Origin of the sequence: Delftia sp. DT-2 (assembly GCF_028401915.1) — a bacterium.
Taxonomy (GTDB): domain Bacteria; phylum Pseudomonadota; class Gammaproteobacteria; order Burkholderiales; family Burkholderiaceae_C; genus Comamonas; species Comamonas tsuruhatensis.
On record NZ_JAQOTI010000009.1, the window covers coordinates 56,232 to 113,902 of the forward strand.

Here is a 57,671-nt window from a genome sequence, read left to right on the forward strand (position 1 = left end):
CCGCGTGATCGAAGGCTCGCCGCAAAACAGCGTCACCGCCGTGCCCGTGCCGCGCAGCACGCCGATTCCGATGGGCAAGTAACCCGCCTCAGTCCTGGGCCTGTTGGCGGCAGGCCTGCACAAAGGCCGCCAGCGCCGGCGAGCGGCGCTTGCCCGCCCGCTGCACCAGCGAGAAATCCCGCCACATGCGCGGCAGCGTGGTCGGCAGCACGACCAGCTCTCCCGAGGCGACCAGGGCCTGCACCAGCACGCGCGACAGGCAGCTGACGCCCAGGCCCTGCGCCACGCAGCGCGCAATCGCCTCCGAACTGCCCAGCGTGGCGGCGGCCGGCAGCTGGTGCAGATGCGGCAGCAAGGCATGCTCCACCATCTCGCGCGTGCCCGAGCCCGGCTCGCGCAGCAGCCAGCGCGCACCACGCAAGGCGGCCACGCCCAGCGGGCGCTGGCCCGCGGCCTGCACCAGCGGGTCCTGTGCTGCAGCCACGATGACGAGTTCGTCACGCATCCAGGGCTCGACCTCCAGCCCGGGCCAGTGGCTGGTGCCCTCGATCAGGCCCAGGTCCACGTCCAGCGATTCCACGGCCTGGCCCACCTCGCGCGTGTTGGCGATCTGCAGGTCCACGCTCAGGTGCGGATGGCTGCGCGCCAGGTGCGCGAGCACGGCCGGCAGCGCATAGGTGCCTATGGTGGTGCTGGCCGCCACGCGCAGACGCACGGGCAGGCTGGCGGCCCGCACCGAAAACGCCTGCTCTATGCCCCTGGCCTGCTCCAGCAGCGCCAGCGCCTCGGGCAGCAGGGCACGCCCCGCGTCGTTGAGCGCCAGCCGCCGGCCCACGCGCTCGAACAGCTGGGCGCCCATGGCCTGCTCCAGCTGCTGCAGCGCGGCGCTGGTGGCCGACTGCGACAGGGCCACGGCATCGGCCGCCGCCACGGTGGAGCCGGCCTGGGCAACGGCGCAGAAGATTTCGAGCTGTCGCAGGGTGAGGTGCAGCATGGCGTGCAGTCTGGACGAGGCATCAACCTGTTTCCCCGGTTGATGCTACAAAAACTATTCGTTATACGAATATAGCCAAGAAATCTAAAGTGCCTCCCATGCACCGCGCTCCTGACGCGGCGCGCAGGCACCATGAACACCACTTCCCTCCCACGCTCCTCCCTCCCTGGCTGGCTTCGCCATTTGACCGAGCTTGCGCCCGGCCTGCTGCTGGCAGGCGCCATTGCCGCAGCCGCCACCTGGGGCGCACGCCAGCCCCTGCTGGCCGGCTCGGGCCTGAGTGCACTGACGCTGGCCATCTGCATCGGCCTGGTCATCGGCAACACCGTCTATCCGCGCCTGGCGCCCAGCTGCCATGCCGGCGTGGGCCTGGCCAAGCAGCGCCTGCTGCGCGCGGGCATCGTGCTCTACGGCCTGCGGCTGACCTTCCAGGACATAGGCCATGTGGGCATGGCCGGCGTGGTGGTCGATGCCCTGGTGCTGGGTAGCACCTTCTTGCTGGCGCAGTGGCTGGGCCGCCGCGTCTTCGGGCTGGATGCGCGCACCACGGTGCTGATCGGCGCGGGCAGCTCCATCTGCGGCGCCGCTGCCGTACTGGCCACCGAACCCGTGATCAAGGGCCGCGCCGAAGACGTGGCCGTGGCCGTGGCCACCGTGGTGGTCTTCGGCACCGTGGGCACCTTCCTCTATCCCGCGCTGTTCCACTGGAACGCTGCCCACGGCTGGCTGGACATGTCGCCCGCGCAGTACGGGCTGTACGTGGGCTCCACCGTGCACGAGGTGGCCCAGGTCGTGGCCGCCGGCGAAGCCATTGCGCCCGAAGCCGCCGACGTGGCGGTGATCTCCAAGATGGTGCGCGTGATGATGCTCGCCCCCTTCCTGCTGCTGCTGTCCATGGCGGTGGCGCGCGGCAACCGCAGCAGCCAGATGAGCGACGGCCAGCCGCGCCGCATCACCATTCCCTGGTTCGCGCTGGGCTTCGTCGCCATGGCCGGCGTGAACTCGCTGGGCGTGCTGCCCGCTGCCGTGGTGCAGGTGGGCGTGCAGCTGGACAACGCGCTGCTGGCCGTGGCCATGGCGGCACTGGGCCTGACCACCCATGTCCGCGCCGTGCGTGCCGCAGGCACGAAGCCCCTGCTGCTGGCCGCCTTGCTGTTCGCATGGCTTCTGGTGGCGGGCCTGCTCTTCAACCGCTGGGTGCCCGGCCTGCTCTGAAGCTGCCAGCATCCATCGACCGGCCCTGCGAGGCATCGTCTCGCAGGGCCTTTTTCATGGACGGCCTGCCTTCCAGAACAAGGGAATACCCTTAAATCAAATGCAGGCACAATTAATTTGCAATGCAAATTAATTGAACTACAAAGATAATCGAGGCATGTCCTTTGCCTCTGCCCCTCCCCGCGCCCGTCTCGGCTTTCTCATGGTCACCCTGGTACGCCAATGGCGCCGCCAGGTCGAGGAACAACTGCTGGCCGACGGCCTGACCGATGCCACCTGGGCGCCGCTGATCCACCTGCGCGCCTGGGGCGACGGTGTCACGCAAAAGGAACTGGCCGAGCGCGTGGGACTGGACGGCTCCAGCCTGGTGCGCCTGCTCGATATTCTGGAAGGCCACGGCTGGGTGGAACGCCGTGCCGACCCCGGCGACCGGCGCAGCAAGCGCATCTTCCTGACGGACGAAGGCAACGGCGCCGTGGACCGCGTGCGCGCCACCATGCTGCAGGCCGAGCTGGCCATGCTGCAGGACCTGGACGATGCCGAGGTCGAGGCCATGCTGGCCGGCATGGCCAAGATCCAGGCGCGCATGGCCGCGCTGCGCACGGAAGGCGCGCCATGAGCGCCCTCCACGATGCCTATGGCCGCCTGCTGCAGGCCTCGGTCCGCTGGGGTTTCGACCCCGTGCGCCTGCGCCAGCATCTGCGCACGGCCTTTGCCGCCTGCCTGGCGCTGCTGGCCGCCTGGCAGCTGGGGCTGGAGCATCCGCAGTGGGCTGCCATGGCCACCTGGGCCGCATCCCAGCCGCTGCGCGGGCAACTGGTCGAGAAAAGCTTTTTCCGGGTCGCAGGCACCGTGGCCGGCACGGCCGTGGGCGTGGGCCTGGTGCTGCTGGCCCACGGAAACCTGCTGTGGCTGGTGCTGGGCCTGGCCGTCTGGCTGGGCCTGTGTGCGGGCGTGGGCAATCTGCAGCGCAGCTTCGTGGCCTACGGCACCATGCTGGCCGGCTATTCGGCAGCCATGGTGGCGCTGCTGGACTTCGCCCATCCCGAGCAGGTCTTCGCGCTGGGCTGGGACCGGCTGTTCACCGCGCTGACCGGCGTGTTCGCAGCCTTGCTCGTGGGCTGGCTGTTCACGCCCAAGGGCAGCGGCATTCCCGGCAATGCCGAGGTACGCCAGCTGTTTGCCCGGCTGCTGAGCGATCTGGCCGACAGCCTGCAGGCGCGCGGCCGTTCGTCACTGGGCTCGCAGGAGATCGCCGCCCGCCTGCTGGCCATGGCGGTGATCGAGGAGGGGCTGGACCCGCACGCCGCAGGATCGCAGCGCTCGCGCGAGGCCGTGCACGCGCTGCGCCGACTCATGAATGCCCAGATCTCGGCCCTGCTGTGGCTGCGTGACGCGCCGTCGCAGGAGCCGCCTGCGGCCTTTGGCGAGGCGCAGGCCCTGGCCGCCGCGCAGGCGCTGCGCGAAGCCGCCGTGGCGCTGGAGACGCGCGTGCAGTTGCACGAGGCCGCGGCGGCCCTGGTACGCGCACGCGAGGCCGCTGTGGCCTGGCCCGGCGCAGCCGACATGCTGGCCCCGATGGGCTTTGCGCTGCAGGCCCACCTGGCCGCCACCCATGACGTGGCCCTGCCGCCCGGCCACCGCGCCCGCCAATGGCCCGTGGTGCTGCACAGCGATTGGCTGGGCGCGCGCCGCGCCATGCTGCGCGCCAGCGCGGCCATCGCCATCGTGGGCCTGCTGTGGGTGGTGACGGGCTGGAGCGGCGGCGCCTACATGCTGCTGGGCATGTCCATCATGCTGACCGTGTTCTCGGGCTTCGAGAACCCGTCGGCCACCATGCGCCATGTGACCCTGGGCCAGGCCATGGGCGTGCTGGTGGCCCTGGCCTGCCAGTGGCTGGTCTGGCCGTTCGCCAGCAGCCAGGCGGGCCTGGTGTGGCTGATGCTGCCCTTTGTCTACGTGGGCGCACTGCTGTTCTCGCACCAGCGCACCGCGCTCTCGGGCTATGACTGCAACATGGTGCTGCTGCTCCTGCTGCAGCCCCACTACCCGCAGACGGCCAGCTTCGGCCATGCGCTGGCCCTGGGGCTGGCGGTGGTGTCCGGGCCGCTGGCCGGCTGGGCTGCCTACCGATTCATCCTGCCGGTCACCCTGCAGGGACGGCTGCAGGGCCTGCGCTCCATGATGGTCCACGAGCTGCAGGACATGGCCGCCACGCCGGGCCATGCGCGCGATGGCCGCATCTGGCGCGCCCGCCTGTACCACCGGCTGCTGCGCCTGGTGCGCATGTCGGAGCAGGCTGGAGGGCAGCTGGGCGCGCAGGCGGCCGAGTGCGGCCTGGCCGCGCTGCATGTGGGCCGCGCCATCCAGGCGCTGCACCAGCTGTCCGAGGAAGCCGCGCTTGGCGACGGCACGGCCCGCGCCGTGCGCGCCGCGCTGCTGCGCCTGCAGCGGCTGCAGCAGGCGCCCGGCCAGTGCCCGCCGCTTTTGCGCGCGCTGGCGCAGCGCGTGGCCGAACGCCACCCCGACCAGGCCCGCCAGCTGCGCCATGCCGCGCATGAGATCGCGCAGCACGAAGCCTTCTTCCGCAATGCCGGCTGAAGCACGGACCCATGCCAGAATGAACGGCTAAGGCCGGCCCAGGCCGGCAGCGCCCCACGCTCTCTGTCCCCCTGTTGCGAGGAAAGCATCCATGACGTGGAGCGACACCACCATCACCTCACAGCGCCTGGCGCTGCGCCCCTTCACTGCCGCCGATGCCGATGAGGCCTTTGCCTGCATCACGCCCACGTTGACGCGCTACCTGTCCTTCGAGCCGCCATCGGCGCCTGCCGATTTCGAGGCGGTCTGGCGCGGATGGTTGCGGGAGATCGCAGCCGGCACGGACTTCAACTTCACGCTGCGCGAGCGCGCGTCAGGCCGATTCACCGGCCTGCTGGGCCTGCACCGCGCGCGCGATGCCGAGCCCGAACTCGGCATCTGGATACGCGAGGACGCGCATGGCCAGGGCCATGGCCACGAGGCCGTTGCCGCCCTGGCCGCCTGGGCCGCAGAAACCTTCGCCCCGCAGTCCTTCAGCTACCCGGTGGCCGAGGCCAACACGGCCAGCCGGCGCATCGCCGAAGGATTGGGCGGAGTCGTCGTGGAGCAGCAGCAGCGGCCCAAGTACGCGGCCGTCATCTACCGCATTCCCGCGCGCAAGCCGCACCCATGAAAAACGGCCCCCTCAGAGGCCGTTCATCGTTCAGCCGGCCATGATCACACGGCGGCAATGGACACGGCCTTGGAGACCAGGTAGGCCTCCAGCGCCTCGGGTCCGCCTTCGGAGCCGTAGCCCGAGTCCTTGATGCCGCCGAACGGCATCTCGGCCGAGGCCACGGCCGGCTGGTTGATCCACAGCATGCCGGCCTCGACCCGCTGCGCCAGCTGGTGAGCGGTCTTGATGGAGCGCGTGAACGCATAGGCGGCCAAGCCATAGGACAGGCGGTTGGCCTCGGCGATGGCATCGCCCAGATCGTCGAAGCCGCGGATGGCAGCCACGGGGCCGAAAGGCTCCTGGTTGAAGATCTCGGCGCTCAGCGGCACATCGCCCAGCACCGTGGGTGCAAAGTAGTTGCCCTTGTCGCCCAGGGAGCCGCCGCCCGTGAGCAGCTTGGCGCCCTGCTTTTGCGCGTCCTCGATGAAATGGGCCAGTGCGGTGACGCGGCGCGGATTGGCCAGCGGGCCCATCTGCGTGCCCTGCACCAGGCCATCGCCGACCTTGAGGCCTTCGGCATGCGCCACCATGGCGCGTGTGAACTCCTCGCGCACGCTGTTGTGCACCAGAAAGCGCGTGGGCGAGATACAGACCTGGCCTGCATTGCGGAACTTGGCCGCCCCCGCCGCCTTGACGGCCAGCGCCACATCGGCATCCTCGGCCACGATGACCGGCGCGTGGCCGCCCAGCTCCATGGTCGAGCGCTTCATGTGCTGACCGGCCAGCGCCGCCAGCTGCTTGCCCACGGGCGTGGAACCCGTGAACGTGACCTTGCGGATCACGGGATGGGCGATCAGGTAGGAGGAAATCTGGGCCGGATCGCCGAACACCAGGCCCACCACCCCGGCGGGCACGCCGGCATCGACAAAGCACTTGAACAGGGCGGCAGGCGCGGCCGGCGTTTCCTCGGGCGCCTTGCACAGGAAGGAGCAGCCTGTGGCCAGCGCCGCGCCGATCTTGCGCACGATCTGGTTGACGGGGAAGTTCCAGGGCGTGAAGGCGGCCACGGGACCCACGGGCTCCTTGATCACCAGCTGCTGCACCTCGGGACGGCGCGAGGGCACGATGCGGCCATACACGCGCAGCGCCTCGTCGGCAAACCATTCGATGATGCCCACGCCGGCCAGGATCTCGCCCTTGGCCTCGGCCAGCGGCTTGCCCTGCTCCTGCGTCAGCAGGGCAGCGATCTCGTCGGCCCGCTCCTTGAGCAGGGCTGCGGCACGGCGCATGGCGGCTCCGCGCTCATGGGCGGAGACCTTGCGCCAGGTCTCGAAGCCGCGCTGAGCGGCGGCCAGCGCACGGTCCAGGTCGGCCACGTCGGCATGGGCCACATGGCCGATGACCTCGCCGCTGGCCGGATTGCGCACGGGAATCTTCCTGCCGCTGGCGGCGTCCTGCCATTGGCCGTCGATCAGGAGTTGGGTGTCGGAGTAGGAGTGGCTCATGCTGGATCAGATCCTTGGTAGATGACAGGGGGCAGATGTGTGGGGCAGGCACGGCGCTCGCAGTGTCCGCACCCGGCTGCCGCTGCAGCGCAGCGACCATTCTAGGAAGCGCCGGACGGCCCTGCCGTCACCGGGCTGTCACGCACACAACACCTAAAATGCCCGGGTTTCGCAATATCCACCAATCCGTTGAGAGGGAGCTCATGACCGATCTTTTCGACACCACTGCGCGCAGGGGTTTGCGCAGCGTCGCGCTGGCGCTCGCCTTCGCAGGCAGCCTGGGGCTGGCATGGGGGCAGGAATCTGCCTACCCCGCCATGAGCGTGGACCACCATGTCCAGCCTCTGAACTCCCCTCGGGAATTTCTGGCATCTCGCAGCTTGGCCGCCCCTTCCGAGGTCACACCACTGCGCGTGGAACTGGGCGCATGGAAGGAGTACCACGCCGCATCGGCCCCGCAGGACGGCGCCATGCAGGTGGGCGCGCAGCGACTGAGCACACAGACGGCCACGACCGACGCGCTGGCCTCGCAGTTGCAATGGCACTCCACGGCCTCGGGCGGCCTGGTGGCCGCTGTCAGCCTGCGTTCGGAAGGCGCCTACGGCATCCGCATGGGCGTCGAGATGCAGCAACTGCCAGGCAGTGCGCTGCTGCGCGTCTATGCGCGTGACCATCGTGCGGGCGCCTACGAGATCGCCGGCCAGCGCGTGCTGCAGGGTCTGCAGGCCAATCTGGAGGCGGGAGACAAAACCACCGATGGTCGCACCTGGTGGACGCCGGACACTGGCGGTGACGAGGTGACGCTGGAGATCGAACTGCCACCCGGCATTCCCGCCGACGCGCTGCGCATCGCCATCCCGCGCGTGATGCATATCCACGAGAACCTTTCGCTTCCGCTGGAAAGCGAAATGCAGTTCTCGGCCCAGCTCAACGAGTCCCTGTCCTGCAATCTGGACTCCACCTGCTACGACAACTACAGCACACAACGCAATGCCGTAGCACGCATGCTCTATGTGAAGAACGGTGCGGGCTATTTGTGCACGGGTACGCTGCTCAATGACAAGGCCGCTTCCGGCACGCCTTACTTCATTACGGCCAACCATTGCATCAGCAGCCAGACAGTGGCTTCCACCCTGGAAACCTCCTGGTTCTATCGCACGCCCTCCTGCAACAGTCGCACGTTGTCATCCGCAAACAGGGTGCTGCGAAACGGTGCCACCTTGCTCTATGCGACGGCGGACTACGATTCCACACTGCTGCGCCTCAACGATGCGCCCCCAGCCGGTGCGGTGTTTGCAGGCTGGACCAGCCAGACAGTGGCTGGTGGCACCAGCATGGTGGGCATCCACCATCCCCGAGGCGATCTGCAGAAAATCAGTTTCGGCACAGTCTCCAGATCAGTCTCATGCGAGCCTTCCAGCGAAGGGATGATGAAATGCGCCAATGTCAGCGGTGGCTTCAACCTGGTGAACTGGGATCAAGGGCTGACGCAAGGAGGCAGCAGCGGCTCGGGCATGTTCGTGGAAGGACGTTTGGCCGGGGTCCTCTATGGCGGCGACGACCAGACTTGCCCTGCCTCTGGCGGCATGTCCATCTATGGACGCTTCGATCTGCTGTTTCCCAATGTTCAGAAATGGCTTGCAGCAGACCCGATTACCGGCACCTCCCAGACACGTACCCCCGTCTATCGCTTCTTCAATCGGGTCACCGGTGCGCATTTCTATACAGCCAATGCACAAGAGCGCGATCAGGTGATTGCAACCTATCCGGCCTTCCAGTATGAAAACGTGGCCTTCTATGCATCCACCCAAATGCAACAAGGGCTGGATCCCGTATTCCGCTTCTTCAATAGAAATACAAGCGCGCATTTCTTCACCATCGACGCCTTCGAGCGCAACCAGGTGAAGATCTACTATCCCGGCTTCATCGATGAAGGCATCGCCTGGTATGCCGCCACAACTGCAGTCAATGGAACAGTTCCCATATTCCGCTTCTTCAACGAGCAGACTGGTGCGCACTTCTACACCATCAACATTGCAGAGCGGGATCAGGTGATCACCAAGTATCCCTTCTTCAAATATGAGGGTGTGGGCTACTACGTCTGGAAAACCCAGTAAGCACGCGCACTGCAGCAGGTGCAGTGCCTCCCCAAGAAGAAGGCCCCGCACTGCGGGGCCTTCTTCTTGGGCAACAGCCGTCACCCCACCAGCACCAGCCCCGGCGGCAGGCTATCCCCAAAGCTGCGCTTCGCATCCTGGGCGTCCATCTGCTGGACCTGTTCCACCAGGTCGATCCAGCGCTGCGGTGCACCGGCGCCGCGCAACCGCTCCAGCACCAGGGCGCGCTGGGCATCGGACAGGTCCAGCGCACGGTCGCCCGTCATGCGGGCCATCTGCACGGCAGCGAACATGGCGGTTTCATTGCGGCGCCAGTCCTGGGCCAGGGTGGCGTCCAGGAACTCCTGCGCAGCCTCGGGCGGCATGACGCGGTGGGCGTTGGCCGCCAGCGGCATGCGCGCGGCCAGCCGGCCTATGGCCCACCAGGTCTGCACGGATTCACCGGGGTGCTTCAGCCGCTGCAGCATCCACTGGCCCATTTCCTGGCGGTACTGCCAGGGCACAGCTTCCATGGCGGCGAACAGGCGCAGCATGTCGTCGTAGCTGCCATGGGCGGACTTGCCCTGGCTGCGCTGCGTGGACTGCTGCACGGCCTTTTGCATGTGGCCGGCAACCTCTTCCAGCAGCTCCATCTGCCGGGCCTCGTCCAGGCCCGCGGCCACGCGGCGCCAGAAGACCCACCATTCGGTGCGGTTGGCCGCCTCGCCGCCATGGCCCAGGCCCTGGCCATGCAGTTGCCAGACCTGCTGCATGCGCCAGCCGTCCAGCTCGGCGCCCACGCCGGGGCGCAGGCACCAGCCTGCCAGGTTCAGCCAGACGCGCTCGTGCTCGGCCGTGCGGCGGCGGCGCCTGGCGCGGGTCAGCAAGGTGTCGAACAGTGCGCGCAGCAGCGGCAGGTCCCAGTCCTCGCGCGGGCCCAGCCGTCGCTCCAGCGACTGGCGCAGCTGGCGGACCTCCTTGGCCGTCACCTCCTGGGCCTGGCTGCCGAAGATGCGCTCGATCAGGGCCACGGCATCCGCCAGCCGGCCCTGCCGGGCAGAAAGATCGCCGGTGTCCTGCGCATCTGCGGCCAGCGCGCCGCGCACGCTGAACGGCAGCAACCACTGGCGCTGCGCATCGTCGGCGGCCACGCAGCGCACCTCCAGCGTGCCGACCTCGGTCATGCAGGCCTGCAGTTGCACTTCGACCTGGGCCTTGTCCCGGCCCTCGGGCGCGGGCAGCACGGTGGACAGGGCGGGCAGCTCGACCCAGCCCTCGCCGTCGAGCGCCGCGATACGGCCGGCCTGCGCAGGCGCCGCCGCCAGGCTGTTGGCCACCAGCGAAAAGCGCACGGCCTGGCCCAGGCGCAACGCAAAGCGCCGGCCGGAGAGCACGATGCGCACGCCCTCCTCCGTGCCGCGCGGCAGCAGGCAGATGCCCTGTGGTGCGGCACCCGCCTTCTCGGGCAGGACCAGCCAGTAGCTGCGCGGCGAGCCACCGCCGATGCGCGGTACCGGGGCGGGCACAGTCCGGGCATCTTCCGATTCCGGCAGATCCTCAGACGGACGGCTCTGGACATGCATGGCCAGGCCATGCGCCGCCGCGCCACGTGCCACGGCCCAGTCGGGATGCGGGTTGTGCAGCAGGCGCAGCGGCTGGCCGCGCCAGGCCTGCAGTTGCGCCACCAGCCGCTGGGCCAGCGCATGGGCGTGGAAGACGCCGCCATTGAGCAGGACCGCATCGGGCAACTCCCCAGCCGCGTGCTGCGCGAGGAACTGCGCCAGGTGCCGTGTGATCGCCGCATCGGCAGGATAGGGCAGCCCCAGGCCGCGCAAAGCGCCCTGGCGCCGGGTGGGCAGATCCTGCAGGCCGGCCAGCGGCATGAAGCCTTCGACCACGGCCTCGCGCACCTCGTCGCGGCGCAGCGTGGCCGTGCGCGTCTGCGCCAGCAGCTTCGATCCGCTGCCCAGCAGGGTCACGGCCACGGACTCGGGCGCATCGTCGGCCAGCAACTGTTCCTTGGCCATGCGGCAGCGCTGCACCAGTTGGGCGAAGCGTGCGGCGGGCAGGCGCTCGCCGGGCGGGGCGAACTGCGGCTCCAGCCGATGGGCCAGCGCCAGGTCCATGTTGTCGCCGCCCAGCATCAGGTGCTCGCCCACGGCCGTGCGTGTCAGCACGGGCAGGCCTCCAGCTTCAGCGGGCTGCACGCGGATCAGGGTCAGGTCGGTGGTGCCGCCGCCCACATCCACCACCAGCACCAGGCGGCAGTGCGCCAGCTCGGCCGCCAGGCGTTCGCCCTGCAGCACCAGCCAGTCGTGGAAGGCAGCCTTGGGTTCCTCCAGCAATTGCACCGCAGGCAGGCCGGCCAGCCGCGCGGCCTCCAGCGTCAGTGCGCGCGCGCCTTCGTCGAATGAGGCCGGCACGGTCAGCACGACCAGCTGGTCCCTCAGCGGCGCGCCGGGGTGCGTGCGGTCCCAGGCCTGCCGGACATGGTCCAGGTAGCTGGCTGAGGCCTGCAGCGGAGACAGCCGGGCCACCTCTTCGGGCGCGCCCCAGGGCAGGATGGCCGCCGTGCGGTCCACGCCCGCGTGCGACAGCCAGCTCTTGGCGCTGGCCACCAGGCGCGACGGCACGGCCGCGCCCAGGTCACGCGCCCAGCGGCCGTTGACGGCGGGCGCTTGCGCATCCGCGCCCAAAGCAGTCCAAGGCTGCTGCCAGGCATCGCCCAGTTCGCCGGGCGCCGCCTGGTAGCGCGCCGAGGGCAGCAGCACCTGGGCCGCCACCTCGCCAGCCGAGACACGCTGCGCCACGGGCAGCAAGGCGATGTCGGCCGCCGTGCCGCCCACGGGCACATGCGCCACCACGGTGTGGCTGGTGCCCAGGTCGATGCCCACGATGTGGGCGGCGTCGGGAGCGAAGGGGGTGGCGGAGGCGGGGGCGGCAGTATCAGGCATATCGGCAGTCATACAGGGCACGGTGCGCGGCCCGGACCGGGCCTGCCGCCGGGGCGGGCTACGCTACATCGGCCCGCACGTCGAACTCCACCTTCCAGCGTTCGTCACCACCCACGGGCACGGCGTTGAGTTCCAGCGTGCCGATGTCGGTCACGCGCGCATGCAGGGTGACGGGCACGATCTCGCCGGGCGCACGGCCTTCGGCGGGCAGATGGGCCTCGATTTCCTGCAGCTCGACCAGTTCCTCGGGTCCCCAGAAGTCCAGCACGGTGCCGACCTGGTCGGCGCGGCGCACGGAGGAGCCGAAAAAGCGCAGGCGCACGGGCTCGCCCACGACCAGGCCGAATTCCTGCGTGTCCAGCGCCACCTCGGTGCCCTCTTCCATGCCGAAGGGCGCCAGGCACAGGGCCGAGATGGGCGGCTCCATGCCGGGGATGGCGGGCATGTTGCTTTCCACGCCCACGTAATAGCTCTGCGCCGTGCCGCCACGGATGCGCACGCCACGGCCCGCAGCCGCCACATGGCCGAAGTAGGCGGCGCCGCGCGCCACGGCCAGGTCGAGGTTGGCGCCGTCCAGCAGGCGCGCGGGTTGCGCGCCTTCGCCGGCCAGCCAGCCGTTGACGACTTCCAGGATGCGCTGCTCGATCTGCGGCGCCTTGAGCACGCCGCCGTTGAACAGGATGGCCGAGGGATGCAGGAAGGACGCGCCCTCGGGCTGCGTGCCCTGGAGGCCTTCGATCTGCTCGGTGGCGCCGGCCTGGCGCGAGAGGAAGGCCGCCAGATGGCGCGTGACGGCCGCGTCCTGCGCATAGGGCAGGCCCAGCTGGGTCAGCGCGGCGCGCGCGCGGGTCTGGGGCTTGTCGGAGACGGCGGCGCGCGGGAAGAAGCCTTCCACCAGCATCTGCAGCACCTCGTCACGCGTGACCTCGGTGCGGATGCTGCCGCCGATGAGCTTGCTGCCCCGGCTGGGCACGACCACGGGCACGGACTGCAGCGTGGCATCGGCCAGCAACTGCTCCTTGGCCTGGCGGCAGCCATGGGCCAGGGCGCGGGTCTGCCAGGCGTCGAGCTGCTTGCCCTCCTGGGCCAGCTTGCGCGCCACGCCATAGGCCAGGGCCAGGTCCATGTTGTCGCCGCCCAGCAGGATGTGCTCGCCCACGGCCACGCGCTGCAGCTCCAGGCCGCCGTCCTTTTCCAGCACGGCGATCAGCGACAGGTCGGTGGTGCCGCCGCCCACGTCCACGACGAGGATGATCTCGCCGCTTTGTACCTGCTTGCGCCACTGGCCGCCGCTGGCCTGGATCCAGCTGTACAGCGCAGCCTGGGGTTCCTCCAGCAGCGTGAGCCTCTGGAAGCCCGCGGCGCGGCAGGCCTCGGCCGTCAGCTCGCGCGCGGCCGGGTCGAACGATGCGGGAATGGTCACCGTCACATCCTGGGCGTCGAACGGCGCCTCGGGATGGGCCTGCTCCCAGGCCCAACGCAGGTGCGACAGATAGCGGATGGAGGCGGTCAGGGGCGAGACGCGGTGCACCTCCTCGGGCGCATCGGCCGGCAGCAGGGGCGAGCGGCGGTCCACGCCCGGATGGCACAGCCAGCTCTTGGCGCTGGAGACCAGCCGGATCGGCGTGGCCGCGCCGCGCGATCGCGCGAACTCGCCCACCACGAAGTCCTGGCTGGCGCCCCAGGGCAGGGCCATGTCGGCCGCAGTCAGCTCGCTTTCATGCGGCAGGTACAGGAAGGACGGCAGCAGCGGGCGCGCCTCCACGCTGGAGGGGCCGGTGAGCTGGGGAATGTCCAGCACGCCCTGCTCCACCTTCTCGCCATCGCTGGCCTGGCGGTCCACATAGGAGAGCGCGCAATGCGTGGTGCCCAGGTCGATGCCGATGCTGTAGCGCGCCTGGGAGGATTGAAGGGACTGGTCCATGCTCACAGCTCCACCTCGGCCTGGGCCACGATGGCGGCGGCCTTGTGATCGGTGAGCTGGGGCAGGCGGACATCGTCCACGCGCCAGCCGCGGTGGCCCAGCGTGCCCGTGAAGGGTGCCTGGCCGACCACGTTGCCCGTCAGGCGCACGGCGGCGGCATCAAAGCCTGCGGCCAGCGTGACGCGGCTGCCTTCGGCCTCGGCACGCACGGGAGCGATGCTGAAATGCTCGCGCAGCACCTTGCGGCAGCCTTCGTGCACCACGCGGGCGGCGGCGCCGATCTCGGCGTCGGCATAGCCGGCCACGTCTTCCTGCACGAAGTCCACGAAGCGCGCCTCGCGCTGCAGCAGGCCCAGCAGTTGCAGTGCGGCGGTGCCAGCGGGTGCGGCCGGCTCCACGATGGTCTTTTCGACGATCTTCTCGACCGGCACCTCGACGCGGACCTCGACGATCCGGTCCACGGGCACCTCCACGCGCACCTCCTTGGGTGCGGGCGGCGGCACGTCGGCGGCCAGCGGCTCGCCGTCGCGCAGGCGGGACACATCGGCGGCCAGGGGGCCGTTGCCGAGGATGGCGAAGAAACTGCCGATCGCGATGGCGATGCGGCTCAGGAACGAGGGGGGAGTCTTGGAATTCATGGGCTTCTCTTGGCGAGAGGACCCTGCCGGGCCGATCGCCGCGCAGCAGGGCAACCGGGCGCCGATGGTCCTCCACCGGGCGCCCGTAGGGTCCGTGATGTTACCCAAAGCAACGAAGCCCCGTCCTGTACACGCCCCCATGCCCCCGTGCGCAAATGGCCTGGCGGCATAATCGCGGCTGCTCCTGCCCCTGTCCATGGCCCATACACGCCTTTTCCGCCACGCCCCGACCCGCTGCACCGCCTTGCGCGCGCAGCGGCCGCAGCGCGTGCACGGCGTGCCCACGGCCTTCATCAGCCTGTGCGGCTTCACGGCCCTGCTTTCCGCCGCCGTGCGGAAAGCCTGAGGTCCAACCCCAGCTTCCCGCACGGCCCCCGCAGCGAATCCGCATGCAAACGCATGCCAGGAGCTGCCGGCCCACGCCCGCATCGCCCTGGCCTGCACGCCTTTCAGGCTGCGCCGCCGCATGGCACAGCCGCTGTGACCCAGGAGCTGACGATGGACATGGAACTCTCCCAAAACTTTCTGCGCGCCAAAAGCCCTTGCGCGGCGGGCTTTCGCTGGTTCGTGCGCAACCGCCATGACGGCAACGACTACCAGCGCGTGCTCGACGCCCTGGTGGGCGATGGCCGCGTCGAGGACGCGCGCTGGCTCATGAACCAGTTCGGCCCCACCGATGCCGTGCTGGAGGTCGATCACCTGGAGGCCGATGCCCTGGTGTTCTCGGGCAGCGTCGTCGTGCATGGCGAGCTGCGCGTGCCCGGCCTGCTGGCCGTGGGCCGCACGCTGCAGGCCGGCGCCGGCATCCACGCCGGACGCATCGAGGCCGGCCAGGACCTGCACAGCGGCGGCGCCATCTTCTGCAGCGGCCCGCTGCAGGCCGGCGGCCTGGTCAAGGCCGCCTGGAGCGTGGACGTGCACGAGGAACTGCGCGCCGAGGACGTGCGCGCCGGCTGGGAGCTGCGCTGCGGCGCCGACCTGCGCCTGGCCGGCGGCGCCCAGGCCGGCCAGGACATCGAGGTGCAGGGCGCCATCCGCTGCGGCAAGGGCCTGCGCGCGGGCGGCAGCATCCGCGCCAGCGGCCTGATCGAGCTGGGCCACGGCCTGTACGCTGGCGCCGACGTGGAAGGCGGCAGCCATATCGAGGTGGACTGGGGCATGCGCGCGCTGGGCGACATCCGTGCGGCCTGCAGCATCCGCGCGGGCGAGACCCTGCATGCCGAAGGCGAGATCGCGGCCGGCCCCGGCTACGGCATCTATGCGGGCATGAACGTGCAGCAGGATGCCTGGCCGTCCTGTGCCTGGGTGCATGCGGCGCAGCGGCCCCCAGCCCTGCTCAGCGGCTGGTGGGAAGAGGCAGCGGCACCGGCCTGATGCCCGCAGGGACACGCCGGCCTGCGCCCCCGCAGCGCAGCGCCGCGTTGCAAAATACCCGCTTCGCCGCCGCCCGGGCGGCTCCAAGGAATCCCACATCGTGTTCACCGGCATCATCCAGGCCGTGGCAAGCATTGCCGCGCTGCGCGACCAGAACGGCCTGCGCACCTTCACCCTCGACTTTCCCGAAGGCTTCTGCCAGGACCTGGCCATCGGCGCCAGCGTCTCCACCGACGGCGTGTGCCTGACGGTGACGGAGATCCTCTCGCCCACGCGCGCCACCTTCGACGTGATGCTGCAAAGCCTGAACATCACCACGCTGGGCGGCTATGCCGTGGGCGGGCGCGTCAATGTGGAGCGCGCGGCAAAGGATGGCGCCGAGATCGGCGGCCATCCGCTGTCGGGCCACGTGGACTTCACCTCGCCCGTGCTGGAAGTAGCCTCCAGCGACACCAACCACCGCATCCGCTTCGGCATTCCCGAGGGCTTTCGCCACTACGTGTTCGCCAAGGGCTACATCGCCATCAACGGCGCCAGCCTCACGGTGTCCGAGGTGGACCGCCAGGCCGGCTGGTTCGAGGTCTGGCTGATCCCCGAGACGCGCCGCATGACCGTGTTCGAGTCCAAGGGCGTGGGCGACCTGCTCAATGTGGAGATCGACCGCAGCACCCAGGTCGTGGTGGACACGGTGCGCGAGACCGTGCAGCAAAGCCTGGGCCGCCTGCAGCCCGTGCTAGAAGCCCTGCTCAAGGAAAAAGGCCTGAGCCTGGACGACTTCATAGACGTCCCCAAGCTGCCCGGCTGACTGCCTTCGTCGTTCAACGCCCCGCCGCCAGCGGCGGATTGAAGCGCCGCAGGCGCAGCGCGTTGCTGAGCACGAAGACGCTGGACAGCGCCATGGCACCGGCCGCGAACACGGGCGACAGCAGCGTGCCGTTGACGGGGTACAGCAGGCCAGCGGCCACGGGGATCAGGGCCACGTTGTAGGCAAAGGCCCAGAACAGGTTCTGGCGGATGTTGGCCATGGTGGCCTTGGACAGCGCAATCGCATTGGGCACGCCGCCCAGGTCGCCCGACATCAGCACCACGTCGGCCGCCTCGATGGCGATGTCCGTGCCCGTGCCGATGGCCAGGCCCACATCGGCCTCGGCCAGGGCCGGCGCGTCGTTGATGCCGTCGCCCACATAGGCCAGCGTGCCATGCTCGGCCTTCAGGCGCTTGACGGCATCGACCTTGCCGCCGGGCAGCACCTCGGCCACCACCTCGTCGATGCCCAGCTGGCGCGCAATGGCCTCGGCCGTGCGGCGGTTGTCTCCGGTGATCATGGCCACCTTCAGGCCCAAGGCGTGCAGGGCGGCAATGGCGGCCGGCGTGCTGTCCTTGATGGGATCGGCCACGGCGATCATGGCTGCCAAGCGACCGTCCACCGCGGCATACAGCGGCGTCTTGCCTTCGTCGCCCAGGCGCGCGGCCTCGTCTGCCAGCGTGTCCACCTGCAGGCCCAATTCGCGCATGAAGCGGTCGGCACCGATCTCCACGCGCACGCCGTCCACCTGGGCGCGCACGCCAAAGCCTGTCACCGATTCAAAGCGATCCACGGCACCCAGCGGCAAATCCTCGGCCTTGGCAGCATCCACGATGGCGCGCGCAATCGGGTGCTCGGAGCGGTCCTCCACGGCCGCCACCAGCGCCAGCACGCGGCTGCGCTCGCCCTCGAAGCCGGGGGCCAGCACCAAGTCGGTCAGCTCGGGGCGGCCGCGCGTCAGCGTGCCGGTCTTGTCCACGGCCACCACGCGGGCGTCTTTCAAGGTCTGCAGCGCCTCGCCCTTGCGCAGCAGCACGCCCATCTGCGCGGCCCGGCCCGTGCCCACCATGATGGAAGTGGGCGTGGCCAGGCCCATGGCGCAGGGGCAGGCGATGATGAGCACGGCCACGGCATTGACCAGCGCAAAGCTCAGTGCGGGCGACGGCCCCCAGGCCAGCCAGGCGCCGAAGGTCAGCAGGGCCACGGCCATCACGGCCGGCACGAACCACATGGTGACCTGGTCCACCAGCGCCTGTATGGGCAGCTTGGAGCCCTGGGCCTGCTCGACCATGCGGATGATCTGCGCCAGCAGCGTATCCGCGCCCACCTTGGTGGCGCGAAAGGCCAGCGCGCCGTTCTGGTTCACCGTGCCGCCGACCAGTTCGGCACCCGGGGTTTTCTCGACCGGCACGGGCTCGCCGCTGATCATGGATTCGTCGACGAAGCTGCTGCCCTCGATGACCTCGCCATCGACGGGAATGCGCTCGCCGGGCCGCACCTCGATGGTGTCGCCCGCACGCACGGCGGCGATGTCCACTTCCTGCACGCTGCCGTCCTTGCGCACGCGCGCTGTCTTGGCCTGCAGGCGCACCAGGCGGCGGATGGCCTCCGAGGTATTGCCCTTGGCGCGCGCCTCCATGAAGCGGCCCAGCAGGATCAGCGCCACGATCACGGCTGCCGCCTCGTAATACACATTCACCGTGCCGGCCGGCAGCCACTGCGGCACGAAGGTGGCCACCAGCGAATAGGCGAAGGCCGCCGAGGTGCCCACGGCCACCAGCGAATTCATGTCGGGCGCGCCGCGCAGCAGCGCGGGAATGCCTTTCTGAAAGAACCGCAGGCCCGGCCCGAACAGCACGATGGCCGACAGCAGGCACTGCAGATACCAGCTGTTCTGCGTGCCGATGGCCTGCCCCACCCAGTGGTGGAAGGCCGGCACCATGTGGCCGCCCATCTCCAGCACGAACACCGGCAGCGCGAACACCGTGGCCACGATCAGCGAGCGCTTGAGCGAGGCCCGCTCGCGCGCCTGGCGCTGCTCCGTGCCGTCTTCGGCCGGCGGCTGCTCCGTGCCGCCCTCCCCGGCCGGGCTCGCGTTGCCGCCCAGCGGGCGCGCTTCGTACCCGGCCTTGTGCACAGCTGCCACAAGGGCCGCCACATCTGCACTGCCAGCCAGCGTCACCACTGCACGTTCGGTGGCCAGGTTCACGCTGGCCGATTGCACGCCCTCCACCTTTTTCAGCGCCCGCTCCACGCGGCCCACGCAGGAGGCGCAGGTCATGCCCTCCACTTCCAGTTCCACGCTGGACTGGGGCACCTCGTAGCCGGCCTTCTCGATGGCGGAAATGGCGGCGGGCAGATCGGCCGCGCCCTCGAAGCGGATGCTGGCCTTTTCGGTGGCCAGGTTGACCACGGCCTCCTGCACGCCCGGCAGCTTCTTGAGCGCGCGCTCCACACGCCCCACGCAGGAGGCGCAGGTCATGCCCTGAACGGGCAGGTCTATGGCCATGCCGGCCTTGGTCGATGCATTCATTGCCTGACTCCTTTGTTCTCGCATTGGAGGCACTTTAGAGATTGCCACCATGTCAAGGTCAAGCCCCCTGCAGGGCGCTTTCATCGCCATGTCATCTGCCTTGCCCAGCATCGGCGGCCGTGACAAACCGATACAGAGAGAACCCGTTCATGTCCTTGACCTCCCATCGCCCAGCCCTGCGCCCGCTGGCCGTGGCCCTGGCTGCCTCCGCCCTGATCGCCGGTTGCGGCGGCTCCGGCAACGACACGCCCGCAGGCCAGCCGCTGGAGCTGCGCATTCTGCACATCAACGATCACCACTCCACGCTGGAGTCCAAGAGCAAGACCCTGCAGCTGGACGCCGGCACGGGCAAGGCCGAAGCCGTGGCCGTGGACGCCGCAGGCTTTGCGCGCGTGACCCAGGCCATCGAGGAGCTGTCCGCGCAGTCGCCCAACGTGCTCAAGCTGCACGCCGGCGACGCGCTCACCGGCACGCTGTACTTCAACCGCGCAGGCGCCGACGGCGAGGCCGATGCCGCCCTCATGAACACCGTCTGCTTTGACGCCTTCACGCTGGGCAACCACGAGTTCGACAAGGGCGACAGCGGCCTCAAGTCCTTCCTGGACCGCCTGCGCACAGGCAGCTGCAAGACGCCCGTGCTCAGCGCCAACGTGCGCTTTGGCGCCAACTCGGCCCTGAACGCGGCCAAGGCGCCCGGCTATGTGACCCCCTCCACCGTGGTGGAGCGCGGCGGCCAGAAGATCGGCATCGTCGGCCTGACCATTGCGGGCAAGACCAAGGCATCGTCCAGCCCCGATGCCGACACCACCTTCGAGGACGAGGCCACGGCGGCCCAGCGCGAAATCGACGCGCTGCGCGCCAAGGGCATCAACAAGATCATCGTCATGAGCCATGTGGGCTATGAGTACGACCGCCAGATCGTGCCCAAGCTCAGCGGCGTGGACGTGGTCGTGGGCGGCGACTCGCACACCCTGCTCGGCCCCGACGTGCTCAACACCACCGGCGTGGGCACACCGGGCGGCGCCTACCCCACACGCCTGACCGACAGGGACGGCAGCCCCGTCTGCGTGGTCCAGGCCTGGGAGTACGCCCAGGTCGTCGGCGACCTCAAGGTCCAGTTCGACGCCGACGGCCGCGTCACCCAGTGCACGGGCACGCCCCATGTGCTGATCGGCGACAGCTTCACCATCGCCGGCAAGGCCGCCACCGATGCGCAAAAGACGGCCCTCAAGGCCAGCGCCGCCGCCACCGGCGTGCTGCGCGTGACCACGCCCTCGGCCAAGGCCACGGCCGCGCTGCAGCCCTTCAAGGACAAGGTTGCCCAGTTCAACCTCAAGCAGGTCGCCACCGTGCCCCGGGAACTGTGCTCGCGCCGCGTGCCCGGCGGCGTCGGCACCATGAACTACAGCCAGTCCAGCGCAGCCTGCAATGCCGAAGGCAGCGTGAGCGTGCGCGGCGGCGACATCCAGCAGCTCGTGGCCCAGGCCTACCTGGAAGAAGCCAACCGCCACTACGGCGGCGCCGACATCACCCTGCAAAGCGGCGGCGGCGTGCGCATCCCGCTGCTGGGCCAGGTCACGGCCGCCCAGGTCATCCAGGTCCTGCCCTTCGGCAACAAGCTGTTCCGCCTCGACATCACCGGCACGGAAGTCAAGGGCATGCTCGAGGACGGCCTGCAGGCCGTGTACGGCCCCAGCGGCACGACCGGCCCCTACCCCTACACGGGCGGCCTGCGCTTTGACGTGAATGCGGCAGCGGCGGCCGGCCAGCGCGTGTCGGGCATCGAGGTGTATGACAACGCGAGCAAGACGTGGAAGCCGCTGGATACGGCGCGCACCTACAAGCTGTTCGTGCTGAGCTTCAATGCCACGGGTGGCGATGGCTACAAGACGCTGGCAGCCGTGCCTGATGCGCGCCGTCTGGACATTGGCGTGCTCGATTCCGATGTGTTCTTCAACTACATCGAGAGGCAGCCGGTGGATGCGGTGTCTGGTCTGCCGCTGCTGTCGCGGCTGCCGATGGATCTGTACAGCACGCGTAGTTTTCAGGGTGGGCGCTGAGTCTTCCTGATGGGTCCAGGGATCTGTTCTGATCCCTGCCGGGGGGTTGTTTTTCGAGGCCGGGTCTCGGCCCGGCGGCCGACCTACCTTCTTTTGCTTCGCCAAAAGAAGGTAGGCCAAGAAAAGGCGACCCGGATGTCCGCGACCCCTCCGCTTCGCTGCGGGGCAACCTGCGTCGTGGCGGTTGCGGGGTTGCAGTCCTGTCCTTCGGCAGGACTGCAACCCCGCAACCACCACGCCGCAGGCGCGGACATACGGGGAGTTGGTAAGGGCCTTCGCTTCGCTCGGCCCCTGGTTTGAAGCCGAGCGGAGCGATGGCGCCGGCTGTTGGCTGTTGGCTGTCCCTCAGCCTCCCCCCTTCTGCCCACGCCTGCGTTGGGCGGGATGCGGGGTGGCAAGCCTGCCGAAGGACAGGCTTGCTTCGTCATCTGACTTGCCGCAGTTGTTTGAGCGAAGCGCGCCAGCGCGCAGCGAGTTCTGCGGCACACCCCGCATCCCGCCCAACGCAGGTCGCCCGCAGCGAAGCGAAGGGTCGTGGGCAGTTTGGGGCGCGCTTCTTTGCCCCGCTTTCTTGTCGCGCGACAAGAAAGCGGGTCGGCCGCCGGGCCGAGACCCGGCCTCTGCCGCCAGAGGCGCAACAGAATCAAAAAACGATTACCCGAAATCAGCCAATCCGAGCAATCACAGCCCCCAGCACCTGCGCCTTCCCCGCCTCAGCCACCAAAGCCACCACCCCACTGCGATGCGCAGTCACCTGCATCTCCATCTTCATGGCCTCCATGACGGCAATCACATCGCCCTCCTGAACGGTGTCGCCATCGGCCACCTTCCACGCATGCAGATTGCCTGCAATGGGTGAGGTGACGGCAGCGGGGTCCACTGCAGATTCGGCAGCCGGCGCGGCAGACACACCGCCGCCAGCCGATGCCAGCCCCTGCAGCAGCACCGCAGGCAGGCCCAGCGACACCCGTCGCCCGTCGATCTCGACCGCGCAGCGCACCAGGCTGGCGTCGGGCAGCGGCTCGGCGCGCACGGCGGCGGCCAGGGGATCGGCGAAGTCGGATTCGATCCAGCGCGTGTGGACCTTGAAGCCGTCGTTGCCCACGAAGTCGGCATGGCCGATGACGGCGCGGTGGAAGGGCAGGACGGAGGACAGGCCTTCGATGCGGAACTCGGCCAGCGCGCGGCGTGCGCGGGCCAGGGCCTGTTCGCGCGTGGCGCCGCTGACGATGAGCTTGGCCATCAGCGAGTCGAAGCTGCCGGGCACGACCGAGCCGGTCTGCACGCCCGTGTCCAGGCGCACGCCGGGGCCCGAGGGCGGGTCGAACCGCACCACGGGGCCGGGCGTGGGCAGGAAGCCCCGGCCCACGTCTTCGGCGTTGATGCGGAATTCGATGGAGTGGCCCAGCGGCGCCGGGGTTTCGGTGATGGACAGCGGCAGGCCGTCGGCCACGCGCAGTTGCTCGATCACCAGGTCCACGCCCGTGGTCTGCTCGGTCACGGGGTGCTCGACCTGCAGGCGCGTGTTGACTTCGAGAAAGGAGATGGCGCCGCTCTGGCTCAGCAGGAATTCCACCGTGCCCGCGCTGACGTAGCCGGCCGCCGCGCAGATGTCGCGTGCGGAGCTGTGGATACGGGCGCGCTGATCGTCGCTGAGGAAGGGCGCCGGGGCCTCTTCCACCAGCTTCTGGTTGCGCCGCTGCAGCGAGCAGTCGCGCGTGCCCAGCACGACCACGTTGCCGTGGGTGTCGGCCAGCACCTGGGCCTCGATGTGGCGGGGGCGGTCCAGGAACTGCTCGACAAAGCATTCGCCGCGGCCGAAGGCGGTGACGGCCTCGCGCACGGCCGAGTGAAAGAGTTCCTCCACCTCGTCCATGCGCCACGCGATCTTCATGCCGCGCCCGCCGCCGCCGAAGGCGGCCTTGATGATGATGGGCAGGCCGTGCTGCTGGGCAAAGGCCAGCACTTCGCCGGCATCCTTGACGGGGTCGGGCGTGCCGGCCACCAGGGGAGCGCCGACCTGCAGGGCGATCTTGCGCGCCTCGACCTTGTCGCCGAGCTTGGCGATGGTCTCGGGCGTGGGGCCGATCCAGCGCAGGCCCGCATCCAGCACGGCGCGCGCAAAGGCTTCGCTTTCGGACAGGAAGCCGTAGCCGGGGTGCACGGCGTCGGCGCCGCTCTTGTGCGCGATGGCGATGAGCTTGGCGATGTTCAGGTAGGTGTCGGCCGGGCGCTCGCCATCAAGACCATAGGCCTCGTCGGCCATGCGCACGTGCAGGGCGTCGATGTCGGCATCGGCGTAGACGGCCACGGACTTCACGCCGTAGTCGGCGCAGGCGCGGGCGATGCGGACGGCGATCTCGCCACGGTTGGCAATCAGGACTTTTTTCATCGCAATACCTTCAATTGTTCTGCAGACGCTGGGCGCCTTGCGCGCCGGGGGAATATTCCTCGAAGGCGCGGATGGGGTTGAAGCGGATCCAGGCGCCCACGGGAATCTGGCCGGCCAGATCGAGGTGGTGCGGCGCCACGCAGCCGATGACAGGGTAGCCGCCCGTCAGCGGATGGTCGGCCAGGAACAGCACGGGCTGGCCGCTGGGAGGCACCTGGATGGCGCCCAGCGGCGTGCCTTCGCTGGGCAGCTCGCCGGCCACGGCGCGCTCCAGGGGCTGCTCGCCCGCCACGCGCAGGCCCACGCGGTTCGATTGCGGCGTGACCTGCCAGCGCTGCGCGGCCAGCAGGGCCACGGCCTCGGGCGTGAACCAGTCGGTGCGCGGGCCCAGTTCCACGTCCAGCACCACGTCCTGCCCGGCGATGGGCAGGGACTCGGGCGGCAGCTCGGGTGCGGACACGGCCGTGCGGTCCGCAGCCTGCACGGGCAGGATCTGGCCCACGGCCAGGGCGGCTGGGCCGACATTCGCCAGGGTGTCGGTGCAGGCGCTGCCCAGCACGGGCGTGACGGCAAAGCCGCCGCGCACGGCCACATAGCAGCGCGCTCCGGCCACGGGCTGGGCAATGGTCAGCAGGTCGCCATCGGCCAGGGCCACGGCCTGGTAGCGCGGCACGCTCCAGCGCTGGCCGGACCCGGTGGTCACGGTCAGGGGCGCATCGGCGCCCGTGATGGCGACCACGGTCTCGCCCTGGCTTTGCAGCGACAGGCCACCGCCCACGGTCTCCAGCACGGCCAGGTCGCTGGCATTGCCGACCAGGCGGTTGGCGGCCTTGAAGGCGGCCTGGTCCATGGCGCCCGAGGCCGAGACACCCTGCCCGGCCTGGCCCAGCCGGCCCCGGTCCTGGAACAGCGTCATCAGCCCGGTGGCCTTGACGCGCAGCGCGTTGCCCTCGGTCGCTTCGGCCTGCACGACAGCGGGCGCAGGTTCGGCATCCGCCTGCTCCATGCCTGCGGCATCGACAAAGCGCACGCGGTAGCCGGGCTGCAGCAGCGCAGGCAGCTCGCGCGCAAGGTCCCACATGCGCGCCGAGGTGCGGCCTATCAGTTGCCAGCCGCCCGGGCTGGCCTGGGGATAGACGGCGCTGAACGTGCCGCCCAGCGCCACCGAGCCGGCCGGCACGCGCGTGCGCGGCGTGGTGCGGCGCGGCACGTTGAAGATCGGATCGCCCCCGCTGAGGTAGGCAAAGCCGGGCGCAAAGCCCGTGAAGGCCACGGCGTATTCACTGCCCGTGTGGCGGCGCACGACTTCCTCGGGCGTGATGCCCAGCAGCTGCGCCACATCGGCCAGGTCCTCGCCGTCGTAGTGCACGGGGATTTCGACCAGCACATCGCTGCGCTCGGCGCGCTGGCTCAGGTCACGCGCGGCGATGCGGTTCACCAGCTCGGCCACGCCCACCTGGGCGGGGGTGAACTGCACAAGCACGGTGCGCGCGGCCGGCACCAGCTCCTGCACGCCGGCGATGGGCTCGCGCTGCAGCGAGCCCAGCAGGGCCAGGGTTTCATCCAGGTCGGCCAGCTCCACCAGCAGGGCCTGGCGGTTGACAGGTAGAAAGCGCATGGCCACTCCTCAACCTGCGAAGGAGGAAATGCGCACGCCCTCCTGCTCGAAACGCTCGCGCAGATGGCGTGCAATGGCCACGGCTCCCGGGCTGTCGCCATGCACGCAGATGGAGTCGGCGGCAATGCGCACGGGGCTGCCGTCCACGGCCTCGACCACCCCTTCGCGCACCAGCATGAGCATGCGCGCGGCGATCTGGTCCACGTCGTGCAGCACGGCGCCCGGATCGCGGCGCGAGACCAGGGTGCCCTCGGGCGTGTAGCCCCGGTCGGCAAAGGCCTCGGCCACCACGGTCAGGCCTGCGTCGCGCGCCCAGTCGATCAGGGGCGAGCCGGCCAGCGCCACCAGCACCAGGCTGGGGTCGATGGCGCGCATGGCCGTGATCACGTCGGTGGCCTGGCGCCTGTCGTGGGCGATGGTGTTGTAGAGCGCACCGTGCGGCTTGACGTAGCGCACCTCGGTGCCGGCCACGCGGGCCAGGCCCTGCAGCGCGCCGATCTGGTAGATGACGCCGGCCACCAGGTCGGCGCTGGCCACGTCCATGTTGCGCCGGCCGAAGCCGACCAGGTCGGGATAGGACACATGGGCGCCGACGATGGCGCCGCGCGCGCGGGCGGCCTTGAGCGTCTCCAGGATGCCTGCCGGGTCGCCGGCATGGAATCCGCAGGCCACGTTGGCGCTGCTGACGATATCGAGCATGGCGGCATCGTCGCCCATGCGCCATCCGCCCAGGCTCTCGCCAAGATCACTGTTCAGGTCAATTTTCATCGTTCTCTCCTCACCGGACTCGGTGCACGGGGTTCAGTGCAGCTGGCCGGCGTTTTCCTTCAGATCCTGGGACACGGTCAGGGCCGTGCGGATGGTCTCGCGCACGGCAGCCACCTGGTCGGCCAGCGACATGCTGGGCATGCCCGGCTTGCGCGCTGCCTGCTCGGGCAGGGCCGGCACATGGATGAAGCCGCCCCGCGCACCCGGCGCAGCCTTGCCCTGGGCCAGCCAGTGCATGAGCGCGAAAAACACGTGGTTGCAGACAAAGGTGCCCGCCGTGTTGGACACGGAAGACGGAATACCCCGCGCACGCAGGTTGTGCACCACGGCCTTGATGGGCAGCGTGGAAAAGTACGCGGCGGGCGCGCCCGGGATCACCACCTGGTCCACGGGCTGGCGCGCCGCATGGTCGGGAATGCGGGCGTCGTCGATATTGATGGCCACGCGCTCGGGCGTGAACTCGCTGCGGCCGCCGGCCAGGCCCAGGCTGATGACCAGCACCGGCTGCAGCTGCGCAAGCGCCTCCTGCAGCTGGCGCAGCGATTCGCCGAACACGCAGCGCAGCTGCAGGCCGTGGACGGTGGCGCCCTCCACGATCTCGCCATGCAGGGCACGCGCCACTTCCCACGAGGGATTGACAGGGTCCTGCTCGAACGGCTCGAAGCCGGTCACCAGGATGCGCGGGGAAGTGGAATCGGTCATGGCAACAGTCCGTCCTTTAACGGAACATCAGGAAATACATGAGGAAGACGTTGGCCGTCAGCAGGGCCAGGGCCGTGGGCACCTGGGCGCGGATCACGGCATTCTTGTCGATCTCCAGCAGCGCGGCGGGCACCAGGTTGAAGTTGGCCGCCATGGGCGTCAGCAGGGTGCCGCAGTAGCCCGAGAGCATGCCGATGGCCGCCATCACGGCCGGGTCGCCATGGTAGACGCCTACCAGAATGGGCACGCCCACGCCGCCCGTCATCACCGGGAAGGCCGCGAAGCCATTGCCCATCACCACCGTGAACAGCGCCATGCCCAGCACGTAGACGGCCACGGCCACGAAGCGGATGTCCATGTTGATATAGGTGGTGGTCACATAGGCCACGGCCTTGCCCACGCCGGCGTCCGAGAACACCAGGCCCAGCATGCCCAGCATCTGGGGCAGGACCAGGGCCCAGCCCAGCGCATCGGTCAGGCGGCGCGATTCGCGCATGCCCTGGGCCGGCGTCTCGCGGGTCAGCCAGCAGGCCAGGCCCAGCGCCAGCACGCAGCCCACGCCCAGGCTCACCAGCGTGGTGGCCTTGGGGTCCAGCAGGGGCGTTCCGCCGAAGACCAGGTGCGAGGCGCTCAACGTGCCGACCATGGTGATCAGCGGAATCGCCAGGGCCGGCACGAACAGCTTGTTGCCCAGGCGCTTGGCGCTGGCCAGGTATTCGGCATCGCTGCGCGGCGCGTGGCGGCCGCTGCCCACGCCGCCGAAGCCGGCGATCAGCGCCATGGCCACGGCGATCACGCCCACCACCATGGGGGGCAGCTCATGACCCACCAGGAAGACGGCCGCATACAGCGCCCAGAACAGGCCGCTGGACCAGCGCTTGGGATTGCTGGCATCGCGCAGCGTCATCACGGCCGTGACGGCCAGGACGAAGCCGACCAGGTAGTACAGGTGTTGGATGGTCAGCGTCATTTCAGGCTCCCTTGGCTTGGGTGGCGTTGGCATTGGCCGCGTCGGCTGCGACGCCCGCCTTGTACTGGGCCAGTTCGCGCTCGAGCATGCGGTCCAGGCGACCCAGGCGCCAGGCGTGGATCACGAAGGCGCAGATGGCCGTGGGAATGCCCCACAGCGCGACGTGGATGGGCTCGACCTCGATGCCGGCTTCCTTCAGGAAGGTGGTCATCAGCACGATGGCGCCGAAGGCCACGAAGATGTCCTCGCCGAAGAACAGGCCCACGTTGTCCGTGGCGGCCGAGTAGGCGCGCAGCTTGTCACGCACCTTGGCGGGCAGGATGCCGAAGCGCGACTGGGTCGCGCCTTCGGCCATGGGCGCCAGCAGCGGACGCACCATCTGCGGATGCCCGCCCAGGCTGGTCAGGCCCACGGCGGCCGTCAGCTGGCGCGCCGCCAGGTAGACGATGAGCAGGCGGCCAGCGGTGGCCGACTTGATGGAGCTGATCCAGTTCTGCGCATGCTGGCGCAGGCCATGGCGCTCCAGCAGGCCGATCACGGCCAGCGGCAGCAGGATGATCAGCGGCAGGTTGCGCGTCTTGATGAAGCCCGTGCCAATGGTGGCCAGCACCTTGTCGACGGGGAAGCCCGCCGCCAGTGCCGTGCCGATGGCCGTGACGATCACGACCAGCATGGGATTGAAGCGCAGCACGAAGCCCGCAACGATGATGGCCACTCCGATAAGCGGCCAGAGATTGACGTCAGTCAGCATGTTGATTCCCCCTTCACACCCCGCGGTGCGGTGCGGCCGTCAAGCCACCCCGCAGTCCCAACCCGGTGGCGTGGAGTGCGCTGCCAACCTGGTTTTGTTCAACAAAACAAAGAATTTGTCTTACAGAAACGAATTGTGAATAAGACAATCAGCGCATGCTGATAGTACAAACCCGCATATCGCTGCCCAAGGATTGAGCATGCACGGGGTTTTCAAATGTCAAAAACTATCGGATATTGAACATCCATAGAAGCCATTAACACAACAATGCCCCTGCCCCGGTATCGCCTGTGACGAGGCCGCCTCCTACAATGGGCCGCCCTCCCGGCCTGCGGCGCACGCGTGGCAGTCGGCGTGAATGGCACCTTCCTGCTCCCATCCCTTTTGTCCGAGCTCTGAATCCATGCAACGCCGTCAACTTGTTTCCCTGCTTCCCCGTGCTGCAGCCATCGCAGCGGTTCCCGCGCTGGCGCCGGCCTTCGTGCGCAATGCCTTCGCCGATGAGGCAGGCCTGTCCGCCAAGACCATCACCATCGGCTGCTCGGCCGCCATGAGCGGCCCGCTGGCCGGGTTCGGCTCCGACATCAAGCTGGGCACGGAAGCGGCCATGGCGCAGATCAACGCACGTGGCGGCATCCAGGGCCGCACGCTGCAGCTGCAGATGGTTGATGACGGCTACGTGCCCCAGCGCTCGGCCGACAACGTGCGGCAGATGCTCTCCAAGGGCACGGCCTTTGCCCTGCTGTCCTGCGTGGGCACGCCCAACAACGCTGCCGTCATCCCGCTGATTGAGGAAGCCGGCGTTCCCTATGTGGCGCCCTTCACGGGCGCCTCGTCGCTGCGCAAGGGATCGCGCAACGTCTTCCATGTGCGCGCCAGCTACACCACCGAGGTCCGCCGCCTGGTCCAGCGCCTTGCGGGCATGGGGCTCAAGGGCATCGGCATCGTCTACCTGGACAACGCCTACGGCCGCGAAATGCTGGAGGACGCCACGCGCGCCCTGGAGGCCGAGAAGATGGCCCCCGCCGTGCAGGCGGCCATCGCCACCGATGGCAAGAATCTGGCCGATGTGTTGAACAATGTGGACGCGGCCCACCCCTCGGCCGTGCTGCTGGCCACGGCTGGCACGGTGTCGGTCGATCTGGTGCGCGGCCTGCGCAAGAGCGCGCCCGGCGTGCTGCTCACCGGACTGAGCGTGACCCTGCCCAACGACAGCCTCAAGCCGCTGGGCGAGGACGCCCGGGGCATTGCCCTGACCATGGTCGTTCCCGCGCCGCACCAGGCCAAGCTGCAGGTGGTGCGCGACTACCAGGCCGCCATGCGCGCCCACGGGCAGCAGGAGTTCTCGCTGGGCACGCTGGAAGCCTATGTGAACACACGCGTGCTGGCCGAGGGCCTGGAACGCGCAGGCCGCGACCCCAGCCAGGCCAGGCTGCGCTCGGCGCTGGCCGGCATCCGCAACTGGGACATGGGCGGCTTCGTCATCGACTACAGCGGCCAGACGCCCCATGTCGGCTCCAGCTTCATCGACCTGGGCGTGCTGGGCAATGCGGGGCGCTTCATCGGTTGATGAAGGCGGGTGGCTTGCGGGCCAGGCCGCTGGCGGATCGGCCCATCGTTTCTTCCTGTCGCTGCACCAAGGAGCCTTCGCCATGCCTGCCGAACGTCACCCACTTCCGCGCCCTGCCTTGCACCCCTCTTTTCATCCCGCTTCGCACCGGGGCCTGCAGCGCCGCCTGCTCATCCTGGCAGCGGCTGCCCTGCCCGGCCTTGCGCTGGCGCAGAAATGGCCTGCGCAGCCCGTGCGCATCGTCGTGCCCTACACGGCCGGAGGCGGCTCGGACAACATCGCCCGCGCGCTGGGCACGGAGCTGTCGCGCGAACTGGGCCAGCCCGTGGTCGTGGACAACAAGCCCGGCGCCTCGGCCATGCTGGGCGCCGAGCTGGTGGCACGCGCCGCGCCCGACGGCTACACGCTGCTCCTGGCCGACATGCCGCACACCATCACGCCCAGTCTCTACAAGACACCGTACGACGCGCTCAAGGACTTCACGCCTGTGGCCCTGATCGGCTCCTCGCCGCTGGTGCTGGCCGTCAACCCCAAGCTCAAGGCGCAAAGCGTGAAGGAATACATCGCGATGGCCAAGGCACGGCCCGGCCAGATCAACTTCGCCTCGGGCGGCACGGGCACGGCCACGCATCTGGCAGGCGAGCTGTTCAAGCAGCAGACGGACACCTTCATCACCCACATTCCCTACAAGGGCTCGGGCCAGGCCGTCGCCGACGTGGTGGCCGGCCATACCGAGAGCATGTTCTCCTCGGCCCCCACCGTGATTCCCCATATCAAAAGCGGCGCGCTGCGCGCCCTGGCCACCACCGGTGCCCAACGCTCGCCGGCCCTCCCCCAGGTGCCCACGCTGGGCGAAAGCGGCGTGCGCGGCCTGACCGTGCTGCACTGGTTCGGCCTGCTGGGGCCTGCCGGTTTGCCCCCCAGCATACAGACCGCGCTGCACGATGCCGTGGCCCGCGCCATGGCCACGCCCGCGCTCCAGGCCAAGCTGCAGTCCCTGGGACTGGAACTGACGCCCCGCACTGCGGCGGAGTTCGGCGCCCAGATGGAGACCGACGCCGCACGCTGGGCCCGCGTTATCAAGGAACGCAACATCAAGGCGGACTGAATGCCCTCCCTGCACCATCACCACGACGCCGTTGACCTGCGCAGCGACACCGTCACGCGCCCCACGCCGCAGATGCTCGAAGCCATGGCCTGCGCCCCGCTGGGCGACGACGGCCTGGACGGCGACCCGACGGTGCGTGCGCTGGAAGAGACGGCCGCCCAGCGCTTTGGCAAGGCCGCAGGCCTGTTCGTGGCCAGCGGCACCATGGGCAACCTCGTGGCCGTGCTCGCCCATGGCCGCATGCCCGGCGAGGTGCTGGCCGAGGCCGGCAGCCATCTGCTGAACGCCGAGCGCGCAGCCGCGGGCCTGACCGGCATGCACTACCGCAGCCTGCCCGGCGACGGCGGCCTGATCGCCCTGCCCGCGCTGGAAGCGGCGCTGGACACCTCGGCATCCGCGCGCTGCCCCAGCGCCCTCGTGGCCGTGGAGAACACTCACAACGCACGGGGCGGCAGCGTGGCGGCGCCCGAGTCGCTGGCGGCCCTGCATACCCTGGCCGCCCGCCATGGCGTGCCCGTGCATACCGATGGTGCGCGCCTGTTCAATGCCGCCGTGACACTGGGCCTGTCCTGCCGCGAGATCGCCGCGCACACGGACTCGGTCACCGTCTGCCTGTCCAAGGGCCTGTCGGCTCCGGTGGGCTCGGTGCTCATGGGCCCGGCCGACTTCATCGCGCGGGCGCGCGGCATACGGCGCATGCTGGGCGGCACCATGCGCCAGGCCGGCGTGATCGCGGCGGCGGGCCTGGTGGCGCTGGAACACATGGTCGATCGCCTGGCCGAGGACCACGCACGCGCCCGCCGCCTGCACCAGGGCCTGCGCGCCATCCACCCGGCATGGTGCGCGGCCGAACTGCCGCAGACCAACATCGTGCAGGTGCGCGTAGGCACCAGCGCGGCCGATGCGCGCCTTTGGGAGGCACGCCTGGCCGAAGCCGGCGTGCTGGTGCGCACGGGCAGCGCGGGCCTGCTGCGCCTGGTCACGCACCGCCACATTGACGACAAGGCCGTTGACAGCACCCTGCAGGCCTTCACGCGGCTGCACCACGACAACTGAGCACCGCGCGAGGCCGGCAGGAGTGCCGGCCCTGGCTACACTGCCCATCGACCCTTGCATCCCCCATCACCATGACCCGCAGCACCGATATCCTCAACCTGACCGACCGCGTGACCGAGCAGCTGCGCAGCAAGCTCATCGATGGTGCCTGGGAGCCCGGGCAAAAGCTGTCGGAGGCCTCGCTCAGCGAAAGCCTGCAGATCTCGCGCAACACGCTGCGCGAGGCCTTCCGGCTGCTGACCAAGGAAGGCCTGCTGGTGCACGAGCCCAACAAGGGCGTGTCGGTGGCGGCGCCCAGCATCGCCTCCATCATCGACATCTACCGCGTGCGCCGCATGGTGGAGTGCCAGGCCCTGGCCCAGGCCTATCCCATGCACCCGGCTCGCAGCCTGATGCGCGAAGCCGTGGAAGCGGCCCAGCGCCACCGCGAGGCCCAGGACTGGTCCGGCGTGGGCACGGCCAACATGAGTTTCCACAAGGCCGTGGTGCAGCTGGCCGACAGCGAGCGCCTGGACACCATGTTCGAGCACCTGCTGGCCGAGCTGCGGCTGGCCTTCGGCCTGCTGCGCGACCCGCACTTCCTGCATGCCCCCTATGTGGACATGAATGCGCGCATCCTGCAGCAATTCGAGGACGGCAAGCCGGCCGAGGCCGCTGCCGCGCTCAATGACTACCTGGTGCATTCGGAGCGGCTGATCCTGGCCGCCTATGCCCGACGCCTGGCTGAGAAGGGCATCAAGGTGTGAGACAAAGGCACCCCCTGAGTCGCTTCGCGCCTTCCCCCTCTCTCGCTACGCGGGAGGGGGACGACACCCTCGGTGCGGGGCGGCGCGGCCGGCGTAGGCCCTTCCTCGGTGTCCCTCGCTTGGGGTAGCGCCGGTTTCATAGGCAGTGTTCAGTGCACAACACTGGCTCGCATTCAACGCCGCGCGTCCAGGCTCCAGCGCGCCACGGGTGCCAGCATCAGTTGCACGAATCCGCCGGCGATCGCCAGGTTCTTCAGGAACTGCACCAGCTGGCCCTTGTCGCCAAACTGGTTGTGGAACATCAGCGCCGACATGACGCTGAACACGGCCATCACGGCCGCGGCCTCGCGGGTGCGCCAGCCCAGCAGCAGGGCCGTGGCCACGCCCAGCTCCACCACCAGCGCCATGGCATACGACAGCATGGGCAGCGGCAGGCCCGCCTTGGCGATATAGGCCATGGTGCCCTCCGGCCCCATCAGCTTGCCGATGCCGCTGTAGATGAACAGCAGGCTCAGCAGCACCCGGGCCAGCAGCGGCGCGAAGTCGGCCCAGGGCGATGCGGCGGCATGGGCAGTGGAATGCGTGGCGGCGCGCATCGTCGGCTCAACCCGGGACACGGCCGGAACCCTGGCCTTCGGCCGCCTTCACCGAGCCGCCCAGGCGCTGCACTTCGGCCAGGTACTCGGGGCCGCTGCGCATGCGCTGGTACTGGGCCAGGCGCTGCTGGTAGTCGGCATCCCAGTGGTTCACATCGGACTCGCGGTAGACGTTGAGGCCGGCGCGGTTCCACAGGGCCAGGTCGGCCTGCACTTCGGCGCGCGACAGCGCGGGGCCGGAGCTGGTGGGCTCGGCGCCGAACCAGGTTTCTGCAGATACCGTGGCGGCCGGTGCGGCCGAGGCCATGCCCGGCCACAACGCGGAGGAAAGTGCGGCAGAAAGGGCGGTGATGGCGAAGAGGGTCTTTGCGTGCTTCATGGCGAATCCTTTGTCAAATCCTGCAGCGCGTGATTGCGTTCTGCATGGCTGCAGTCTCGTCTTCGCCCGCCTGCGCGTCAGTGCCTAAACGCACAGCTTTGCGCAAACTCTCCGGTTCCCGCGCTCACCATCCACGCTCAGGGCCACTGCAGGCCGGGCCGCGCCACATGCAGGGCCTGCAAGGGCTCGGAGCGCCCGCGCACCTGCACCTGCCGGACTTCGCCCAGGCCATCGGCCACGCCCGCGCGGCGCGCCACCTCCAGCGACAGCACCAGCCGCGCCTGGGCGCTCTTGGTGTATTCCTGCAGGCGGCTGGCCGTGTTGACCACCTCGCCCACGGCCGTGAAGGTGGTGGTGTGCTCGAAGCCCACGCGCCCCACGGCGGCGCGCCCCGCGTGCAGCCCCATGCCGAAATCCACCGGCTGGCCGAACTGCGCCTCGAAGCTCGCGCTCCACTCCTGCATGCGCCGGTCTATCAGGGCACTGGCTTGCACGGCCTGGCGGCAGGCCGTGTCCAGGTCGGTATCCAGGCCGAAGATGGCCATCACGCTGTCGCCGATGAACTGGTTGGCCATGCCGCCGCTGTCGTGCACGGCCTGGCCCACGCGCTCGAAATACTGGTCCAGCACCCAGGACAGGTCCACGGGCCATTGCCGCTCGGCCAGGCCGGACCAGCGGCGCAGGTCCACGAACAGGATGGCCACCTCGCGCACTTCGCGGACCTCGCGCTCCTGGCCCGCGCGCCCGGCCTGGGCGGCTGCCGGCGAGCGGAACAGCGGCGCCACCTGCACATCGCCCGTGGGCCGCAGCTGGCAGGCCAGCCGCACATCCTGCGGCGCGCCCACGCGCTCCAGCGTCAGGCGCTCGTCCCGCCCCGGCGCGGGCAGGTGGGCCGCCGGGCCGGACACGCGCACGCGGCAGGTGGAGCAGCGCGCCCTGCCGCCGCACAGCGACAAATGGGCAATGCCATGCTCGCGGCTGGCTTCGAGCACGCTCATGCCCTGGGGCACCTGCACCGTGCGGCCCGGATAGTGCAGCAGCACCTGGAGGGCGCCGCGCAGGCGCATGCGCCGCCACAGCCAGGGGCCGGCCAGCAAGGCAGCCAGGCCGGCCAGCCAGCCCTGGCGCAGCCCCGATGTCAGATCGCGCAGCAGCTGCGCCGCCTGCGGCGAAGGCCCGGCCGGCGCGGGCACACCGGCCGCCGCGATCTCGCGCGCCATGGAGACGATGCCCAGCGCCGCCAGCACGGGCAGCAGCACGGCGGCCGTGAGCAGCAGCGGCTGCCAGCGCCGCCACCAGCCGCGCGCACGCAGGGCCATGTGCAGGCCCATGCAGCCGTGGGTCCACGCGGCCGCCATCAGCAGCAGTTGGATGGCCATGCTGGACGGATTCCAGGAAGAACGCACGATGCGCGCATACGAGGGGTCCACGCCCCAGGCCTCCTGCGCCAGCCGCGTGGCCGGCACGTGCAGGGCCAGCAGCAGCGGCAGGCTCAGGCCCAGCAGCAGCCGCACGGCCTCCAGCGCCGGCATGCGCAGGCTGCGCCGCCGCGCCAGCGCCTGCAGCGCCAGCCCCATGTGCACGGCCAGCGCGCCGTAGAGCAGCAGGCTGCCGGGCAGGGATCGCCACAGGCCGTGGACCAGCTCGCGCACGGCCTCGGCCGTGGCCAGCGAGACCAGGCCCAGGGCATGGTTGGACAGGTGCAGCGCCGCATAGGTCCACAGCACCAGGCCGGTGGACCAGTGGAGACTGCGCAGGGACGGCAGGGACGGCAGGGACGGAGGAAGGACACGTGCCATGGAAACGGATGATGCGCCCGACGGCAGGACAAGACAGGAACAATGGCGGCTTGAAGGAACTTGGGACAGCGCAGCCCGATCCAGAATCTTTGTACATTCCGCCCGCTATTGGTTCCATGGCCCACCCCACGCAGCCCTCCAGTTTCGCCCTGCGCGGCATCGCCCTGTTCGAGGGCCTGGGCAGCGCCAGCCTGGACCGCATCGCCGCCGACTGCGAATGGCGCCCGCTGCAGGCCCGCCAGCCCGTGTTCAGCCGCTGCTCCACGGGCAGCGACGTGTTCTTCTTGGTCAGCGGGCGCGTGCGCATCACCACCTATTCGCCGGGCGGGCGCGAGGTCAGCTTCCGTGACTACGGGCCCGGCGAGCACTTCGGCGACCTGGCGGCCATTGACGGCCAGGCCCGCTCCACCGATGTGGTCACCCTGGAATCCTCGCTGCTGGCCAGCCTCTCGCGCCAGGACTTCCTGGCCCTGCTGGCGCGCGAGCCCGCCGTTGCCCTGCGCATGATGGAAGGCCTGGCCGGCCTGGTGCGCCGGCTGACCGACCGCGTGATGGAGTTGAGCACCCTGGGCGTGCCCACGCGCCTGCACATGGAGCTGCTGCGCCTGGCGCGGGAGGCGGGCGTATCGCCCGAGCACACGGCCCTCATCAGCCCCGTGCCTTCGCACTCGGTGCTGGCCAGCAAGATCAGCACCAACCGCGAGCAGGTCACGCGCGAGCTGGGCGCCCTCACCCGGCGCGGCCTGCTGCGCAAGGAGGGGCGCCAGGCGCTGCTGGTGACCGACGTGCGCGCGCTGCAGGCGCTGATAGCGCAGGAAAGCTAGGCGGACTCCATTCGCCAGCCCTGCGGCGACCACACCAGGCGGTCGGTCAGCCCGATGGCCTGCAGAAAATCCTCGTCATGCGAGACCACGACCAGCGTGCCGGCGTAGCCGCGCAGCATGGCCTCCAGCGCCTGCAGGGAAGGCAGGTCCAGGTGGTTGCAGGGCTCGTCCAGCAGGAGCAGGGGCGCGGGCGGCTCGGCATGCAGCGCGCAGGCCAGGGCGGCCTTGAGCTGCTCGCCACCGCTGAGCCGGCCCGCAGGCTGCTCCACCTGCCGGGCTGCCAGCCCGAGCCAGGCCAGGCGCGTGCGCAGCACATCCACGGGGGTGCCGGGGCAGGCGTCCTGCAACTGCTCCATCACCGTGCGCCCGGGCTGCAACAGGGACAGGCGCTGGTCCAGGTAGGCACAGGCCTGCATGCGGCGCACCTCGCCCGCCTGGGGCGCAAGGCGGCCTGACAGCACATCGAGCAGGCGCGTCTTGCCGCAGCCGTTGGGACCGGTCACGGCCAGGCGCTGGCCGCCGTACAGAGACAGGTTCAGGCGCGGCCCCGGGGAAAACGGCAGCAGCACATCGTCCAGCAGCGCCACCACGTCGCAGGGAGCACCGGCCGGTGGCGGCGCCTGCATGCGGATGCCGGCCTGCAGGTCGATCTGGCGTGCCGCCTCGCGCACGCGCTGGTCCAGCGCCTCGCGCGTGTCTGCATGCTGGCGGCGCAGGCGGCCGGCCGACGCCTGGCTGCGCTCCTTTTGCCGGTCCAGCAGAATGCGCGCCTGGTTGGCCTCCTGGCCCTGGCGGCGGCCGCGCGCCTCGCGGCGCTGCTGGCGCTCCTGCTGCTCGCGCAGCTGCTGCGTTTCGCGGCGCCGCTCCAGCTTGCGCTGCTCCAGCAGTTGCACCGCCGAGGCCATCTCGCGCGCCTTGGCTTCGGCATAGAAGGCGTAGCCGCCGCCGTAGCTGCGAAGCCCCTGCGGCGACAGCTCCACGATGCGTTCCATGCCCTGCAGCAGACTGCGGTCATGGCTGACCACGACCAGGCCACCGGGCCAGCGCTGCAGCTGCGCGGCCAGGGCCTGGCGGCTTTCGCGGTCCAGGTGGTTGCTGGGCTCGTCCAGCACCAGGTGGTCGGCGCCCGACAGCAGCGCGCCCGCCAGGGCCGCGCGCATGGCCTCGCCGCCGCTGAGGGCGTGGCCCGGCGTATCGGCACGCAGATGGCCCAGGCCCGCCAGCTCCAGCTGGGCCTGCAGGCGCTGGCGCAGGTCCCAGCGGTCGGCCAGCAGCTCGAAGTCGCGGGGCTCGCAACTGCCGCCCTCGATGCGCGCCAGCGCCTCCAGCGCGGGCTGCAGCCCGGCCAGCGCCGCCACCGAAGGCTGGTCATGCCAGTCCGTGCGCTGGGCCAGGTACAGCACCTGCCCCGAGCGCAGGCAGCGGCCCTGCGAGGGCGCATCCAGCCCGGCCAGGATGCGCGCCAGCCGCGACTTGCCCACGCCGTTGCGCCCCACCAGGCCGGTGCAGCGTTGGTCCAGGGTTTCGGAAAGATCGGAGAAAAGGGGGCTGCCATCGGGCAGCACGCAGGAAACGCCGTCGAGCGTGATCGTGGTATTCGTCATATCGCGGTTCATGGATGCCAACGCAGTTCCTTGCCGCTTTGCATGCATTGCGCATGCCGTGGGCAGGGTCGGGAAAAGCGGGCCGCTGGGATAGCGGCAGCATCAATGGCGCATGGGACGAATACCTCCTGCAATGGCGAACGAAGCCGCCATTATAGAAATCATGGGACGGACGTGCTGGCCGTGCCGGAGGGGGCGCCATCGGCGCCGTCGGCGCCAAGGGGGCCGGCATGCGCACCGGCGTTTGCACGCGGCGGCTCGGGTCCGGTGGGCCCGGCCTGCCGCGCGGGGGCTGCAGGCGCCGATGGCGCGCAAGGGTTCGAAGACTGTGCCGGCGGGCGGCCCTGAAAGCACAGGGCGTTGAGCGCGATCCAGAGGGGCATGTGTTTATGTTCCGGGGTCCGCAGCGGGCGGCGGCCGGCGCGCACTGCCGCGCGGCCCGGCGATGCGCCGCTGCCATTCAAGGACGAAGACGAAGAAGACGGGTACGAAGAACACCGCCAGCACCGTGCCGCTGACCATGCCGCCGAACACGCCCGTGCCGATGGCGTGCTGGGTCTCGGCGCTGGCGCCCGATGCCAGCATCAGCGGCACCACGCCCAGCGCAAAGGCCAGCGAGGTCATGAGGATGGGCCGCAGCCGCAGGCGCGCGGCCTTGATGGCGGCCTCGCGCAGGTCCTGGCCTTCCTCGCGCAGCTGCTTGGCGAATTCCACGATCAGGATGGCGTTCTTGGCCGACAGGCCGATGATGGTGATCAGGCCCACCTTGAAGAACACGTCGTTGGGCATGCCGCGCAGCAGCACGGCGGCCACCGCGCCCAGCAGGCCCAGGGGCACGACCAGCATCACCGACAGCGGGATGGACCAGCTCTCGTACAGCGCGGCCAGCACCAGGAAGACCACCAGCATGGACAGGGCCATGAGCAGGGGCGCCTGCGCGGCCGACTGGCGCTCCTGCAGCGACTGGCCGGTCCAGGCCACGGAAAAGCCGGGCGGCAACTGGGCCACCAGCCGCTCCATCTCGGCCATGGCCGCGCCGCTGGATGTGCCGGGCGCAGGCGTGCCCGAGATGCGCGACGCCAGGAAGCCCTGGTAGCGCACCAGCTGCAGCGGCGTCTCGGACCACACGGGCGTGGCGAACTCGGCCAGCGGCACCATGCCGCCCGCAGCGTTGCGCACGTTCAGCCGGAGCACATCATCGATCTGCATGCGCGCGGGCGCGTCGGCCTGCACGATGACCTGCTGCATGCGCCCGGCGTTGGGGAAGTCGTTGACGTACAGCGAGCCCATGGCCGTGGACAGCGTCTCGCTGATGGCGGCAAAGCCCACGCCCAGGGCCTGGGCCTTCTGGCGGTCGATCTCCAGCCGCACGCTGGTGCCCGAAGGCAGGCTGTCCTGGTAGGCCGAGCCCAGCACGCTGCTGCTGCCGGCCAGCGCCAGCAACTGGTCGGTGGCCGACTTGAGCGCGGCATGGCCCTGGCCCGTGCGGTCCTGCAGGTACATGGTGAAGCCCGAGGAAGTGCCCAGCTCATCGATGGCCGGGGGCTGCAGCACCATGATGGCGCCCTCGGGCGCGTGTTCCATGGCCTTTTGCGCGAGCGAGACTTCCTCGCCGGCCGTGGCGCCGTTGCGCTGGTCCCAGTCCTTGAGCGTGGTGAAGGCCATGGCCGCGTTCGGGCCCGAGCCCGCGAAGCTGAAGCCCAGCACCGAGATGCTGGAGGCGATGCCGGGGCGCTGCGCCACATGCTCCTCATAGCGCTTGACCACGTCCAGCGTGCGCTCGGCCGTGGCATCGGCCGGCAGCTGGATAGAGGTCATGAAGTAGCCCTGGTCCTCCTCGGGCAGGAAAGCCGAGGGCAGCTGGCGCAGCGCAAACACCAGGATGGCCACGATGGCCGCGAACAGCAGCATCATGCGGCCCGTGCGCCGCACCAGGCCCGTGACATGGGCCTCGTAGCGGTTCGTCAGCCGCTCGAAGCCGCGGTTGAACCAGCCGAAGAAGCCTTTCTTCTCATGGTGGCCTGCCGCCACCGGCTTGAGCAAGGTGGCGCACAGCGCCGGCGTCAGGCTCAGGGCCAGGAAGGCCGAGAACAGGATGGACACGGCCATGGACAGCGTGAACTGCTGGTAGATCACGCCCACCGAGCCGCTGGCGAACGCCATGGGAATGAACACCGCCGTCAGCACCAGGGTGATGCCGATGATGGCGCCCGTGATCTCCTTCATGGCCTTGAGCGTGGCATCGCGCGGCGACAGGCCCTCCTCGGCCATCAGGCGCTCCACGTTCTCGACCACGACGATGGCGTCGTCCACGATGATGCCGATGGCCAGCACCATGCCGAACATGGTCAGCACGTTGATGGAAAAGCCCGCCACCAGCATCACGGCGAAGGTGCCCAGCAGCGCCACGGGCGCCACGATGGCCGGGATCAGCGTGTAGCGCAGGTTCTGCAGGAACAGGTACATCACCAGGAAGACCAGCACCATGGCCTCGACCAGGGTCTGCACCACCTTCTCGATGGAGATCTTGACGAAGGGCGCGGTGTTGAACGAGATGGTGTGCTCCATGCCCCTCGGCAGGATGGAGGCCAGCTCGGCCATGCGCTTTTGCACGGCGGCGGCCGTGCGCACGGCATTGGCACCGGGCGACAGCTGCACGGCGGCGCTGGTGGCGGGCTTGCCATCCTCGCGGTTGGAGAAGGCATAGGACTGCGCACCCAGCTCCACGCGCGCCACGTCGCCCAGCACCAGGCGGGAGCCGTCGGCATGGGCGCGCAGCACGATGGCCGCGAACTGCTCGGGCGAGGTCAGCTGGCCCTGCACCGTCAGCGGCGTGGTCACGCGCTGGCCCGGCGCGGTCGGCGCATCGCCCACGCGGCCCGGGGCGATCTGCATGTTCTGCTGCTGGATGGCCTGGGTGAGGTCGCCCATGGACAGCCCGTAGGAGATCAGCTTGGCCGGATCGACCCAGACGCGCATGGCCTGCTCGGTACCGAACAGCTGCACGCGGCCCACGCCCTCGATGCGCCGCAGCTCCTCGACGATATTGCGCGCCATGTAGTCATTGAGTGCCAGCTCGTCGAACTCGCCGCCCGGCGAGATCAGGCCCACCAGCAGCAGAAAGCTCGACGTGGCCGACTCCACCTGCAGCCCGTTCTGGCGCACGGCCTGCGGCAGGCGCGGCTCCACGGCCTTGATGCGGTTTTGCACATCCACCTGGGCCAGCTCCGGGTTGGTGCCGGGCTTGAAGGTGGCCTTGATCTCGGCCGAGCCCGAGGTGTCCACCGAGGACTCGAAGTACAGCAGGTGGCGGACGCTGGACAGCTCGCGCTCGATCAGCGAGACCACGGAATCATTGAGCGTCTTGGGCGTGGCGCCCGGATAGGTGGCATACAGGCTCACCGTGGGCGGCGCCACCGTGGGATAGCGCGATATCGGCAATTGCGGGATGGCGAGCACGCCCAGCAGCACGATGAACAGCGCGATGACCCAGGCAAAGACGGGCCGGTGAATGAAGAACTGTGGCATGGACGCGAGGTCTGGTTTTCAATGCGCGCCAGGGCGCGCTGCGGAAAAAATACGGCGCCTGGCGCCGAATCATCTGAGGGGCCATCCGGATGCAAATCCAGATTGCCAGGAGGCATGGGGATGAAGGAAACTCCTGCCGGTGCGGCTTCGGCCTGCGGCGTGTTGCCGCAAGGGCCATTCACTCAGGGAGCCGCTGCAAAAGCTGACCGCTCCACCCGCTCATACGGCACTGCCGCTGTGACTTCATATTCATCGCTTTGTTTCGCATGCCGGCCAATGGCGGCGGCACAGGGAAACAGCTTGCGTTCTTTCGATGGCATTTCGGCCCGGGAAATGTGGAAGAACGATGGAGATGAACACAGCCGCCGCCGCGACCCAAAATGGCTTCTATCATTGCCCAGCCCTTGCCTTTCCAGCCATCGACATCGCTCATCCTCGTTGCCGAGGACGAGCCCGAGATCGCAGACATCCTGTGCGCCTACCTGGCCCGCAGCGACCTGCGCACCGTCCATGCCGCCGATGGCCAGCAGGCCCTTGAACTGCACCACCACTTGAAACCCGATCTCGTTCTTCTCGACGTGCAGATGCCACGCCTCGACGGCTGGCAGGTGCTGTCCGAAATCCGCCGGCGCGGCGACACGCCCGTCATCATGCTCACCGCCCTCAACCAGGACGTGGACAAGCTCATCGGCCTGCGCATTGGCGCGGACGACTACGTGGGCAAGCCCTTCAATGCGGCCGAGGTCGTGGCGCGCGTGCAGGCCGTGCTGCGCCGCTGCGGCCAGGGCCGGCTCCGCGATACCAAGCTGCTGCAGGCCGGCCCCTTTCGCGTGGACCTGGACAGCCGCGAGGTCAGCGTGCAGGTGCAGGGCGCCACGCATGTACCCGAACTCACCGTGACCGAATTCAACCTGCTGGCCAGCCTGGTGCGTTCGCCCCGGCGCGTGTTCAGCCGCGCCGAGCTGCTGCTCAGTTGCCTGCCCGAAGGCCACACGCTGGAACGCACCGTGGACAGCCACATCAGCAAGCTGCGCAAGAAGCTCGAAGGCCTGGGCCTGCAGGGCATGCCCGACAGCGTGCGCAGCGTGGGCTACCGGCTGGGGATGGACCCATGAGCGCAGTGCCGGGCCTGCGCCGGCAGGTGGTGCTGACCATGTCGGCCGTCACGCTGGCCGTGGTCGTGCTGTGCGTGCTGGGTTCGTACGCCTTCTATGCACTGCTGCTGACCTTTCACCCGGCCAGCGTCTCCGACGGCTGGATGCCCTCCAGCGTGGAGCTGGCCTGGGTGCTGCTGACCCTGGTCATCGCCCTGCTGATCGCCATCTTCGTGGCCACGCGGCTATCGCGGCGCATCCTGCCCTCGCTGGACTCGGTGGCCATCAGCCTGCGCCAGCTGGCCCAGGGCGACCTCTCGGCGCGCGCGCACACCGACGACAGCGCGCTGCACGAGGCCGCCCAGCTGGTGCACGACTTCAACAGCCTGGCCCAGCGCCTGGAAGGCATGGCGCAGGAGCGCGCCTTCTGGAGCGCGGCCATCGCCCATGAGCTGCGCACGCCCGTGACCATCCTCAGCGGACGGCTGCAAGGCCTGTCCGATGGCGTCTTCCTGCCCAGCAAGGACATGCTGGCCAGCCTGATGACCCAGGTCGAGGGGCTGACCCGCCTGATCGACGATCTGCGCCTGCTGGGCCTGCAGGACAACGGCCACCTGCATCTGGAGCTGCGCCAGACCTGCCTGGCCGGCGAGGTGCGATCGGTGACCCTGGCCGTGGGGCCGGCGCTGGAGCAGGCGGGCCTGCAACTGGCGCTGGAGCTGGACGAGCAGCCCGTGGTCTGCGACCCCGTGCGCATACGCCAGGCCCTGCTGGCCCTGCTGGAAAACGCCATGCTGTATGCGCAGCCCGGCCCCCTGCTGGTGGCCGCGCGCGTGCGCCAGGGCCTGTGCACCGTGCGCGTGGAAGACAGCGGCCCCGGCGTGGCGGCGGACCTTGCGCCGCGCATCTTCGACGCCTTCCAGCGCGGCGAAGGCGCCCGCAGCCGCAAAAACGCCGGCGTGGGGGCCAGCAAGGGCAGCGGACTGGGCCTGGCCGTGGTCCAGGCCATTGCCCAGGCCCATGGCGGGCGGGCGCAATGCCTGCCGGGCGAGCGCGGCGGCGCGCTGTTCGAGCTGAGCTGGCCGGCCTGACCTCGTCAGAGCCGCAGATCAGCCTGCGAAATCATCGGCCCGCACATGGCGTGCGTCCCAGGCGGCAGCCAGCGCAGCGGCCCGGCCCAGGCGCACGCGGCCTGATTCGAAGTCCACGATGCCTGCCTCCTGCGCCGCCGCAGGCCGCGCAGGCCGCTCGCGCGTGCGGCCGTCGGTGAGCAGCCACAGCCAGCCCTGGCAGGAGGCCTCTGCGCCGCAATGGCGCTGCAGCAACTGGCCCGCCTGCTCCACGGCCGCCTGCAGCGGCGTGCCGCCGCCCCCGCCAATGGGAGCGATCCAGTCGTCATTCCAGGCCGCTGCCTTGCGCGGCGGCAGGCGCAATTCCACGCGCGTGCCCGCAAAGCAGATCAGCGCCACCTGCTCGCGGCGGCGGTAGGCCTCTTCCATCAGCGACAGCAGCACGCCCTTGGCCCGCGCCAGTGCGCCGCTGGCGGCCATGGAGGCCGAGCAATCGAGCACAAAGCAATGCAGCCGCGCGGCCTGCGGCGGCTCGCGGCGGCGCTGCAGATGTTCGGGCGCGAGCAGCCGGGCGCCGCGCGCGGCCAGCGTGCGCGGCCAGTCCCAGCTGCCGGTGGGCGGCCCGCCTTGCGCCTGGGCCAGCCGGGGCTGGCTGGCCGCCTGCTGGCCCGCCCTCGCATCCCTTGCCTGTGGCGCGGGGCCGCGAGGGCTCAGGCTTTTTTTGCGGCGGGCGCTCCGGGCTTTGCGGCCTCGCAGGCCAGCAACGAAGGCACGGCGACACGCAGCAGGCCCACGGGCTCGGGCGGCATGGCGCCCCAGTCGGCCTCGGAGGGTTGGCTGCCGCTTTCGCCGTTGGCCGTGGCCTGGGCAGGCGGCCGGCTTTGTGCCGGCGACTGCGAAGGCGGATTCGATGGCGCCTGCTGTGGGGATGGCTGCTGCGGCTGCGGCTGCGGCTGCGGCGCCCCCGGCTTGCGGCGGTGCACCAGCACCAGCTCGGCCACGGCCTGCACATGGTCGGGCGTGACCTCGGCATCGCCCAGCCAGGCGGCCCAGGCGCGTGCGGCACGCAGCAGCACCAGGTCGGCGCGCAGGCCGTCCACCTGGGCGGCAATGCACAGCGCTCCGGCGGCCTGCAGCACCGCGTCGGACCAGGGCAGCGCGCCGGCCGGCTGCAGGCGCTCGCGTGCCGTGCGCAGCTGCGCGGCCAGCGCGGCCTGGGCGTCTGCATGGCGGGCGCGGAAGGCTGCGGGGTCGGCATCGAACACCAGGCGCGCACGCACGATGGCCTGGCGCTGGGCCACATCCTGCACATTGGCCAGGCGCACGCACAGGCCCAGGCGGTCCAGCAGCTGCGGGCGCAGCTGGCCTTCCTCGGGGTTCATGGTGCCCACCAGCACGAAGCGCGCCGCATGGCGGTGGGAGATGCCGTCGCGCTCGACCACGTTGACGCCGCTGGCGGCGGCATCCAGCAGCACATCGACCAGGGCATCGGGCAGCAGGTTGATCTCGTCCACATAGAGCACGCCGCCATGGGCGCGTGCCAGCAGGCCGGGCGCGAATTTGAGCGCATGGCCGGCCATGGCCTGGCCCAGGTCCAGCGAGCCGGCCAGATGCTCCAGCGAGGCGCCCAGCGGCAGCGTGACGAAGGGCGCGGCCTCGATCAGCTCGGCCAGGGCACGCGCGGCCGTGGACTTGGCCGTGCCGCGCGGCCCCTCGATCAGCACGCCGCCCAGTTGCGGGTCGATGGCGGCCAGCAGCAGCGCCTGGCACAGCAGGGGCTGGCCGGCAATGGCGGCAAAGGGAAACAGCGGCGGCAGCGCGGGCTGGGCGCCGCTGCCCAGATCAGGAGATGCGGTCATCCGCGCAATCCTTCGAGATGGTTTTCATGTTCCAGCAGCAGGTCTTCCAGCTGCTGGCGATAGTCGCCGGGCTGCTCCCACAGGCCGCGCTGCATGGCTTCGAGCAGGCGCTCCAGCATGTCGCGCAGGGCCTGCGGATTGTGCTGCACGAGAAAGTCGCGCGTGGCCGCGTCCAGCACATAGGCGTCGGCCACCAGGGCGTACTGGTGGTCGCCCACCTGCTGCGTGGTGGCGTCGAAGCCGAAGAGATAGTCCACCGTGGCCGCCATCTCGAAGGCGCCCTTGTAGCCGTGGCGCTTGGCGCCGTCCATCCACTTGGGATTGGTGACGCGCGAGCGCACCACGCGCGCAATCTCCTCCTTGAGCGAGCGCACGCGCGGCTGGGCCGGGTTGGCATGGTCGCCGTGGTAGAGCGCGGGCTGGCGGCCCGAGAGGTGGCGCACGGCCGAGGCCATGCCGCCCTGGAACTGGAAGTAGTCGCCCGAGTCGAGGATGTCGTGCTCGCGGCTGTCCTGGTTGTGGGCCACCACGTCGAGCTCGCCCAGGCGGCGGCGCAGCGCATCGCCTGCGGGCACGCCCTCGGCGTCCTGGCCGTAGGCATGCTGGCTCCAGCCCAGGTAGGCCTGGGCCAGGTCGGCATCGCCCTGCCAGTCGCCGCTCTGGAACAGTCCGCCCAGGCCCGATCCATAGTGGCCGGGCGGCGCGCCGAACACGCGCCAGCCGGCCTGCAGGCGGGCCTGCACGGCGTCCATGCCCTGCGCCTGCAGCTGCTCGGCCTCGGCCAGGATGCGCGCGCGTATGGGGTTGTCCTCGGCGTCCTCGTCCAGCGCGGCCACGGCCTGCACGGCCGCGTCGAACATCTGCACGGCGCCGGGGAAGGCATCGCGGAAAAAGCCCGAGATGCGCAGCGTCACATCCACGCGCGGCCGGCCCATGCCCACGCGCGGCACCACCTCGAAGTCCACCACGCGCTGGCTGCCGGGCGCCCATTTGGGGCGCACGCCGATCAGCGCAAAGGCCTGGGCGATGTCGTCGCCGCCCGTGCGCATGGTGGCCGTGCCCCAGACCGACAGGCCCAGGGTGCGCGGGTACTCGCCATGCTCCTGCAGATAGCGCTCCAGCAGCCTGAGCGTGGCCTGCTGGCCCAGCTCCCAGGCGGCCTGGGTGGGAATGGCGCGCGTGTCCAGCGTGTAGAAATTGCGCCCCGTGGGCAGCACGTCGGGCCGCCCGCGCGAGGGCGATCCGCTGGGCCCGGGCGGCACGAAGCGGCCCTGCAGCCCGCGCAGCAGCTGGCGCAGTTCCTCGCCGCCACAGGCATCCAGCGCGGGCGCCAGCACGGCATGCACCTGTTGCAGCGCGGCGCGTGTCTGCGGCCAGTCACCGGCCGGGGCCTCACCTTCCAGCAACTGCTGGGCCAGCAGCTCCAGGCGCTCGCGCGTGTCGCCTTCATGGCGCCAGGGCTCGTCGCTCACGGCCTGCAGTGCGGCGGGGCGCGCGCCGGTCCAGGGGCGTGCAGGCTCCATGCGCAGCGGGTCGAACCCGGGGCTGTCCAGCAGGTCGGCGGCCAGCGCCTGTATCAGGCCCTGGCCTTCGTCCGACGGGAAGCGCGCCAGCGCCAGCAGCGTGTCGCGGCGCTGGCGCCCTTGCGGCGAGGCGCCGAAGACATGCAGGCCGTCGCGGATCTGGGTTTCCTTGAGCTCGCACAGGTAGGCGTCTATGCGTTCGAGCACGGCATCGTCGTCCTGCGCGGCACCGGGCGCCAGGTCCAGCTCCTGTTCCAGGTGCTGGCGGCGCACGATGTCCAGGATCTGGCGGCGCAGCAGCGCGCCGCGCCGCGCATCGACCAGCAGGGCGTCGTAGTACTCGTCCACCAGGCGCTCCAGGTCCTGCAGCGGGCCGTGGTTTTCGGCGCGCGTCAGCGGCGGCATCAGGTGGTCGATGATCACGGCCTGGCTGCGGCGCTTGGCCTGGGCGCCTTCGCCGGGATCGTTGACGATGAAGGGGTACAGGTGCGGCAGCGGGCCCAGGATGGCATCGGGCCAGCACGCGCCCGACAGCGCCAGGCTCTTGCCCGGCAGCCATTCGAGGTTGCCATGCTTGCCCACGTGGACCATGGCATCCACGGCAAAGCGGTCGCGCAGCCAGAAGTAGAAGGCCAGGTAGCCGTGGGGCGGCACCAGCTCGGCATCGTGGTAGCTCGCATAGTCCTGCGCGCCCATGCCTTTACCGACCAATGCACGCGCCGGCTGTATGCCGACAAAGACATGGCCCAGGCGCAGGCCCGCGATCATGAAGCGGCCCTGGCGCAGCAGCGGGTCGGCCTCGGGCGCGCCCCAGCGCGCCGTGACGGCGTCGGCCATGCCGTCCGGCAGCGCGGCCAGGCGTGCCAGGTACTCGTCCAGCGCATAGCTTTGCCAGGCCGGTCGCAGCGGCCACTGGGCAGGGTCGTTGGCAATGCCCTGCTGCAGGGTGTGCATCAGCGCCTCGCCATCGGCGGGCAGCTGCGCGGGGTCGCCCAGCTCGTGCCCTTCGGCCGCCAGGTGCTGCAGGATGGCGATCACCGAGGCCGGCGTATCCAGCCCCACGCCGCTGCCGATGCGGCCTTCGCTGCCCGGATAGTTGGCCAGCACCAGGGCCAGGCGCTTGTCGCGCGCGGGCAGGCTGCGCAGGCGGCACCAGCGCCAGGCCAGGTCGGCCACGAAGTCCACGCGGTCGGGCTCGGGCTGGTAGGCCACCACGTCGGCCTGGGTGAAGGCGCAGCGGTGGGACAGGCCCTTGAAGCTGATGGCGCGCGTGATGATGCGGCCATCCATCTCGGGCAGCACCACCTGCATGGCGATGTCCCGCGGGCGCAGGCCCTGGCTGTCGGCCCACCAGTCCTCGCGGTTGCCGCCGCTGGCGATCACCTGCAGCACGGGCGCATCGCCGGCCAGGGCCGTGCCCGATTCCAGCGCCGAGAACGCCGTGGTGTTGAGCACCAGCTGCACGGCATGGTCTTCGCAGAGCTGGCGCAGCGTGGCCAGGCACAGCGGGTCCTTGAGCGAGTCCAGCGCCACGGCCAGCGGGTTCATGCCGCGCTGCTGCAGCGACAGGGCCATGGCGTCGAAGGCCGCCGTATTGCCCGCCAGCAGGTGGGAGCGGTAGAACACCAGGGCCACCGTGGGCGCGCCCGGCGTCCAGGCGCGCTGCAGGTCGTCGATGCCGGCCACGTCATGGGCCTGCACCTGGGCAGGGTTGGGTGCGTTCTCGAATAGCGCAAGCGGCACGTGCACGGCTGCCTGAGGCAGGGTGCGCGGCGGCAGCGGCGCATCGCCCCGGTCCAGCCCGTGGTAGACGGTGGCCTTGAGGAATTCGCGCGCATTGGCCGCGCCGCCCGAGCGCAGGTACTGCCACAGCTGGCGGCAGGCGGCGGCCGGCAGCGTGCTGCGCGCCAGCAGGTGCGGGTCTTCCTGCAGGTCACCCGAGAACATGGCCAGGCGCTGCCCCTTGCGGCGCGCCAGCGAGCCGATCTGCTCGATGCCATAGGGCCAGGCCGACTCCGAGCCCAGGTGGTCCACGATGACCACGCGCGCATGGCGCAGCACCTCGTCCACATACAGGTCCAGCGAGGCCGGCTGGCGCAGGTACAGCAGATTGGCCAGCCGCACCGAGGGGAAGTCCGCCGACGCCCCGGCCAGCGCGGCCACGGCCGAGGACAGCAGGGCCAGCGTGGTGTCGGCCGAGCTCAGGATGACGATGTCGGCCGGCGTCTGGTCGAGGCGGGTGACGATGCTCTCGTCCTCGACGAAGCCGCCGGGGCGCGTGGACAGCAGGTGCATGGAATAGGTTTCAGTACGGAATCGGAAGGTCAGGCGGCCACATTCTCCAGGCCCTTGCGCAGCGCTGCTTCGTCAAGGTCTTGCCCGATGAACACCAGGCGCGTGCCGCGTGCCTCGCCCTCGCGCCAGGCGCGGTCGAAATGGTGGTCGAAGCGGCGGCCCACGCCCTGCAGCAGCCAGCGCATGGGCTTGCCCGGGATCTCGGCAAAGCCCTTGACGCGCAGGATGCTGTGCTGCTCCACCAGCGTCTCCAGCGCGGCCAGCAGGCCGTCGCGGTCCACGGCGGGCAGGTCGATCACGTAGGAGTCGAAGTCGTCGTGGTCATGGTCCTCGTCGTGGTCGTGGTGGCTCACGCGCTGGTCGATGGTGGTCTCGGCCGCCTTGGCCAGGCCCAGCACCACGTCCAGCGGCAGGCGGCCCTGGGACGATTGCACGATCTTGACCTCGGGCGGCAGCTCCTCGCGCACCAGGGCGGTCACGCGCGCCAGGGCATCGGCATCGGCCAGGTCGGTCTTGTTGAGCACCACCAGGTCGGCCGCGCCCAGCTGGTCCTCGAACAGTTCGTGCAGCGGCGATTCGTGGTCCAGGTTGGGGTCGGCGCGGCGCAGCTCGTCCACGGCCTGGGGATTGGCGGCGAACTGGCCGCTGGCGGCCGCTGGCGTGTCCACCACGGTGACCACCGCGTCCACGGTGAACACGTTGGCGATCTCGGGCCACTGGAAGGCCTGGACCAGGGGCTTGGGCAGGGCCAGGCCCGAGGTCTCGATGATCACGGCGTCGATCTGGTCGCGGCGCTCGGCCAGCGCGCGCATCACGGGGAAGAACTCCTCCTGCACCGTGCAGCACATGCAGCCGTTGGCCAGCTCGTACAGCGCGCCTTCGCGCTCGTTGCCCTCATCGTCGCAGCCGATGCCGCAGCCCTTGAGGATCTCGCCATCGATGCCCAGCTCTCCGAACTCGTTGACGATGACAGCGATGCGCCGGCCGCCCGCGCTGTCCAGGATGTGGCGCAGCAGCGTGGTCTTGCCGCTGCCCAGGAAGCCGGTGACGATGGTGGCGGGAATCTTGGCGGTTTGCATGGAAGGTTCTCCAGAAAAAAGAGGAAGTCAGACGGTGGCGAAAGGCACGGCGCTGCGCAATGAAGGAAGAACCTCCTGCGCAAACAGCTCCATGCCGGCGAGGGCCTGGGCATCGCTCCACAGGCCGTTGGCGTTGAAGACGCAGCGCAGCTGGCCCATGCCCGTGCGCTCGCGCAAGGCGGTGATCTGCGCATGGCACTGCTCGGGCGTGCCATGGATGAATTGCTCGGCCAGCACGCGCGGCACATCGATGGGCAGCACCTGGTCGGCCGGCACGCCGCGCTTGCCCGCAAAGTACACGCGCCGCTGGTACAGCTGCGGCCACAGCGTGGCCAGCCGGGCCTGCACGGCGGCCTCGTCGGCACCGATGCAGACATAGCGCGCCAGCGATGAACGCGCACGCAGCGCGGCGGCATCGCGCCCGCGCTCCCGGGCAGCGGCCTCCAGGCGCTCCAGCTGCATGCCTTCGGGCGGCTCCAGGCTCAGCAGCAGGGGCAGATTCTGATCGACGGCAAAGCCCAGGGTCTCTGCCGTGGAGCCGGCCACATACAAGGGAGGATGCGGACGCTGCACGGTCGAAGGCAGGGCGGGCCGATCCTCGAAGCGCCACGGCCCCTGCCCAGCTGCGACGGGCTTGCCGGACAGCGCCTCCACCAGGATGCGGCAGGACTGCTCGAAGCGTTCGCGCGTGCTGTCCGCATCGATCTGCAGGGCGCGCAGCGCGGCCGGCTCCGTGCCCCGGCCCACACCCACGTCGATGCGGCCGGCGCTTTGCAGGTCCAGCTGGGCAATCTCCTCGGCCAGCATCAGCGGGTGGTGCAGCGGCAGCACCAGCACCGAGGTGCCCACGCGCAGCCGCTCGGTGCGCGCCAGCACGGCGGCGGCCAGCAGCAGGGGCGAGGGATAGGGCCAGGCGGTATCGGGCACGCGGAATTCGTTGAACCACACGCCCTGGAAACCCAGGCGCTCGGCGCGCTCGAACAGTGCCAGGAATTCACGGTGGTCGCCGCGCGTGGCGTCGCGCGTCCAGCCGGCCAGATCGATGCGCATGGGGTCAGTTCTCCTGTTTCAGCCGCGCGCGCAGCAAGGTTTGCGGGGGTGCGTCGATGCGCTCGAAATCCACGCCGAACACGGCATCCAGCCCCGGCGCATGCAGCAGCTCGGCAGGGGCCCCATCGAGCGCAATGCGCCCCTGGTCCAGCACGATGACGCGCCCGAAGTGCGCCAGCGCCAGGTCCAGGTCATGCATGACCACCAGCACCAGCCGCTCGCGCCCGCGCTGCGCCAGCGCCTGCACCAGGGCCAGGCGGTGGCGCACGTCCAGCGCGGCGCCGGGCTCGTCGGCCAGCAGCACGGGCGGGTCGGTGGCCAGCACGGTGGCCAGCAGGGCACGCGCCTGCTCGCCGCCGGACAGCGTGGACCAGCGCCTGCGCGCGAAATCCTGCAGCCCGGCGCCGGCAACGGCCGCCTCGACACCACCCCGGCCCGCCAGCCGCATGTGCATGAGCTCGGCCAGCGTCAGGTCCCAGTGCGGCGCAAAGCGCTGCGGCATGTGGCCCACGCGGCGTGCGCGCTCGGCCACGGGCAGGGTTGCGATGTCTTGCCCGTCCAGCAGCACGCTGCCGGATGCAGGCGCCTGCAGCCCCGCCAGCAGGGACAGCAGGCTGGACTTGCCTGCGCCATTGGGTCCCACCAGGGCCACGGCGCCGCAGGCGGGCAGCTGCAGCGAGACGGCGTCGAGCACGCTGCGGCCACGGTGGCGCAGCGTGAGGGACCGGGCCTGTAGGCGTGGCACGGCGTCGTCCATGGCTTGATCGTTCATGCGGACCTCAGCCTGCGCGCCAGCAGCACGATGAAGAAGGGCCCGCCGGCCACGGCCGTGACCAGGCCCAGCGGGATTTCGGCCGGCGGCAGCACGCTGCGCGCAATCGCATCGGCCAGCGTGACGATGATGGCGCCCGTGAGCGCCGACGCCGGCAGGGCCGCGCGGTGCAGCGGTCCCGCCATCCAGCGCGCAATGTGCGGCGCAGCCAGGCCCACGAAGGCCACCAGCCCGCCATAGGCCACGGCCACGGCCACCACCAGCGAGCCGGCCAGCACGGCCAGCGGCGTGAAGCGCGCCACATCCAGGCCGAAGCCCTGGGCAGCATCGGCACCCAGGCCCAGCAGGTCCAGCCCGCGCGCCAGCGCCATGGCCCCGGCCAGGCAGGCCAGGGAGGCGCCGGCCAGCAGGCCCAGGCCGCTCCAGGACGGCGTCTGTATGCCGCCCAGCACCCAGCTGAGCACCACCTGCAGGCTCACCGTCTCATCGGACAGCGCCAGCATCAGGAACGAGCGCAGCGCGCCCAGCACGGCCGCCAGCGCCACGCCGGCCAGCAGCATGCCGGCCGCATCGGTGGCACCGGCCACGCGCGAGACGGCCAGCACCAGCACGGTCGAACCCCAGGCGCCCGCAAAGGCCAGCACGGGCAGCGTCCAGGCCTGGGACAGGCCGAACAATAGATGCATGGGAACCAGCAGGGCGACCGTCGCCCCCAGCGCCGCGCCGCCCGAGGCGCCCAGCAGATAGGGCTCGGCCAGCGGATTGCGGAACACGCCCTGGAAGATGGCTCCCGACAGGCCCAGCAGCGCGCCCACCAGGGCGGCTGCCAGCACGCGCGGCACGCGCCACTGCAGCAGCAGCCGGCTGCGCAGGCTGTCTTCGCCGCCCAGCGCGGCCAGCAGGTCGGCCGGGCTGGCCCACTGGTGGCCCGCGCAGGCGGCAATCAGCAGGCTGGCCAGCAGCAGCAGGACCGCACCGGCCCAGGGGCGCCACGCAGGTGGATGTGAAAGGGAATTCATGCGGCCTCCCCGGCCCAGGCCGCAGGGTGCAGCCAGCGCGAGAGCTTTTCCACGCCGCCGAAGGTGCGCGGCCCGGGAATCAGGAACTCGGCACGCGCCACCGTGGTGGCCCGGCCCGCGCGCACGGCACGCAGGTCGCGCCAGCCGCGCTGGCCGATCAGGTCCTGCATGGCCTCCTGCGTGCCCGCGAACAGCAGCACATCGGGGTCGGCGGCCAGCACGGCATCGGGCGAGACCTGGGGCACCGTGCCCAGGCCGTCCAGCGCGAACGAAGCGCCCGCGCGCACCATGGCCTCGCCGGTATAGGTGCCCGGCCGGGCCGCCAGCAGCATGCCGTTGCCCAGCCGGCCCGTGACCATGAGGGCACGCGGCCGGGGCTGGCCGGCCACCTGCCGGTCCACGCGCAGCAGCCGCGTCTCCTGCGCCAGGGCCAGCGCCTGGCCGCGCGCCTGCACGCCCGTGGCGCGGGCCACCAGGCGCAGGTTGTCCATCACCTCGGCCAGCGAGCGGCTGAGCAGCACCATCACCGGCACGCCGATGCGCTCCATGGGATCGACCAGCTGGTGCGCCGCCTGGCGCGCGGGCGTGACGATGACCAGGTCCGGCTGGCGCGCCACCACGGCGTCCACCGAGAACCCCAGCCGCCCGCCCACCTTGGGAATGCGCTCCACGCCCGGTGGAAAGCGCGTGAAATCCTCCACGCCCACCACGCGGTCCAGCAGGCCCAGCGCGGCCACCAGCTCGGTGTTGGAGGCAAAGATGGAGACGATGCGCTGCGGCGGCGCGGCAATCTCCACGCGCCGGCCCAGCGCATCCTGCAGCACCACCGGACCGCCTGCAGCGACGGTGTCGGCCCAGGCCGCGGGCAGGCCGCAGCCCAGGGCCGCCGCCGCGCCCTGGCGCAGCAACTGGCGGCGCGTGGTGCTGGATTGCCTCATGCCATGGACCTCAAAACTCTGCTTGCAGGCCGACCATGAGTTCGCGCCCGGCCATCGACGTTCCGCAGCCGCCGTTCTGGTACGCCGGGTTGGCGATGCAGGGCGCACGGTCCAGCGCGATGAAGATGGGGTGGCGGTTCAGGTCGAACAGGTTGTTGACGGCCGCGAACAGCTTGACGCCCGGCGACACGCGGTAGTCGGCACGCAGGTTCCAGATGGTGAAGGCGCCCTTGCGGTGGATGAAGGTGCTGCGGGGCTCGCCCTGCGGGATGAGCAGCGCCTCTTCCGTGTCGTACCACATGGGACCGCGCAGCAGCGTGGACAGCTGCAGGCTCCAGTCGCCCTGCAGGCGCCCGCTGCCGCGCCCGTAGCGCACGCCGGCCGAGACCTCGTAGCGGTACATGCGCTGCACCTTGTCGGTATTGGCCGACGCTGGCGATCCCTTGTCCCGCATGCTGAAGTGGTAGTAGCCGCCAGCCCAGGCCTTGAGCTGGTGGCCCGTCAGGTTCAGCGCCCGCGCCAGGTCCATGTCGGCCTGCATTTCCAGGCCGCGCGCCACGATGTCGGCCGCGTTGTTGGCGTAGTCCGAGGTATTGGTCGTGGCCCCGCGCGAGACGGTGATGATGCGGTCGCTGATGGTGTTCTGGAACACGGCCGCATCCACGCGCCAGCCGGGCTGCTGCAGCGCAGCGCCGACCTCGATCTGGCGGCTGGTCTCGGGCTTGAGGTTGGGGTTGCCGAAGGTGCGGCCACCGCCGACGGCCGTGAAGTCCGAGGCCAGCTCCGTGGCCGTGGGCGCGCGGAACCCCGTGGAGGCCGCAGCGCGCAGCGTGAGCCGGTCCGTGGCCTTCCAGGTGGCGCCGGCCGACCAGGTGTGGTTGTCGTAGTCGCGCGTGCTGGCCTGGGCCAGGGCCAGGTTGGGCGTATCGTCGAAACGCGTCGTGCCCCAGGTCTTGCGCAGGCCGGCACGCAGGGTCAGGCGGTCGTCGAACAGGGTCTGCGCGTCCTCGAAGTACAGCGCGTGCACCTGCTCGGTCTGGTTGTTGTCGTAGGGCGCAACCTGGCCCGCCGGGCCGCCCGGCATGGCCACGCGCAGGCGGTCGGAGCGCAGCTTGCTGCGCTCCCAGTCGAAGCCCATCAGCAGGTCATTGGTCTGGCTGACACGCAGGCGCGGCTGAAAGCGCAGGCCCGTGGCGTCCAGCTGGCGGTGGTTGTAGTCGCGCGCCGTGCCGGGCACGGCGCTGTTGCCCGAGCGGATCACGGGCGATGCCCAGTTGAACTCATCGGTATCGACCAGGCTGTAGATGTGGGTCGTCCAGCTCAGGCGCTGGCCGGGCAGTGCGCCCTCGTAGGTCAGGTCCAGCGAGCGGTTGCTGCGGTTGTCGCGGCTGTAGATGTTGGCGCCCGATCCGCGAAAGCCCGCGTTGTAGATGCCGTCCGTGCGCAGTTGCAGCTCCACGCGATGCAGCTCGTGCAGCTGCCAGCCCAGGGCGCCGCTGGCGCCGCGCCGCTTCCAGCCCGTGTTCTCCATGCGCGTGCCGCCGTCGCCCGACTCGTAGTCGCCGCGCCCGCCTGCGCTCACGCCGAAGTACCAGTCGAAGCGGTCATTGGCGCCGGCCGTCTGCGCATCGGTGCGCCACAGGTCCCATGAACCGGCCTGGACCTGGGCGCGCGTGCCGGGTGCGGTCGCTCCCGTCTTCATGATGATGTTGACCACCCCGCCCATGGCCTGGCTGCCGTAGATCACCGAGGACGGGCCGCGCACGATCTCGATGCGCTCCACATCCGAGGGGCTGAGCTTGGACAGGTTGGCCGTGCCCGCGCGCCGGCCGTTGACCAGCACCAGCACCTGGCTGCGGAAGTCGCGCCCCTGGCCGTCGGTGGAGGCGCCGCGCAGGTTCATCGAGGTCTGGGCCGCCGTCCATTCGCTGAGAAAGCCCACGGCGTTCTCGGCCAGCAGGTCGGTGACCGAGCGCGCGCTGGAGCGCTCTATGGCCTCGCGGTCGATGGTCTGCGTGGTGCCCGCGATGCGGCTGCGCGCCTCGGGCCGCGCGGTGGCGGTCACGAAGACGGCGTCCAGCGCATCGTCGGCGGAGTCCGTGGATCGGCCAGCCGGCTCCTGCGCGGCGCCGGCCGCTGCAGCGCAGCTGGCCAGCAGGGCCGCAGCCGCTACGGGCCGCAGGCTGGAGACAAGAGGGAGAACAGAGAGAAGGCCGGAGGAATCGGCGGCCGAGGAAGCGAAGCGCATGCGTTGAATCCAACTGCCCCAGTCACCCGTGGGGCCTATCGTCTGAACCACGCCGCACGGCGCGCACGCCGGAGCCGGCCACGGCAGCGCAGGCTGGGGCCGGACCGGACAGGCGCACTCCCGCGGCGTCCGAAAGCAATGCAGAAGGCCGGTATCCGGGCTTGCGGAACGCTGCGGCGCGCAGGGTGGGCGCGCTGCGGCAGGCATCCCCGCCTTCCCATGCCCGAGAAGGACACAGTGGCTTGCGGCGCGTGGTTTGGGGCGCGTCCGCGTGGGGAGTTGTATTCCGCTGACCGTTGCGGGGGCAGCGCAGGCATTGCGAGCGGCCACCTCGATGGCATCGCGCACCTGCTTCCCGTTGAACCCCTGGCCGGTGAACGGCATGGGGCACCTTCAGCAACAGCGCACCGCCACGGCCCAGGGGCTGCGGCGGTGCGCCAGCGGCGGATTATCGCTGATGCGGTCTAGGCCCAGAAGCCCGGCACGCGGGCCAGCGCACGCAGCGCGCGGCGGCTGCTGCGCGCGCTGGTGGCCAGGCGGGCCTGCAGGTAGCCGGCGGCAAACCAGGCGCGCGGATCCGTGCCGGCCTCGTCACGAAAAAGCGCGGCCGCCACGGCCATGTCGTTGTGCAGGCCCAGCGCGTCCTGGGCGGGCACCAGCACCTCGGCAAAGCGCCGCCCCTTTTTGCCGGGCCACATTCCGGGCGCGAATTCCCGCGCAAAGTCCGCCAGGTAGCGCAGGCGCTTGAGCCGCTTGCGCACGCGGTGCTGCTGCGCCAGCGGCAGGCGGTCGAAGTGCCGGCCGTCGCGCAGCACCTGGCGGTGCAGGCGCGCCAGCCGCCGTGCCAGGTACTTGCGCGTGCCTGCGGCGGACAGGCTGACCAGGCCGGGCTGCCGCTTGCCTGCAGGCGCCTGCGCCAGCGCATGGATCTCGGCCAGCGTTTGCAGGAACTGCGGCTCGCGCACCGCAGCGGCCGCGTCCGCGTCGGCCTGCCCGGCATCCGGCACGGTCCATTCGCA

44 protein-coding genes and 1 riboswitch (2 of these 45 cut by a window edge) are annotated in these 57,671 nt (G+C 70.2%); of the genes, 17 read left to right on the top strand and 27 right to left on the bottom strand.

The genetic code is table 11. The features are described 5' to 3' along the window. Window positions 1–82, top strand: partial view of a CreA family protein gene (locus tag PO605_RS17325; protein WP_197065117.1) — the 3' end only. It extends 401 nt beyond the left edge of the window; the window shows 82 of its 483 coding nt (coding positions 402–483); its start codon lies off the left edge, out of view; the stop codon is at window positions 80–82. 6 nt (window positions 83–88) lie between these two features. Here the strand turns inward: PO605_RS17325 and PO605_RS17330 are convergent, their stop codons facing one another. Continuing rightward, complete coding sequence (locus tag PO605_RS17330) at window positions 89–994, bottom strand: LysR family transcriptional regulator (protein ID WP_272206670.1); 906 nt, start codon at window positions 992–994, stop codon at window positions 89–91. A gap of 132 nt (window positions 995–1,126) precedes the next feature. Between PO605_RS17330 and PO605_RS17335 the strand changes: the two genes are divergently transcribed. The 4 genes from PO605_RS17335 to PO605_RS17350 all read left to right on the top strand — a co-directional run bounded on the left by PO605_RS17335 (window position 1,127) and on the right by PO605_RS17350 (window position 5,423). Continuing rightward, window positions 1,127–2,209: a YeiH family protein gene (locus tag PO605_RS17335; RefSeq protein ID WP_026062025.1), complete on the top strand. Its 1,083-nt coding sequence runs from the start codon at window positions 1,127–1,129 to the stop codon at window positions 2,207–2,209. Window positions 2,210–2,366: 157 nt separating this feature from the next. Then, a complete protein-coding gene (locus PO605_RS17340; protein ID WP_012207511.1) occupies window positions 2,367–2,828 on the top strand; it encodes a MarR family winged helix-turn-helix transcriptional regulator in 462 nt (153 codons plus the stop codon). Beyond that, entirely contained in the window at window positions 2,825–4,810 is a 1,986-nt protein-coding gene (locus PO605_RS17345; protein WP_272206671.1) for an FUSC family protein, read from the top strand. The genes PO605_RS17340 and PO605_RS17345 overlap by 4 nt, the downstream gene beginning before the upstream one ends. A gap of 91 nt (window positions 4,811–4,901) precedes the next feature. Further along, window positions 4,902–5,423: a GNAT family N-acetyltransferase gene (locus tag PO605_RS17350; protein WP_047474188.1), complete on the top strand. Its 522-nt coding sequence runs from the start codon at window positions 4,902–4,904 to the stop codon at window positions 5,421–5,423. A gap of 44 nt (window positions 5,424–5,467) precedes the next feature. On the opposite strand, the gene PO605_RS17355 is transcribed toward PO605_RS17350, so the two are convergent. Beyond that, window positions 5,468–6,910 carry an NAD-dependent succinate-semialdehyde dehydrogenase gene (locus tag PO605_RS17355; RefSeq protein ID WP_047474191.1) on the bottom strand — a complete coding sequence of 481 codons (1,443 nt, stop codon included), beginning with the start codon at window positions 6,908–6,910 and terminating at the stop codon, window positions 5,468–5,470. Window positions 6,911–7,113: 203 nt separating this feature from the next. Between PO605_RS17355 and PO605_RS17360 the strand changes: the two genes are divergently transcribed. Further along, the gene (locus PO605_RS17360; RefSeq protein WP_272206672.1) at window positions 7,114–9,027 is read left to right on the top strand and encodes a trypsin-like peptidase domain-containing protein; all 1,914 of its coding nucleotides are present in this window, start codon (window positions 7,114–7,116) and stop codon (window positions 9,025–9,027) included. An 80-nt stretch (window positions 9,028–9,107) separates the two neighbouring features. Here PO605_RS17360 and PO605_RS17365 read toward each other — a convergent pair whose 3' ends face one another. From PO605_RS17365 to PO605_RS17375, 3 genes are read right to left on the bottom strand one after another with little or no spacing between them, the layout of a single operon-like run. Further along, entirely contained in the window at window positions 9,108–11,960 is a 2,853-nt protein-coding gene (locus tag PO605_RS17365) for an Hsp70 family protein (RefSeq protein WP_272206673.1), read from the bottom strand. 58 nt (window positions 11,961–12,018) lie between these two features. Beyond that, window positions 12,019–13,884: an Hsp70 family protein gene (locus PO605_RS17370; RefSeq protein ID WP_272206674.1), complete on the bottom strand. Its 1,866-nt coding sequence runs from the start codon at window positions 13,882–13,884 to the stop codon at window positions 12,019–12,021. Between the two features lie 2 nt (window positions 13,885–13,886). Further along, window positions 13,887–14,522 carry a DUF2760 domain-containing protein gene (locus PO605_RS17375; protein ID WP_013800629.1) on the bottom strand — a complete coding sequence of 212 codons (636 nt, stop codon included), beginning with the start codon at window positions 14,520–14,522 and terminating at the stop codon, window positions 13,887–13,889. 196 nt (window positions 14,523–14,718) lie between these two features. Between PO605_RS17375 and PO605_RS17380 the strand changes: the two genes are divergently transcribed. From PO605_RS17380 to PO605_RS17390, 3 genes are all read left to right on the top strand, one after another. Continuing rightward, entirely contained in the window at window positions 14,719–14,868 is a 150-nt protein-coding gene (locus PO605_RS17380; protein WP_013800628.1) for a hypothetical protein, read from the top strand. Between the two features lie 152 nt (window positions 14,869–15,020). After that, window positions 15,021–15,896: a hypothetical protein gene (locus PO605_RS17385; protein ID WP_065346807.1), complete on the top strand. Its 876-nt coding sequence runs from the start codon at window positions 15,021–15,023 to the stop codon at window positions 15,894–15,896. Window positions 15,897–15,996: 100 nt separating this feature from the next. Beyond that, entirely contained in the window at window positions 15,997–16,701 is a 705-nt protein-coding gene (locus PO605_RS17390; RefSeq protein ID WP_012207520.1) for a riboflavin synthase, read from the top strand. A gap of 13 nt (window positions 16,702–16,714) precedes the next feature. Here PO605_RS17390 and PO605_RS17395 read toward each other — a convergent pair whose 3' ends face one another. Next, complete coding sequence (locus tag PO605_RS17395; RefSeq protein ID WP_272206675.1) at window positions 16,715–19,234, bottom strand: heavy metal translocating P-type ATPase; 2,520 nt, start codon at window positions 19,232–19,234, stop codon at window positions 16,715–16,717. Window positions 19,235–19,383: 149 nt separating this feature from the next. Between PO605_RS17395 and PO605_RS17400 the strand changes: the two genes are divergently transcribed. Further along, entirely contained in the window at window positions 19,384–21,294 is a 1,911-nt protein-coding gene (locus tag PO605_RS17400; RefSeq protein WP_047472455.1) for a bifunctional metallophosphatase/5'-nucleotidase, read from the top strand. Between the two features lie 664 nt (window positions 21,295–21,958). Here PO605_RS17400 and PO605_RS17405 read toward each other — a convergent pair. The 6 genes from PO605_RS17405 to PO605_RS17430 are packed head-to-tail and all read right to left on the bottom strand — an operon-like array spanning window position 21,959 to window position 28,495. Continuing rightward, window positions 21,959–23,686, bottom strand: coding sequence for an acetyl/propionyl/methylcrotonyl-CoA carboxylase subunit alpha (locus tag PO605_RS17405; protein WP_047472786.1), 1,728 nt, complete (start codon window positions 23,684–23,686; stop codon window positions 21,959–21,961). Between the two features lie 10 nt (window positions 23,687–23,696). Further along, the gene (locus PO605_RS17410) at window positions 23,697–25,304 is read right to left on the bottom strand and encodes an urea amidolyase family protein (RefSeq protein ID WP_047472787.1); all 1,608 of its coding nucleotides are present in this window, start codon (window positions 25,302–25,304) and stop codon (window positions 23,697–23,699) included. A 9-nt stretch (window positions 25,305–25,313) separates the two neighbouring features. Then, complete coding sequence (locus tag PO605_RS17415) at window positions 25,314–26,072, bottom strand: LamB/YcsF family protein (RefSeq protein WP_016454390.1); 759 nt, start codon at window positions 26,070–26,072, stop codon at window positions 25,314–25,316. Window positions 26,073–26,105: 33 nt separating this feature from the next. Then, entirely contained in the window at window positions 26,106–26,774 is a 669-nt protein-coding gene (pcp, locus tag PO605_RS17420; protein ID WP_016454391.1) for a pyroglutamyl-peptidase I, read from the bottom strand. Window positions 26,775–26,790: 16 nt separating this feature from the next. Continuing rightward, window positions 26,791–27,744, bottom strand: coding sequence for a DUF979 domain-containing protein (locus PO605_RS17425; protein WP_016454392.1), 954 nt, complete (start codon window positions 27,742–27,744; stop codon window positions 26,791–26,793). A gap of 1 nt (window position 27,745) precedes the next feature. Further along, window positions 27,746–28,495 (bottom strand): DUF969 domain-containing protein, encoded by a 750-nt coding sequence (locus PO605_RS17430; protein WP_016448769.1) that lies wholly within the window; start codon window positions 28,493–28,495, stop codon window positions 27,746–27,748. 403 nt (window positions 28,496–28,898) lie between these two features. Between PO605_RS17430 and PO605_RS17435 the strand changes: the two genes are divergently transcribed. The 4 genes from PO605_RS17435 to PO605_RS17450 all read left to right on the top strand — a co-directional run bounded on the left by PO605_RS17435 (window position 28,899) and on the right by PO605_RS17450 (window position 32,975). Beyond that, a complete protein-coding gene (locus PO605_RS17435) occupies window positions 28,899–30,065 on the top strand; it encodes an ABC transporter substrate-binding protein (RefSeq protein ID WP_047472788.1) in 1,167 nt (388 codons plus the stop codon). 82 nt (window positions 30,066–30,147) lie between these two features. Next, entirely contained in the window at window positions 30,148–31,173 is a 1,026-nt protein-coding gene (locus tag PO605_RS17440) for a tripartite tricarboxylate transporter substrate binding protein (RefSeq protein ID WP_047472789.1), read from the top strand. Next, on the top strand, window positions 31,174–32,229 hold the full coding sequence (locus tag PO605_RS17445) for a threonine aldolase family protein (RefSeq protein WP_047472790.1): 1,056 nt from the start codon (window positions 31,174–31,176) through the stop codon (window positions 32,227–32,229). It abuts the gene before it with no gap. A gap of 71 nt (window positions 32,230–32,300) precedes the next feature. After that, a complete protein-coding gene (locus tag PO605_RS17450; RefSeq protein ID WP_012207532.1) occupies window positions 32,301–32,975 on the top strand; it encodes a GntR family transcriptional regulator in 675 nt (224 codons plus the stop codon). A 173-nt stretch (window positions 32,976–33,148) separates the two neighbouring features. Here the strand turns inward: PO605_RS17450 and PO605_RS17455 are convergent, their stop codons facing one another. The 3 genes from PO605_RS17455 to PO605_RS17465 all read right to left on the bottom strand — a co-directional run bounded on the left by PO605_RS17455 (window position 33,149) and on the right by PO605_RS17465 (window position 35,749). Next, complete coding sequence (locus PO605_RS17455; RefSeq protein ID WP_047218891.1) at window positions 33,149–33,571, bottom strand: DoxX family protein; 423 nt, start codon at window positions 33,569–33,571, stop codon at window positions 33,149–33,151. 7 nt (window positions 33,572–33,578) lie between these two features. Continuing rightward, a complete protein-coding gene (locus PO605_RS17460) occupies window positions 33,579–33,950 on the bottom strand; it encodes a DUF4148 domain-containing protein (protein ID WP_047472791.1) in 372 nt (123 codons plus the stop codon). A 137-nt stretch (window positions 33,951–34,087) separates the two neighbouring features. Next, window positions 34,088–35,749, bottom strand: coding sequence for an adenylate/guanylate cyclase domain-containing protein (locus tag PO605_RS17465; protein ID WP_272206676.1), 1,662 nt, complete (start codon window positions 35,747–35,749; stop codon window positions 34,088–34,090). A gap of 116 nt (window positions 35,750–35,865) precedes the next feature. Here PO605_RS17465 and PO605_RS17470 point away from each other — a divergent pair, with 116 nt between their 5' ends. Beyond that, on the top strand, window positions 35,866–36,573 hold the full coding sequence (locus PO605_RS17470) for a Crp/Fnr family transcriptional regulator (protein WP_013800613.1): 708 nt from the start codon (window positions 35,866–35,868) through the stop codon (window positions 36,571–36,573). Here the strand turns inward: PO605_RS17470 and PO605_RS17475 are convergent. Next, window positions 36,570–38,189: an ABC-F family ATP-binding cassette domain-containing protein gene (locus tag PO605_RS17475; RefSeq protein ID WP_272206677.1), complete on the bottom strand. Its 1,620-nt coding sequence runs from the start codon at window positions 38,187–38,189 to the stop codon at window positions 36,570–36,572. The two genes, PO605_RS17470 and PO605_RS17475, sit on opposite strands and share 4 nt — an antisense overlap. A gap of 375 nt (window positions 38,190–38,564) precedes the next feature. Then, window positions 38,565–41,705, bottom strand: coding sequence for an efflux RND transporter permease subunit (locus PO605_RS17480; RefSeq protein ID WP_272206678.1), 3,141 nt, complete (start codon window positions 41,703–41,705; stop codon window positions 38,565–38,567). Window positions 41,706–42,085: 380 nt separating this feature from the next. Between PO605_RS17480 and PO605_RS17485 the strand changes: the two genes are divergently transcribed. Then, window positions 42,086–42,820, top strand: coding sequence for a response regulator (locus tag PO605_RS17485; protein ID WP_016448779.1), 735 nt, complete (start codon window positions 42,086–42,088; stop codon window positions 42,818–42,820). Next, window positions 42,817–43,890 (top strand): ATP-binding protein, encoded by a 1,074-nt coding sequence (locus tag PO605_RS17490; protein ID WP_016448780.1) that lies wholly within the window; start codon window positions 42,817–42,819, stop codon window positions 43,888–43,890. Before PO605_RS17485 ends, PO605_RS17490 begins: the two co-directional genes overlap by 4 nt. Window positions 43,891–43,908: 18 nt before the next feature. Here PO605_RS17490 and PO605_RS17495 read toward each other — a convergent pair whose 3' ends face one another. The 10 genes from PO605_RS17495 to PO605_RS17540 form a co-directional block, all read right to left on the bottom strand. Then, complete coding sequence (locus tag PO605_RS17495; protein WP_084027467.1) at window positions 43,909–44,370, bottom strand: vWA domain-containing protein; 462 nt, start codon at window positions 44,368–44,370, stop codon at window positions 43,909–43,911. A gap of 209 nt (window positions 44,371–44,579) precedes the next feature. After that, complete coding sequence (locus PO605_RS17500; protein ID WP_272206679.1) at window positions 44,580–45,728, bottom strand: ATP-binding protein; 1,149 nt, start codon at window positions 45,726–45,728, stop codon at window positions 44,580–44,582. Beyond that, window positions 45,725–49,546, bottom strand: coding sequence for a cobaltochelatase subunit CobN (cobN, locus tag PO605_RS17505; RefSeq protein WP_047473339.1), 3,822 nt, complete (start codon window positions 49,544–49,546; stop codon window positions 45,725–45,727). The genes PO605_RS17500 and cobN overlap by 4 nt, the downstream gene beginning before the upstream one ends. 29 nt (window positions 49,547–49,575) lie before the next feature. Continuing rightward, window positions 49,576–50,625, bottom strand: a complete 1,050-nt coding sequence (gene cobW, locus PO605_RS17510; protein WP_272206680.1) for a cobalamin biosynthesis protein CobW — start codon at window positions 50,623–50,625, stop codon at window positions 49,576–49,578. Window positions 50,626–50,652: 27 nt separating this feature from the next. Then, a complete protein-coding gene (locus tag PO605_RS17515; protein ID WP_047473342.1) occupies window positions 50,653–51,675 on the bottom strand; it encodes an LLM class flavin-dependent oxidoreductase in 1,023 nt (340 codons plus the stop codon). A gap of 4 nt (window positions 51,676–51,679) precedes the next feature. After that, window positions 51,680–52,447 (bottom strand): ABC transporter ATP-binding protein, encoded by a 768-nt coding sequence (locus PO605_RS17520; RefSeq protein WP_272206681.1) that lies wholly within the window; start codon window positions 52,445–52,447, stop codon window positions 51,680–51,682. Next, window positions 52,444–53,466 (bottom strand): FecCD family ABC transporter permease, encoded by a 1,023-nt coding sequence (locus PO605_RS17525; protein WP_272206682.1) that lies wholly within the window; start codon window positions 53,464–53,466, stop codon window positions 52,444–52,446. Before PO605_RS17525 ends, PO605_RS17520 begins: the two co-directional genes overlap by 4 nt. Next, window positions 53,463–54,404: an ABC transporter substrate-binding protein gene (locus tag PO605_RS17530; RefSeq protein ID WP_272206683.1), complete on the bottom strand. Its 942-nt coding sequence runs from the start codon at window positions 54,402–54,404 to the stop codon at window positions 53,463–53,465. Before PO605_RS17530 ends, PO605_RS17525 begins: the two co-directional genes overlap by 4 nt. A 10-nt stretch (window positions 54,405–54,414) precedes the next feature. After that, window positions 54,415–56,652, bottom strand: coding sequence for a TonB-dependent receptor (locus PO605_RS17535; RefSeq protein ID WP_047473705.1), 2,238 nt, complete (start codon window positions 56,650–56,652; stop codon window positions 54,415–54,417). Between the two features lie 129 nt (window positions 56,653–56,781). Continuing rightward, window positions 56,782–57,062: riboswitch (cobalamin riboswitch) on the bottom strand. A 54-nt stretch (window positions 57,063–57,116) separates the two neighbouring features. Then, window positions 57,117–57,671 carry the 3' portion of a CHAD domain-containing protein gene (locus PO605_RS17540; protein ID WP_272206684.1) on the bottom strand. 372 nt of this gene lie beyond the right edge of the window, so 555 of the gene's 927 nt are visible here — the last part of the coding sequence; its start codon lies off the right edge, out of view; it ends in the stop codon at window positions 57,117–57,119.

Coding starts and splice junctions, on each gene's coding strand:
- PO605_RS17330 (WP_272206670.1), bottom strand. CDS start 994: ATGCTGCACCTCACCCTGCGACAGCTCGAAATCTTCTGCGCCGTTGCC.
- PO605_RS17335 (WP_026062025.1), top strand. CDS start 1,127: ATGAACACCACTTCCCTCCCACGCTCCTCCCTCCCTGGCTGGCTTCGC.
- PO605_RS17340 (WP_012207511.1), top strand. CDS start 2,367: ATGTCCTTTGCCTCTGCCCCTCCCCGCGCCCGTCTCGGCTTTCTCATG.
- PO605_RS17345 (WP_272206671.1), top strand. CDS start 2,825: ATGAGCGCCCTCCACGATGCCTATGGCCGCCTGCTGCAGGCCTCGGTC.
- PO605_RS17350 (WP_047474188.1), top strand. CDS start 4,902: ATGACGTGGAGCGACACCACCATCACCTCACAGCGCCTGGCGCTGCGC.
- PO605_RS17355 (WP_047474191.1), bottom strand. CDS start 6,910: ATGAGCCACTCCTACTCCGACACCCAACTCCTGATCGACGGCCAATGG.
- PO605_RS17360 (WP_272206672.1), top strand. CDS start 7,114: ATGACCGATCTTTTCGACACCACTGCGCGCAGGGGTTTGCGCAGCGTC.
- PO605_RS17365 (WP_272206673.1), bottom strand. CDS start 11,960: ATGCCTGATACTGCCGCCCCCGCCTCCGCCACCCCCTTCGCTCCCGAC.
- PO605_RS17370 (WP_272206674.1), bottom strand. CDS start 13,884: ATGGACCAGTCCCTTCAATCCTCCCAGGCGCGCTACAGCATCGGCATC.
- PO605_RS17375 (WP_013800629.1), bottom strand. CDS start 14,522: ATGAATTCCAAGACTCCCCCCTCGTTCCTGAGCCGCATCGCCATCGCG.
- PO605_RS17380 (WP_013800628.1), top strand. CDS start 14,719: ATGGCCCATACACGCCTTTTCCGCCACGCCCCGACCCGCTGCACCGCC.
- PO605_RS17385 (WP_065346807.1), top strand. CDS start 15,021: ATGGACATGGAACTCTCCCAAAACTTTCTGCGCGCCAAAAGCCCTTGC.
- PO605_RS17395 (WP_272206675.1), bottom strand. CDS start 19,234: ATGAATGCATCGACCAAGGCCGGCATGGCCATAGACCTGCCCGTTCAG.
- PO605_RS17400 (WP_047472455.1), top strand. CDS start 19,384: ATGTCCTTGACCTCCCATCGCCCAGCCCTGCGCCCGCTGGCCGTGGCC.
- PO605_RS17405 (WP_047472786.1), bottom strand. CDS start 23,686: ATGAAAAAAGTCCTGATTGCCAACCGTGGCGAGATCGCCGTCCGCATC.
- PO605_RS17410 (WP_047472787.1), bottom strand. CDS start 25,304: ATGCGCTTTCTACCTGTCAACCGCCAGGCCCTGCTGGTGGAGCTGGCC.
- PO605_RS17415 (WP_016454390.1), bottom strand. CDS start 26,072: ATGAAAATTGACCTGAACAGTGATCTTGGCGAGAGCCTGGGCGGATGG.
- pcp (WP_016454391.1), bottom strand. CDS start 26,774: ATGACCGATTCCACTTCCCCGCGCATCCTGGTGACCGGCTTCGAGCCG.
- PO605_RS17425 (WP_016454392.1), bottom strand. CDS start 27,744: ATGACGCTGACCATCCAACACCTGTACTACCTGGTCGGCTTCGTCCTG.
- PO605_RS17430 (WP_016448769.1), bottom strand. CDS start 28,495: ATGCTGACTGACGTCAATCTCTGGCCGCTTATCGGAGTGGCCATCATC.
- PO605_RS17435 (WP_047472788.1), top strand. CDS start 28,899: ATGCAACGCCGTCAACTTGTTTCCCTGCTTCCCCGTGCTGCAGCCATC.
- PO605_RS17440 (WP_047472789.1), top strand. CDS start 30,148: ATGCCTGCCGAACGTCACCCACTTCCGCGCCCTGCCTTGCACCCCTCT.
- PO605_RS17445 (WP_047472790.1), top strand. CDS start 31,174: ATGCCCTCCCTGCACCATCACCACGACGCCGTTGACCTGCGCAGCGAC.
- PO605_RS17450 (WP_012207532.1), top strand. CDS start 32,301: ATGACCCGCAGCACCGATATCCTCAACCTGACCGACCGCGTGACCGAG.
- PO605_RS17455 (WP_047218891.1), bottom strand. CDS start 33,571: ATGCGCGCCGCCACGCATTCCACTGCCCATGCCGCCGCATCGCCCTGG.
- PO605_RS17460 (WP_047472791.1), bottom strand. CDS start 33,950: ATGAAGCACGCAAAGACCCTCTTCGCCATCACCGCCCTTTCTGCCGCA.
- PO605_RS17465 (WP_272206676.1), bottom strand. CDS start 35,749: ATGGCACGTGTCCTTCCTCCGTCCCTGCCGTCCCTGCCGTCCCTGCGC.
- PO605_RS17470 (WP_013800613.1), top strand. CDS start 35,866: ATGGCCCACCCCACGCAGCCCTCCAGTTTCGCCCTGCGCGGCATCGCC.
- PO605_RS17475 (WP_272206677.1), bottom strand. CDS start 38,189: ATGAACCGCGATATGACGAATACCACGATCACGCTCGACGGCGTTTCC.
- PO605_RS17480 (WP_272206678.1), bottom strand. CDS start 41,705: ATGCCACAGTTCTTCATTCACCGGCCCGTCTTTGCCTGGGTCATCGCG.
- PO605_RS17485 (WP_016448779.1), top strand. CDS start 42,086: ATGGCTTCTATCATTGCCCAGCCCTTGCCTTTCCAGCCATCGACATCG.
- PO605_RS17490 (WP_016448780.1), top strand. CDS start 42,817: ATGAGCGCAGTGCCGGGCCTGCGCCGGCAGGTGGTGCTGACCATGTCG.
- PO605_RS17500 (WP_272206679.1), bottom strand. CDS start 45,728: ATGACCGCATCTCCTGATCTGGGCAGCGGCGCCCAGCCCGCGCTGCCG.
- cobN (WP_047473339.1), bottom strand. CDS start 49,546: ATGCACCTGCTGTCCACGCGCCCCGGCGGCTTCGTCGAGGACGAGAGC.
- cobW (WP_272206680.1), bottom strand. CDS start 50,625: ATGCAAACCGCCAAGATTCCCGCCACCATCGTCACCGGCTTCCTGGGC.
- PO605_RS17515 (WP_047473342.1), bottom strand. CDS start 51,675: ATGCGCATCGATCTGGCCGGCTGGACGCGCGACGCCACGCGCGGCGAC.
- PO605_RS17520 (WP_272206681.1), bottom strand. CDS start 52,447: ATGAACGATCAAGCCATGGACGACGCCGTGCCACGCCTACAGGCCCGG.
- PO605_RS17525 (WP_272206682.1), bottom strand. CDS start 53,466: ATGAATTCCCTTTCACATCCACCTGCGTGGCGCCCCTGGGCCGGTGCG.
- PO605_RS17530 (WP_272206683.1), bottom strand. CDS start 54,404: ATGAGGCAATCCAGCACCACGCGCCGCCAGTTGCTGCGCCAGGGCGCG.
- PO605_RS17535 (WP_047473705.1), bottom strand. CDS start 56,652: ATGCGCTTCGCTTCCTCGGCCGCCGATTCCTCCGGCCTTCTCTCTGTT.